Source organism: Nocardioides pocheonensis, assembly GCF_003725535.1.
Classification (GTDB): Bacteria; Actinomycetota; Actinomycetes; order Propionibacteriales; family Nocardioidaceae; genus Marmoricola; species Marmoricola pocheonensis.
In genome coordinates this window covers 540,640-596,497 of record NZ_RJSF01000040.1, presented here as the reverse complement: position 1 = coordinate 596,497, position 55,858 = coordinate 540,640, and the positions used below count along the sequence as shown (strand labels likewise).

57 protein-coding genes, 1 tRNA gene and 1 other RNA gene (2 of these 59 running past the window's edge) are annotated in these 55,858 nt (G+C 71.5%); 24 read left to right on the top strand and 35 right to left on the bottom strand.

What is annotated here, in order from left to right; all coding sequences use genetic code 11:
• The 4 genes from EFL26_RS13725 to rnpB all read right to left on the bottom strand — a co-directional run.
• A protein-coding gene (locus EFL26_RS13725) for a tetratricopeptide repeat protein (protein WP_246000184.1) crosses the window boundary here: on the bottom strand, positions 1–189 show its start. Its footprint begins 222 nt before the window's first position; only the first 189 of its 411 coding nucleotides appear in the window; it begins with the start codon at positions 187–189; its stop codon lies off the left edge, out of view.
• Positions 190–245: 56 nt separating this feature from the next.
• Positions 246–440 carry a DUF2188 domain-containing protein gene (locus EFL26_RS13720; protein ID WP_183408180.1) on the bottom strand — a complete coding sequence of 65 codons (195 nt, stop codon included), beginning with the start codon at positions 438–440 and terminating at the stop codon, positions 246–248.
• Positions 441–515: 75 nt separating this feature from the next.
• Positions 516–746 carry a hypothetical protein gene (locus tag EFL26_RS13715; protein ID WP_123223401.1) on the bottom strand — a complete coding sequence of 77 codons (231 nt, stop codon included), beginning with the start codon at positions 744–746 and terminating at the stop codon, positions 516–518.
• 213 nt (positions 747–959) lie between these two features.
• Positions 960–1,333, bottom strand: an RNA gene (gene rnpB, locus EFL26_RS13710) — RNase P RNA component class A.
• An 87-nt stretch (positions 1,334–1,420) separates the two neighbouring features.
• Between rnpB and EFL26_RS13705 the strand changes: the two genes are divergently transcribed.
• From EFL26_RS13705 to EFL26_RS13695, 3 genes are read left to right on the top strand one after another with little or no spacing between them, the layout of a single operon-like run.
• Entirely contained in the window at positions 1,421–3,001 is a 1,581-nt protein-coding gene (locus tag EFL26_RS13705; RefSeq protein WP_246000183.1) for a circularly permuted type 2 ATP-grasp protein, read from the top strand.
• Positions 2,995–3,921: an alpha-E domain-containing protein gene (locus EFL26_RS13700; protein WP_123223400.1), complete on the top strand. Its 927-nt coding sequence runs from the start codon at positions 2,995–2,997 to the stop codon at positions 3,919–3,921. The genes EFL26_RS13705 and EFL26_RS13700 overlap by 7 nt, the downstream gene beginning before the upstream one ends.
• 2 nt (positions 3,922–3,923) lie before the next feature.
• The gene (locus EFL26_RS13695; protein WP_123223819.1) at positions 3,924–4,763 is read left to right on the top strand and encodes a transglutaminase family protein; all 840 of its coding nucleotides are present in this window, start codon (positions 3,924–3,926) and stop codon (positions 4,761–4,763) included.
• A 19-nt stretch (positions 4,764–4,782) separates the two neighbouring features.
• On the opposite strand, the gene EFL26_RS13690 is transcribed toward EFL26_RS13695, so the two are convergent.
• Entirely contained in the window at positions 4,783–6,210 is a 1,428-nt protein-coding gene (locus EFL26_RS13690) for an RNB domain-containing ribonuclease (RefSeq protein WP_123223399.1), read from the bottom strand.
• Between the two features lie 85 nt (positions 6,211–6,295).
• On the opposite strand from EFL26_RS13690, the gene yaaA reads away from it, so the two are divergent.
• On the top strand, positions 6,296–7,087 hold the full coding sequence (yaaA, locus tag EFL26_RS13685; RefSeq protein WP_123223398.1) for a peroxide stress protein YaaA: 792 nt from the start codon (positions 6,296–6,298) through the stop codon (positions 7,085–7,087).
• Positions 7,088–7,179: 92 nt separating this feature from the next.
• Here yaaA and EFL26_RS13680 read toward each other — a convergent pair whose 3' ends face one another.
• The 4 genes from EFL26_RS13680 to EFL26_RS13665 all read right to left on the bottom strand — a co-directional run bounded on the left by EFL26_RS13680 (position 7,180) and on the right by EFL26_RS13665 (position 11,885).
• Complete coding sequence (locus EFL26_RS13680; protein ID WP_246000182.1) at positions 7,180–8,379, bottom strand: bifunctional RNase H/acid phosphatase; 1,200 nt, start codon at positions 8,377–8,379, stop codon at positions 7,180–7,182.
• The gene (locus EFL26_RS13675) at positions 8,376–9,095 is read right to left on the bottom strand and encodes a zinc ribbon domain-containing protein (protein ID WP_246000181.1); all 720 of its coding nucleotides are present in this window, start codon (positions 9,093–9,095) and stop codon (positions 8,376–8,378) included. Before EFL26_RS13675 ends, EFL26_RS13680 begins: the two co-directional genes overlap by 4 nt.
• Positions 9,096–9,136: 41 nt before the next feature.
• The gene (locus tag EFL26_RS13670; RefSeq protein ID WP_123223397.1) at positions 9,137–10,261 is read right to left on the bottom strand and encodes a Nif3-like dinuclear metal center hexameric protein; all 1,125 of its coding nucleotides are present in this window, start codon (positions 10,259–10,261) and stop codon (positions 9,137–9,139) included.
• 94 nt (positions 10,262–10,355) lie between these two features.
• Positions 10,356–11,885 (bottom strand): AMP-binding protein, encoded by a 1,530-nt coding sequence (locus tag EFL26_RS13665; RefSeq protein WP_123223816.1) that lies wholly within the window; start codon positions 11,883–11,885, stop codon positions 10,356–10,358.
• A gap of 130 nt (positions 11,886–12,015) precedes the next feature.
• On the opposite strand from EFL26_RS13665, the gene EFL26_RS13660 reads away from it, so the two are divergent.
• Positions 12,016–13,014, top strand: a complete 999-nt coding sequence (locus tag EFL26_RS13660) for a DNA topoisomerase IB (protein WP_123223396.1) — start codon at positions 12,016–12,018, stop codon at positions 13,012–13,014.
• Positions 13,015–13,041: 27 nt separating this feature from the next.
• Here EFL26_RS13660 and EFL26_RS13655 read toward each other — a convergent pair whose 3' ends face one another.
• From EFL26_RS13655 to EFL26_RS13610, 10 genes are all read right to left on the bottom strand, one after another.
• A complete protein-coding gene (locus EFL26_RS13655; protein WP_123223395.1) occupies positions 13,042–14,298 on the bottom strand; it encodes an RNA polymerase sigma factor in 1,257 nt (418 codons plus the stop codon).
• Between the two features lie 6 nt (positions 14,299–14,304).
• Positions 14,305–14,679 carry a YciI family protein gene (locus tag EFL26_RS13650; RefSeq protein ID WP_123223394.1) on the bottom strand — a complete coding sequence of 125 codons (375 nt, stop codon included), beginning with the start codon at positions 14,677–14,679 and terminating at the stop codon, positions 14,305–14,307.
• A gap of 86 nt (positions 14,680–14,765) precedes the next feature.
• Positions 14,766–15,785 carry a GDSL-type esterase/lipase family protein gene (locus EFL26_RS13645; RefSeq protein WP_123223393.1) on the bottom strand — a complete coding sequence of 340 codons (1,020 nt, stop codon included), beginning with the start codon at positions 15,783–15,785 and terminating at the stop codon, positions 14,766–14,768.
• 96 nt (positions 15,786–15,881) lie between these two features.
• Positions 15,882–16,313, bottom strand: a complete 432-nt coding sequence (locus EFL26_RS13640) for a hypothetical protein (RefSeq protein ID WP_123223392.1) — start codon at positions 16,311–16,313, stop codon at positions 15,882–15,884.
• Positions 16,310–17,140 (bottom strand): COG4705 family protein, encoded by an 831-nt coding sequence (locus EFL26_RS13635; RefSeq protein ID WP_221176950.1) that lies wholly within the window; start codon positions 17,138–17,140, stop codon positions 16,310–16,312. Before EFL26_RS13635 ends, EFL26_RS13640 begins: the two co-directional genes overlap by 4 nt.
• A gap of 180 nt (positions 17,141–17,320) precedes the next feature.
• A complete protein-coding gene (locus EFL26_RS13630; RefSeq protein WP_123223390.1) occupies positions 17,321–18,967 on the bottom strand; it encodes a sensor histidine kinase in 1,647 nt (548 codons plus the stop codon).
• Positions 18,968–19,313: 346 nt separating this feature from the next.
• Positions 19,314–19,385 (bottom strand) — tRNA-Val (locus EFL26_RS13625).
• 245 nt (positions 19,386–19,630) lie between these two features.
• Positions 19,631–20,092 (bottom strand): peroxiredoxin, encoded by a 462-nt coding sequence (locus EFL26_RS13620; protein ID WP_123223389.1) that lies wholly within the window; start codon positions 20,090–20,092, stop codon positions 19,631–19,633.
• Positions 20,093–20,120: 28 nt separating this feature from the next.
• Positions 20,121–21,761, bottom strand: a complete 1,641-nt coding sequence (locus EFL26_RS13615) for an AMP-binding protein (protein ID WP_123223388.1) — start codon at positions 21,759–21,761, stop codon at positions 20,121–20,123.
• A 115-nt stretch (positions 21,762–21,876) separates the two neighbouring features.
• Positions 21,877–22,266, bottom strand: coding sequence for a DUF3052 domain-containing protein (locus EFL26_RS13610; RefSeq protein ID WP_123223387.1), 390 nt, complete (start codon positions 22,264–22,266; stop codon positions 21,877–21,879).
• A 215-nt stretch (positions 22,267–22,481) separates the two neighbouring features.
• Here EFL26_RS13610 and aceE point away from each other — a divergent pair, with 215 nt between their 5' ends.
• A complete protein-coding gene (gene aceE / locus EFL26_RS13605) occupies positions 22,482–25,286 on the top strand; it encodes a pyruvate dehydrogenase (acetyl-transferring), homodimeric type (RefSeq protein WP_123223386.1) in 2,805 nt (934 codons plus the stop codon).
• 305 nt (positions 25,287–25,591) lie between these two features.
• Here aceE and EFL26_RS13600 read toward each other — a convergent pair whose 3' ends face one another.
• On the bottom strand, positions 25,592–26,563 hold the full coding sequence (locus EFL26_RS13600; RefSeq protein ID WP_246000180.1) for an alpha/beta hydrolase family protein: 972 nt from the start codon (positions 26,561–26,563) through the stop codon (positions 25,592–25,594).
• Between the two features lie 172 nt (positions 26,564–26,735).
• On the opposite strand from EFL26_RS13600, the gene EFL26_RS13595 reads away from it, so the two are divergent.
• The 8 genes from EFL26_RS13595 to EFL26_RS13560 all read left to right on the top strand — a co-directional run bounded on the left by EFL26_RS13595 (position 26,736) and on the right by EFL26_RS13560 (position 35,177).
• Positions 26,736–27,167 (top strand): nitroreductase/quinone reductase family protein, encoded by a 432-nt coding sequence (locus EFL26_RS13595; protein WP_123223385.1) that lies wholly within the window; start codon positions 26,736–26,738, stop codon positions 27,165–27,167.
• A gap of 34 nt (positions 27,168–27,201) precedes the next feature.
• Positions 27,202–28,386, top strand: coding sequence for a PucR family transcriptional regulator (locus tag EFL26_RS13590; protein ID WP_246000179.1), 1,185 nt, complete (start codon positions 27,202–27,204; stop codon positions 28,384–28,386).
• A 79-nt stretch (positions 28,387–28,465) separates the two neighbouring features.
• Positions 28,466–29,650 (top strand): acyltransferase domain-containing protein, encoded by a 1,185-nt coding sequence (locus tag EFL26_RS13585; RefSeq protein WP_123223814.1) that lies wholly within the window; start codon positions 28,466–28,468, stop codon positions 29,648–29,650.
• Positions 29,647–30,657, top strand: coding sequence for a beta-ketoacyl-ACP synthase III (locus EFL26_RS13580; RefSeq protein WP_123223383.1), 1,011 nt, complete (start codon positions 29,647–29,649; stop codon positions 30,655–30,657). Before EFL26_RS13585 ends, EFL26_RS13580 begins: the two co-directional genes overlap by 4 nt.
• A 65-nt stretch (positions 30,658–30,722) precedes the next feature.
• Positions 30,723–30,974: an acyl carrier protein gene (locus EFL26_RS13575; protein ID WP_123223382.1), complete on the top strand. Its 252-nt coding sequence runs from the start codon at positions 30,723–30,725 to the stop codon at positions 30,972–30,974.
• A gap of 26 nt (positions 30,975–31,000) precedes the next feature.
• Positions 31,001–32,254, top strand: a complete 1,254-nt coding sequence (locus tag EFL26_RS13570; RefSeq protein WP_123223381.1) for a beta-ketoacyl-[acyl-carrier-protein] synthase family protein — start codon at positions 31,001–31,003, stop codon at positions 32,252–32,254.
• Between the two features lies 1 nt (position 32,255).
• Positions 32,256–33,689, top strand: coding sequence for an acyl-CoA carboxylase subunit beta (locus tag EFL26_RS13565; protein WP_123223380.1), 1,434 nt, complete (start codon positions 32,256–32,258; stop codon positions 33,687–33,689).
• 213 nt (positions 33,690–33,902) lie between these two features.
• Positions 33,903–35,177: a choice-of-anchor P family protein gene (locus EFL26_RS13560; protein ID WP_148046711.1), complete on the top strand. Its 1,275-nt coding sequence runs from the start codon at positions 33,903–33,905 to the stop codon at positions 35,175–35,177.
• Between the two features lie 126 nt (positions 35,178–35,303).
• Here EFL26_RS13560 and EFL26_RS13555 read toward each other — a convergent pair whose 3' ends face one another.
• From EFL26_RS13555 to EFL26_RS13545, 3 genes are all read right to left on the bottom strand, one after another.
• The gene (locus tag EFL26_RS13555) at positions 35,304–35,807 is read right to left on the bottom strand and encodes a DUF3145 domain-containing protein (protein WP_123223378.1); all 504 of its coding nucleotides are present in this window, start codon (positions 35,805–35,807) and stop codon (positions 35,304–35,306) included.
• Positions 35,808–35,951: 144 nt separating this feature from the next.
• Positions 35,952–36,896 carry an alpha/beta fold hydrolase gene (locus EFL26_RS13550; protein ID WP_123223377.1) on the bottom strand — a complete coding sequence of 315 codons (945 nt, stop codon included), beginning with the start codon at positions 36,894–36,896 and terminating at the stop codon, positions 35,952–35,954.
• Between the two features lie 63 nt (positions 36,897–36,959).
• Complete coding sequence (locus EFL26_RS13545; RefSeq protein ID WP_123223376.1) at positions 36,960–37,766, bottom strand: PP2C family protein-serine/threonine phosphatase; 807 nt, start codon at positions 37,764–37,766, stop codon at positions 36,960–36,962.
• Between the two features lie 96 nt (positions 37,767–37,862).
• Here EFL26_RS13545 and EFL26_RS13540 point away from each other — a divergent pair, with 96 nt between their 5' ends.
• Together EFL26_RS13540 and EFL26_RS13535 are read left to right on the top strand one after the other, a co-directional pair.
• Positions 37,863–39,245, top strand: a complete 1,383-nt coding sequence (locus tag EFL26_RS13540; RefSeq protein WP_123223813.1) for a hemolysin family protein — start codon at positions 37,863–37,865, stop codon at positions 39,243–39,245.
• The gene (locus EFL26_RS13535; RefSeq protein WP_123223375.1) at positions 39,242–40,279 is read left to right on the top strand and encodes a hemolysin family protein; all 1,038 of its coding nucleotides are present in this window, start codon (positions 39,242–39,244) and stop codon (positions 40,277–40,279) included. Before EFL26_RS13540 ends, EFL26_RS13535 begins: the two co-directional genes overlap by 4 nt.
• A 22-nt stretch (positions 40,280–40,301) precedes the next feature.
• Here the strand turns inward: EFL26_RS13535 and EFL26_RS24910 are convergent, their stop codons facing one another.
• Positions 40,302–40,487, bottom strand: coding sequence for a DUF5999 family protein (locus EFL26_RS24910; RefSeq protein WP_123223374.1), 186 nt, complete (start codon positions 40,485–40,487; stop codon positions 40,302–40,304).
• A gap of 167 nt (positions 40,488–40,654) precedes the next feature.
• Here EFL26_RS24910 and EFL26_RS13525 point away from each other — a divergent pair, with 167 nt between their 5' ends.
• Entirely contained in the window at positions 40,655–41,788 is a 1,134-nt protein-coding gene (locus EFL26_RS13525; protein ID WP_123223373.1) for an NAD(P)H-dependent amine dehydrogenase family protein, read from the top strand.
• Between the two features lie 82 nt (positions 41,789–41,870).
• Here EFL26_RS13525 and EFL26_RS13520 read toward each other — a convergent pair whose 3' ends face one another.
• The 3 genes from EFL26_RS13520 to EFL26_RS13510 form a co-directional block, all read right to left on the bottom strand.
• Positions 41,871–42,464 (bottom strand): hypothetical protein, encoded by a 594-nt coding sequence (locus EFL26_RS13520; protein WP_123223372.1) that lies wholly within the window; start codon positions 42,462–42,464, stop codon positions 41,871–41,873.
• Positions 42,465–42,622: 158 nt separating this feature from the next.
• On the bottom strand, positions 42,623–43,561 hold the full coding sequence (locus tag EFL26_RS13515) for a carbohydrate kinase family protein (RefSeq protein WP_123223371.1): 939 nt from the start codon (positions 43,559–43,561) through the stop codon (positions 42,623–42,625).
• Positions 43,558–44,301 carry a TetR/AcrR family transcriptional regulator gene (locus EFL26_RS13510; protein WP_123223370.1) on the bottom strand — a complete coding sequence of 248 codons (744 nt, stop codon included), beginning with the start codon at positions 44,299–44,301 and terminating at the stop codon, positions 43,558–43,560. Before EFL26_RS13510 ends, EFL26_RS13515 begins: the two co-directional genes overlap by 4 nt.
• A 58-nt stretch (positions 44,302–44,359) precedes the next feature.
• On the opposite strand from EFL26_RS13510, the gene EFL26_RS13505 reads away from it, so the two are divergent.
• Positions 44,360–45,856 (top strand): flavin monoamine oxidase family protein, encoded by a 1,497-nt coding sequence (locus tag EFL26_RS13505; RefSeq protein WP_123223369.1) that lies wholly within the window; start codon positions 44,360–44,362, stop codon positions 45,854–45,856.
• Between the two features lie 107 nt (positions 45,857–45,963).
• Positions 45,964–46,113, top strand: a complete 150-nt coding sequence (locus EFL26_RS24245) for a hypothetical protein (RefSeq protein WP_183408178.1) — start codon at positions 45,964–45,966, stop codon at positions 46,111–46,113.
• Positions 46,114–46,133: 20 nt separating this feature from the next.
• Here EFL26_RS24245 and EFL26_RS13500 read toward each other — a convergent pair whose 3' ends face one another.
• The 4 genes from EFL26_RS13500 to EFL26_RS13485 all read right to left on the bottom strand — a co-directional run bounded on the left by EFL26_RS13500 (position 46,134) and on the right by EFL26_RS13485 (position 47,987).
• The gene (locus EFL26_RS13500; protein WP_148046710.1) at positions 46,134–46,403 is read right to left on the bottom strand and encodes a hypothetical protein; all 270 of its coding nucleotides are present in this window, start codon (positions 46,401–46,403) and stop codon (positions 46,134–46,136) included.
• Positions 46,404–46,454: 51 nt separating this feature from the next.
• A complete protein-coding gene (locus EFL26_RS13495) occupies positions 46,455–46,787 on the bottom strand; it encodes a TfoX/Sxy family protein (protein WP_123223367.1) in 333 nt (110 codons plus the stop codon).
• 181 nt (positions 46,788–46,968) lie between these two features.
• Entirely contained in the window at positions 46,969–47,655 is a 687-nt protein-coding gene (locus EFL26_RS13490) for a GAF and ANTAR domain-containing protein (protein ID WP_123223366.1), read from the bottom strand.
• Entirely contained in the window at positions 47,652–47,987 is a 336-nt protein-coding gene (locus EFL26_RS13485; protein ID WP_148046709.1) for a longin-like domain-containing protein, read from the bottom strand. The genes EFL26_RS13490 and EFL26_RS13485 overlap by 4 nt, the downstream gene beginning before the upstream one ends.
• A 232-nt stretch (positions 47,988–48,219) precedes the next feature.
• Here EFL26_RS13485 and EFL26_RS13480 point away from each other — a divergent pair, with 232 nt between their 5' ends.
• The gene (locus EFL26_RS13480) at positions 48,220–49,056 is read left to right on the top strand and encodes an SMP-30/gluconolactonase/LRE family protein (RefSeq protein WP_123223364.1); all 837 of its coding nucleotides are present in this window, start codon (positions 48,220–48,222) and stop codon (positions 49,054–49,056) included.
• 268 nt (positions 49,057–49,324) lie between these two features.
• Positions 49,325–49,600, top strand: a complete 276-nt coding sequence (locus EFL26_RS13475; protein WP_123223363.1) for a hypothetical protein — start codon at positions 49,325–49,327, stop codon at positions 49,598–49,600.
• 36 nt (positions 49,601–49,636) lie between these two features.
• Here EFL26_RS13475 and EFL26_RS13470 read toward each other — a convergent pair whose 3' ends face one another.
• The gene (locus EFL26_RS13470; RefSeq protein WP_246000177.1) at positions 49,637–50,626 is read right to left on the bottom strand and encodes an AraC family transcriptional regulator; all 990 of its coding nucleotides are present in this window, start codon (positions 50,624–50,626) and stop codon (positions 49,637–49,639) included.
• A gap of 120 nt (positions 50,627–50,746) precedes the next feature.
• Here EFL26_RS13470 and EFL26_RS13465 point away from each other — a divergent pair, with 120 nt between their 5' ends.
• Positions 50,747–51,145, top strand: coding sequence for a VOC family protein (locus EFL26_RS13465; RefSeq protein ID WP_123223362.1), 399 nt, complete (start codon positions 50,747–50,749; stop codon positions 51,143–51,145).
• Positions 51,146–51,174: 29 nt separating this feature from the next.
• The gene (locus tag EFL26_RS13460; protein WP_123223361.1) at positions 51,175–51,777 is read left to right on the top strand and encodes a hypothetical protein; all 603 of its coding nucleotides are present in this window, start codon (positions 51,175–51,177) and stop codon (positions 51,775–51,777) included.
• Between the two features lie 47 nt (positions 51,778–51,824).
• Here EFL26_RS13460 and EFL26_RS13455 read toward each other — a convergent pair whose 3' ends face one another.
• Genes EFL26_RS13455 through EFL26_RS13445 form a run of 3 tightly spaced genes read right to left on the bottom strand, consistent with a single transcriptional unit; the run spans position 51,825 to position 55,192 of the window.
• Positions 51,825–53,462, bottom strand: coding sequence for an ABC transporter permease (locus EFL26_RS13455; protein WP_123223811.1), 1,638 nt, complete (start codon positions 53,460–53,462; stop codon positions 51,825–51,827).
• 5 nt (positions 53,463–53,467) lie between these two features.
• A complete protein-coding gene (locus tag EFL26_RS13450; RefSeq protein ID WP_123223360.1) occupies positions 53,468–54,415 on the bottom strand; it encodes an ABC transporter ATP-binding protein in 948 nt (315 codons plus the stop codon).
• A gap of 15 nt (positions 54,416–54,430) precedes the next feature.
• Positions 54,431–55,192 (bottom strand): hypothetical protein, encoded by a 762-nt coding sequence (locus EFL26_RS13445; RefSeq protein ID WP_183408177.1) that lies wholly within the window; start codon positions 55,190–55,192, stop codon positions 54,431–54,433.
• Positions 55,193–55,600: 408 nt separating this feature from the next.
• Between EFL26_RS13445 and EFL26_RS13440 the strand changes: the two genes are divergently transcribed.
• Positions 55,601–55,858 carry the 5' portion of a hypothetical protein gene (locus EFL26_RS13440; RefSeq protein ID WP_123223358.1) on the top strand. The gene runs 21 nt beyond the window's last position, so 258 of the gene's 279 nt are visible here — the first part of the coding sequence; its start codon is at positions 55,601–55,603; the stop codon falls past the right edge of the window.

Sequence of the window (55,858 nt, the reverse complement as noted above, 5' to 3'; positions counted from 1 at the left end):
GAAGGCCCACGCGCGCAGGATCCGCAGGCCGGTGTTGTCCGGCTCGGCCTCCAGGCCGGGCTCGATGACCTCCAGCGCCTCGCTCGCGGCGCGACGGGTCAGCAGGTCGTAGGCCACCCGGTACGCCGACCCGAGGTCGCGCTGGCCCGGGAACACGACGGCCGGAGCCTGCAGCTCGAACTCGTCCACGCTGATCTCCTCCACGCCCGCTCAACACCACAGCGTGGCGGGCCATTCCGGCCGGATCAAGCGTCGTCCTCCCGAGCGACCACCGTGGCCTGCTCGTCGCGGACGATGTGCTCGACACCGCGCTCGGCCGCCTGGGCACGCCCCTCGGCGATCGCCGCGTCACGCTCGCGGTGCGGGGACCCCAGCTCCGCGCCGTCGGCCCAGTTCCGCCAGGCACCGTCCTCGTAGTACGTCTCCACCTCGCCGGTCACCACGTCCTCCTCCGCGTCGGGTCACGTCCCCCGTACCCGACGCGGGCCCGGACCAGTACCGGCGCCGCGGCTCACTCAGGCGTCGACCAGCTCGGCGACGACCACCAGCCCCCCGGACGGCTCGTCGGGTCGAGAGGTCTCGACCCGGACCGGCCGCCCGAGGAGCTGGCCAGCCTGGCGGGCCGCCCAGCCGGCGTCCACCAGGGCCTGGAGGTTCCCCGTCTCCAGGCGTGTCTCGTAGCGTCCTTCGGCCAGGAGAACGCGAGCGATCTCCTGGACCTGTGCATCAGTTGCCTTGCCCCCCATGCCTCAATAATCCCGTTTTGTCACATTCCTGCACATCGGATGAACGGCCCGAGTCACGCGCAGGCAGGGGCCATGCGGATCTGACCGAACGGCTGAGTCCGCACGATGGGATTCGCGAGCGCGGGTAGTCCCTCACGTTCGGCACCGGATCGGCCGGGAAACGGTGCCGAACGTGAGGGACTACCCGGCGGGAGCCAGGTGCAAGCCCGGGTGCGGATGGGCTGGCTCATAGGCCGGGTTCTGTTCGCCACGCCGCCTCACGACGACGTGGTTGGCGACCATCCATCTCGGAGTGCCGTTGCCGACACCCTCGTGCGACCTACCCGCGAGCTCGGGCGGGCCGCCCTCGAACGCTCGCTGTCTGGTCTTGCTCCAGGTGGGGTTTGCCGAGCCACGACGGTCGCCCGTCGCGCTGGTGGTCTCTTGCACCACCGTTTCACCCTTACCACCGCCCGGAGGCGGTGGCGGTCTGTTCTCTGTGGCACTGTCCCGCGAGTCACCTCGGGTGGCTGTTGGCCACCACCCTGCCCTGTGGAGCCCGGACCTTCCTCGAGGAGTCGCCTCCCCGCGGTCGCCCGGCCAGCCCATCCGCAGGCCCCAGCGTAGCCGTCCCGGCGCTCGTTCGCCGCGAGCCCGAAACACGGGCGAAACCGCGGCTGCCTAACCTCCGCATCGTGAAGCAGCTGTTCGGTGCCTACGACGCGCGCGGACCGGCGTACGACGAGATGTTCGCCGGCGACCTGCCCCGCGAGCCGTACGCGCGCCTGCTCGACATCCTGACCCAGCTCAGCCAGGCCGAGGTCTCAGCCCGCGTCGAGAGCCTGCAGAGCGGTTACCTCGACCAGGGTGTGACCTTCGACGTCGGCGGCGAGGAGCGGGCGTTCCCGATCGACATCCTCCCGCGCATCATCGAGCAGGAGCAGTGGGCCGCGATCGACCGCGGGGTCCAGCAGCGGGTCCGGGCGCTCGAGCGGTTCCTCGCCGACGTGTACGGAGCGGGCGAGGTGTTCACCGACGGCGTCGTCCCGCGCCGGGTCGTGACCACGTCGAGCCACTACTCGCGCGCCAGCTTCGGCGTGGAGGCGCCGAACGGGGTGCGCGTGCACGTGGCCGGCATCGACCTGGTCCGCGGTGCGGACGGCCGGTTCCGCGTGCTCGAGGACAACGTCCGCACGCCGTCGGGCGTCTCCTACGTGATGACCAACCGGCGGGCGATCTCGACCGCGCTGCCCGAGGCATTCACCGAGCACCGGGTGCGACCGGTCACCGCCTATCCCCAGCGCCTGCTCGCCGCACTCCGGGCGGCGGCGCCGGCCGGTGTGGACGATCCCAACGTCGTCGTGCTCACACCCGGAGCGTTCAACGGCGCCTACTTCGAGCACGCGTTGCTCGCCCGCACGATGGGGGTCGAGCTCGTCGAGGGCCGCGACCTCGAGTGCCGCCGCGGCCGGGTGATGATGCGCACGACGAGCGGCCTCGTCCCGGTGCACGTGATCTACCGGCGCGTCGACGACGAGTTCCTGGACCCGGTGCACTTCCGCGCGGACTCCCTGCTCGGCTGCCCGGGCCTGGTCAACGCGGCCCGCGCGGGCAACGTCACGATCGCGAACGCGATCGGCAACGGCGTCGCGGACGACAAGCTCGTCTACACCTACGTGCCCGACCTGATCCGCTACTACCTCTCCGAGGAGCCGGTGCTGGGGAACGTCGACACCTGGCGGCTCGGGGAGGCCGAGCACCGCGAGGAGGTGATGGACCGGCTCGCCGAGCTGGTCCTGAAACCGGTCGACGGCAGCGGTGGCAAGGGCATCGTGATCGGCCCCTCGGCGAGCCCGCGCGAACTCGAGGAGCTGCGTGGCCGGGTCCTCCTCGATCCCCGCTCGTGGATCGCGCAGCCGGTCGTCCAGCTGTCCACCGTGCCGACGTACCTCGACGGCGCGATCGCCCCGCGACACGTCGACCTGCGCCCGTTCGCGGTCAACGACCGGAGCCGGGTGTGGGTGCTCCCCGGTGGCCTCACCCGGGTCGCGCTGGCAGAAGGCGAGCTCATCGTGAACTCCTCGCGCGGCGGCGGGTCCAAGGACACCTGGGTCCTCGCGGGTCCGGGTGCGGCGCCACGGCGGCGCGAGCCGACGGCCAGCGGACCGCGGGAGATCGCGCCGCTGGACGGCGGACCCGCGGCGGACCCCCGGGCGCGTCAGGCCGAGCAGCAGCAGCAGGCCCGGGACCAGCAGAGGGACGTGCACCCGTGCTGAGCCGGATCGCCGAGTCGCTGTTCTGGATCGGCCGGTACGTCGAGCGGGCGGAGGACACCGCCCGGATCCTCGAGGTCCAGACCCAGCTCATGGTCGAGGACCCTGCGGTCGACGTCGCCGCGACCTGCGACAGCGTGCTGGCGATCATGGGCGTGCCCGTCACGGCCGGTGAGACCGTCGGCATGCCGGAGCTGCTCCAGCGGCTCGCCTTCGACCCCGCCTCGCCCGCCTCGATCCATGCGACGCTCCGGGCCGCGCGCGAGGTCGCCCGGCGCGCACGCGAGACGCTGTCGACCTCGATGTGGGAGGCGGTGAACACGACCTGGCGGGCCCTGCCGAGCGGCCGCTTCGACGCGATGGCGCCGCCGACGGCCTTCGCCTGGGTGCGCGGGCGGGCCGCGCTCATCAACGGCACGGCCGACGCCACGATGCCGCGCGACGAGGGCTGGCAGTTCCTCATGCTCGGCCGGTCCATCGAGCGCGCCGACATGACCGCCCGCCTGGTCGCCGCGGCGTCGCTGTCCACCTCGTCGGCCTGGACGACGTCCCTGCACGCGTGCGGCGGCTACGAGTCCTTCCTGCGCACCTACCGCGGCCTCGAGACCGACCGCGTGGCCGCGGAGTTCCTGGTGCTCGACCGGCTGTTCCCGCGCTCGGTGGTCTTCGCGCTGAGCAGGGCCGAGCAGTGCCTGCAGAACCTGGAGGAGTCGGGACAGCGCGCAGGCTTCCACAACGAGGCGCAGCGGCTGCTGGGCCGTGCCCGCACCGAGCTCGAGTACCGGTCCCTGGCGGACGTGCTCACGGACCTGCCGCACGAGATGGAACGTCTCCAGCGCACCTGCGCGCAGGCGACCGACGCGGTGACGCGGCGCTACTTCGCCGGTGCGGTCGCCGCGACCTGGCGCGGAGAGCGAGGGTGACGATGCAGCTGAAGATCCTGCACACGACCGGGTTCGCGTACGACGGTGGCGCGACGGCGTCGTACAACGAGGCGCGCCTGACGCCGCAGACGGTGGGCAGCCAGCTCGTCGTGCACACCCGCCTGGACGTGCACCCGACACCGTGGACGTGGACCTACCGCGACTACTGGGGCAGCCAGGTGACGGCGTTCGAGGTGCTCGACCCGCACGACGAGCTCACCGTGACCTCGACCACCACCGTGCACACGCAGCACCGCGCCGCCACCGCGGACCGGCTCTCCTGGCAGGAGATCCGCCAGGGTCGCGTCGCCGACCAGTTCACGGAGTACCTCGAGGTCAGCGACCGGGTGCGAGCGCCGGACGACCTCGCCGCCAGGTACGCCGACCTCGCGCACTCCAGCCCCACCCCGCACGACGCCGCCACGGCGATCTGCTCGCTGGTCCACGACGAGGTCGACTACGTGGTCGGGTCCACGCACGTGTCCGGCCACGCGGCGGACTCGTGGGACGCCCGCGCGGGCGTGTGCCAGGACATGGCCCACCTGGTCATCGGCGGGCTCCGGCAGGTCGGCGTGCCCGCGCGGTACGTCTCGGGCTACCTGCATCCCCGGCAGGACCCCGTCGTGGGCGAGACGGTGAGCGGCGAGTCGCACGCCTGGGTCGAGTGGTGGGACGGCGACTGGCACGGGTACGACCCGACCAACGACGCCGAGCCCGGCGACCGCCACGTGGTCGTCGCGACCGGACGGGACTACGGCGACGTCCGGCCGCTGTCGGGCATCTTCACGGGCGCAGGCACCTCGTCGATGTTCGTCGACGTCCAGGTCACGCGGCTCGGGTGATCGCCACCCGGGTCGACCCTCAGAGCCGGAACCGCACCTGCCGCGTCGCCGGGTCGGCCTCGGCCAGGACCAGCTGCACGTCCTCACCGACCGGCAGCGGCTCCTCCCCCGCGACCTTGGCCTCGACGGCGGGGTCACGCACGACCACCTCACCCTGCCGCGGGTCGTCCCTCTCGGCGGCCACGACGACTCCCTCGAACCGCTCGCCGGTGCGCCCCTGCAGGGTGGCGGCCTCGACGAGGTCGATCACGGCGTTCTCGTAGGCGTTGGCCAGCCGGTTCGAGCGCTGCATCGTCTCGGGAAGGGCGTGCAGCCCCTCGCGCACCCAGGCCGGGACGTCGGTCCCGGCGCACAGGTGCACGCACACCTCGAGGCCGTAGCGATCGACCAGGCGACGCAGCGGTGCGGTCACGTGGGCGTACTCGGACGCGAGGGCGGCGTGCTCGGGCTGAGCCGGGAGCTCACCGTCGAAGGCGGCGTACCCGGCCCCGCGCAGCAGCGTGGTGCACGCGACCGCCATCGCGGCGTGGCTCGGCTTCGCCGGGTCGAGGCTGCGGATGAAGTCGGGGTAGGTCTGCTCGGCCGGCCAGTCGATACCGAGCGCCCGGGCGGTCCGGTGCAGGCGGGTGACCGCCTCGGGTGGGGGCGGTGGCAGCGTGCGGAGCACGCCGATCCGGCCGTAGACCATCATCGACGCGGCCGCGAACCCGGTCAGCAGCGAGATCTGGGCGTTCCAGCTCTCCACGTCCAGCAGCCGGCGGAACTCCAGCCGCCACGGCACGGCGCTGCAGTCCACCACCTGCTCGGGCATCGGGAGGTTCACCCCGCCGCGCTCCGCCTCCTGGTGGATCCGCAGCCGTCCGACCTCCTCGAGCAGTTCGAGGACGGGCCCGCCCTCGCCGCGGTCGAGGAGCTCCTGGGCGCCGACGTAGTCGAGCTGCCGGCGCGAGCGCACGCGGGCACGCTCGACCCGGGCCTCGGTCTGCGCACCCCCGGCGTCGAGCGCGATCGTCCAGAGGTACGCCGGGCGCACCTGGTCGGGCAGCAGGGACGCCGCGCCCTCGGACAGCTCGCGAGGGTGCAGCGGAACCCTCGAGTCTGCCCCGTAGAGCGACTCGCCCCGCCGGTGCGCCTCGATGTCGAGCAGCCCGCCGGGCTCGATGAACGCGGTCAGGTCGGCGATCGCGTAGTGGACGACGTACCCGTCGCCGTCGCGCTCGAGGTGCAGCGCCTGGTCGAGGTCGCGCGAGCCGAGGGGGTCGAGCGTCACGAACGGGATGTCGGTCCGATCGAGGTCGGGCAGCCGCGGACGCCCGGCCGCCTCCTTCGCGGCCGCGACGACGTCGAGCGGGAAGTCGGGCTCGATCTCGAGCTCTCCCTGGATCGCGGCGATCCGTTCGTGCAGCTCTCCGACACCGTTGCGGACCCGCAAGACCCGGTGGCTCATGTGTCTCCTCGGCAGCTGTCGGGGCGCGCACTGACGAGGTCCACCCTATGCAGCCGGCGGTCAGGGCCGTCCCTAGGCTGTCCCGGTGCTGATCCTGCTGCCGCCGTCCGAGGGCAAGGCCGCTCCGACGCGAGGCAAGCGGCTCGGCCTCGGATCCCTGGACTTCCCCGGCCTGACCGACGCCCGCGAGACCGTGCTCTCCGCGCTCGTCGAGCTGTGCGACGTCACGGCCGAGGAGGACGTCGCCGCCGCCGGACGGGTGCTCGGGCTGGGGCCCACGCAGCTCGACCAGGTACGCCGCAACGCCGGGCTGCTCACCGCCCCGACGGCCCGCGCGGACCGGATCTACACCGGCGTGCTGTACGACGCCCTCGGCCTCGCCTCGCTCGACCCGGCCGCACGCCGCCGGGCGACCCGGTGGCTGGTGATCATGTCGTCGCTGTTCGGGGCCGTCCGGCCCAGCGACCCGATCAGCTCCTACCGCCTCTCCGGCGACACCAGCCTGCCCGGGATCGGCACGGTCAGCACGTTCTGGCGCCGCCACCTCGACACGACTCTCGCCGACGCCGCCGGCGGCGGCCTGGTCGTCGACCTGCGCTCGTCGACCTACGCGAGCTTCTGGAAGCCACCGGCCGAGCTCGCGCCACGGGTGGCGACCGTCCGCGTGCTCCACGAGGTGGACGGCCGCCGGTCGGTCGTCAGCCACTTCAACAAGGCCACCAAGGGCCGGATCGTGCGCGCCCTCCTCGCCGACGGCGGCGTGCCCCGGACGCCGATGGACCTGGCCGACCACCTCGGCGCACTGGGGTGGACGGTCGAGCCGCAGCAGCCGGGACGCGGCGGGCAGCAGCTCGACGTGGTGGTTACCGAGGTCTGAGCCGCGACCTGCGAGGCACGAGCAGGGTCGCGACGCGAAGAGGTCGAGCGAGCCGCGGGTGAGCTCGCGAACCCGCGACGGCGGGCCGAGACCTAGGAGAACGGCGCGTCGGTCGGACGGGCGTTGTAGAGCCGCAGGTTGGCCATGTTCTCCTCGCCGTTGGGGCCACGGCCGGCGAAGTAGGAGATCACGGTCACCGACGCGGGCGAGAGCTCCATCCGGAACAGGGCCTCGAGCGGCGCGCCGAGCGCGTCGGCGACGAGCGTCTTGATCGGCGTGACGTGGCTGACCACGAGCACCGTCCTCCCGGCGTACGACTCGACGATCCGGTTGCGGCCGAGCAGCACGCGGTCGGCGACGGTGCGGAAGGACTCGCCGCCGCCCGGGGCGTACTCGAGGTCACCGAGCCAGGCCGACAGCTCGTCGGGGAACTTCTCCTGGATGTCGGCGAAGGTCAGGCCGTCCCAGCTGCCGAACTCCATCTCGGCGATGGCCTCCTCGAGCTCCACCGGGTGACCGAGGATCTCGCCGAGGATCTCGGCCGACTCGTGCGTGCGCCGCACCGGTGACGCGACGAGCGCGTCGATCTGGTCGCGCATCGGCGAGAGCCACTCCCCGGTGGCCCGCACCTGCGCCCGGCCCTCCTCGTTGAGCGGAGGGTTGGCGCTCGAGAGGCCGCCGGAGAAGACCTTGCGGGTGGTGTGGTCGGTGACGCCGTGCCGGACGAGGATCAGCGTGGTCGGCGGGTCGCTCGGGGGGTGCCAGCCGCGACGCGGCTTCTCCTCCGGCTCGGCGGCTTCCTCGACCGCCGGCTCGTCCCCTGCGCGCGCGGCGGGCTCGGTGACCGAGGCCGACCCGATCGGGCCGGTCGCGTCACGCAGCCCGTCGAGCGCCTCGTTCGCCAGCCGGTCGGCGTGGGCGTTCTCGGCCCGCGGCACCCAGGTGAACGTGGTGCCGGTCGGCGCCAGGCGACCGGCCTCGACGGCGAGCGGGCGCATCGAGGGGTGCTTGACCTTCCAGGTGCCCGACATCTGCTCGACGACGAGCTTGGAGTCCATCCGGACCTCGATCGAGGCGTTCGGGGCGTGCTCGGCCGCGAGGAGCAGGCCGGCGATCAGGCCGCGGTACTCCGCGACGTTGTTCGTGGCGACGCCGATCGCCTCCCCGATCTCGGCGATCACCTCGCCGGTGCGGGCGTCCTTGAGCACCGCGCCGTACGCCGACGGTCCCGGGTTGCCCCGCGACCCACCGTCGGCCTCGACGATGACGTGCTCGATGTCGGCAGGCTTCACAGGCCCGATTCGCCGGTGCGCACCAGGATCCGGCTGCACTCCTCGCAGCGGATGACCTCGTCGGTCGGCGCCGCCGCGATCGTGGCCAGGTCGGACGGGTTGAGCGTGAGCCGGCAGCCGCTGCACTCACGTCGCCGCAGCGCCGCGGCCCCGACGCCGCCCTTCTGCAGCCGCAGCTTCTCGTAGAGGGCGAGCAGGTCGGCCGGGATGCCGGAGGCCGTCGTCTTGCGCTCGGCAGCCACGGACGCCAGCTGCTCGTCGAGCTCGCCGGCCTTGTGCGCGCGCGTGTGGCCGAGGGCCTCGATGTCACGGTCGATCTTCGCCAGCTCGGCCGTGCGCTGGTCGAGGGCCGCCTGGGCGCCCTCGAGACGCTCCATCACGTCGATCTCGACGTCCTCGAGGTCGGAGATCCGCCGCTGCAGCGACTCCAGCTCGCCCAGCATCCGCTGCAGCGCCTTCGGGTCGGAGATCGAGCCCGCGTCGATCATCCCCTGGTCGCGCACGCGGCGCGCCTTGACCTGCTCGACGTCGGCGTCGGCGCGCTTCTGCTCGGAGGTGAGGTCGTCGACCTCGACCCGGAGGTCGCGGACCTCGCCGTCGAGCTCGGCGCGGCGGGTGGTCAGCTCGGCGAGCGCCGCCGCCTCCGGGATCGTGGAGAGCTGGTGGTTCAGGGCGTCGAGCCGGGAGTCGAGCTCCTGCACGTCGAGCAGCTTCAACTGGGCGAACGGGTCGGCTTTCAGCGGGTGCTCCTCGGCATTCAGACCCGGAAGGTCCAGGGGTCGGTGTTGGTCGTGCTCACGTGCACCGCCACCGTATCGCCCAGCTCCTCGGCCAGCCGACGGCGGAGGACCGGCAACCAGGTCCACTCCGCCGCCCAGTGGGCGACGTCGACCAGCGCGGGCGCGTCGGGTTGCTCGCGCAGCTCGGAGGCGGGGTGGTGCCGCAGATCGGAGGTGACGTACACGTCGGCCCCTTCCCGGCGGGCGCGGTCGAGCAGGAAGTCTCCGGAGCCACCGCAGAGCGCGACTCTCTCCACGGTCGAGTCGGGGTCGCCGGCGACCCGCACGCCGTGAGCCGTCTCGGGGAGCACGCGCGCCACGTGTGCGGCGAAGTCGCGCAGCGACATCGGCTCGGAGAGTCGTCCGATCCGGCCCGAGCCCCGCGTCGTGTCGTCGAGCGAGGCCAGCGGGACCACGTCGTACGCCGGCTCCTCGTACGGGTGCGCGTCGAGCAGCGCCGCCACCACTCGGCCGCGCAGCCGACGGTCCAGGATCGACTCGATCCGGACCTCCTCCACGGTCTCGAGGTCGCCGACCGCGCCCACAGCCGGGTTCGCGCCGGGCAGCGCGCGGAACCGGCCCTCACCAGAGGTCGTGAACGTGCACGAGTCGTAGTCCCCGAGCGCCCCGGCACCGGCCTGGGTGATTGCGTCCCGCACGCGCTCGGCGTCGGTCACCGGCACGAACACCACCAGCTTGTCGCGCGCCTCGAGCGGGTCGGCGTCGAGCGGCAGCACGTCGACCAGGCCGAGGGTCAGCGCCATCGACTCGCTGACTCCCCCGGCCGGCGCGTCGGCGTTGGTGTGCGCGGCGAGCAGGCCGCAGCCGTTGCTGACCAGCCGGTGCACGACCCGACCCTTCGGCGTCGTGGCCGCGACGCTGCTCGTGCCGCGCAGGAACAGCGGGTGGTGCGTGATCACCAGGTCGGCGTCCTGCGCCACCGCCTCGTCGGCGACCGCCAGCACCGGATCGACCGCCAGCAGGATGGTGCGCACGTCGGCATCGGGGTCGCCGCAGACCAGGCCCACGCGGTCCCACTCCTCGGCCCGGTGCGGCGGATACCACCCCTCGACGAGGGCGACGACCTCACTCAGCGCGGGCATGCGCAGAGGCTACCGAGGATTCCGGGTGGCTGAGGCGCGCGAGCCCTTCGGCAGTCTCAGGAACCATGCCAGCGAGCCTCGGAACCGCCGGGGCTCAGTTGACCTGCCGGTCGCGCCCCTCCCAGTACGGCGCGCGCAGCTTGAACTTCTGCAGCTTGCCGGTCGCGGTGCGGGCGAGCACCTCGCGGAACTCCACCGACGTCGGTGCCTTGTAGCCGGCGACCTTCGACTTGCAGTAGGCGATCAGCTCCGCCTCGGTGAGCTCGGAGCCCTCGGCCTTCACGACGAGCGCCTTGATCGTCTCCCCCCACTTCTCGTCCGGTACGCCGATCACGGCGACCTCCGCGACGTCGGGATGGGAGAAGATCACGTCCTCGACCTCGATCGAGCTGACGTTCTCGCCGCCGGTGATGATCACGTCCTTCTTGCGGTCCTGGATGGTCAGGTAGCCGTCGTCGCCGATCACGCCGCCGTCGCCGGTGTGGAACCAGCCGTCGCCGAGCGCGGCCTCGGTCTCCTCCGGCTGCTCCCAGTAGCCCTCGAGCACGACGTTCGAGCGGGCCAGCACCTCGCCCGACTCCGAGGTCTTCAACGTGACCCCGATCGCCGGGGTGCCGGCGCGCACCAGCTTGCCCGCCCGCTCCTCGGCGGGCAGGTCGTCCCACTCCGATCGCGTGCGGTTGACGGTGAGCAGCGGCGAGGTCTCGGTCAGGCCGTAGATCTGGATGAACTCCCAGCCGAGCTCCTCCTGCACTCGCACGATCGTCTTGGTCGGCGGCGGCGCGCCCGCCACGATGATCCGCACCCGGTCGCGTCCGGGGATCTCGCCGTCCCAGGTGGCCGCGGCGTCGAGCACCGCGTTGACGACGGCCGGCGCGGCGCACATGACGGTCACGCCGTGCTTCTCGACGCGGCGCAGGATCTCGGCGCCGTCGACCTTGCGCAGCACCACCTGCGGCACGCCCATGCCGGTCATGGCGAACGGCATGCCCCACCCGTTGGCGTGGAACATCGGCAGCGTGTGCAGGTAGACGTCGCGATCGGTCACCCCGGCGTGCAGCGCGAACGTCACCGCGTTGGTCCAGATGTTCCGGTGCGTGATCTGCACGCCCTTGGGGCGCGCGGTCGTGCCGGAGGTGTAGTTGATCGTCGCGGTCGCGTTCTCGTCGTGCTCCCACGGCTTGGGCTCGACGCCGTGGAGGAACATCCGGTCGTCGTGCCCGATCCGGAACCGGTGCTCGCACTCGACGCCGGCCAGGTGCTCGTCGATCTCCGGGTCGACGTACAGGACCCGCGCACCGCTGTGCTTGACGATGTAGGCGACCTCCTCGGCGGAGAGCCGGAAGTTGATCGGCACCAGCACCCGCCCGTAGCCGCAGACCCCGAAGAACGCTGTCATCAGACGGGCGCTGTTGTGCGAGACGAACGCGACCCGCTCGCCGACGCCGATGCCGATGTGGTCCAGGTACGCCGCCATCGCGGCCGCCTTCTCGCCGAGCTCCCCGTAGGTCAGGTCACCCAGCGACGGAGCCGGCTGCTCCGGCTCGTCGACCACGCCGATCCGCTCGCGGTAGACCGCCAGGGCACGGTCCAGGAAGTCGGTGGCACTCAAGGGAACGATCACGGTGGTGTCCTCCGTCACACGGTTGTTCGTGGCCAATCTAGCCACGCTCCTGCCCCGCGAGAACGCGTCGTCGGCGAACCGTCGGATCCGTGCGGTGAACGGTCGCTCACCTTTTCGGGTAAGGGGGGTCGTGCCACGACTCCGGCGGGTCTCTCCCCGCGAACCAGGATGGACCCGCCGTCGCGCAGGTCGAGGGTTCGTCTACCTCGACGAGAACGGCAACCGACTCCCCGAGGAGGACGTCGCGCGCGTCAAGGCGCTCGCGATCCCCCCGGCCTGGACCGACGTGTGGATCTGCACCCGGCCCAACGGCCACCTGCAGGCGCTCGGCGTCGACGCCGCCGGCCGACGGCAGTACCTCTACCACCCCGAGTGGCGGGTGCGGCAGGACGAGCTCAAGTTCGCCCGCGTCACCCGGGCCGCACGCCGCCTGCCGGCGATGCGGGCCGCCGTCCTGGAGGACCTGGCCGAGGAGGCGATGACCCGCAACAAGGCCTGCGCGGTCGCGGTGCGCCTGATCGACCAGGGCGCCTTCCGGATCGGCAGCGACGCCTACGCCAACGGCGAGTCCTTCGGCCTGACCACGCTGGAGCGGCGCCACGTGCGCCGGGCGGGCACCACGCTGGTCTTCGAGTTCACCGGGAAGTCCGGGATCGAGCACCGCATCGAGGTCGAGGACGAGCCCAGCCGCGAGGCGATCGAGACGATGCGCCGACGTCGGGGCGGCAGTGACCGGTTGCTCGCGTTCCGCGAGAAGGGGCGCTGGGTGGACCTCGACGCCGGCTCGGTGAACGACTACCTGCGCGAGCGCACCGGTGAGGACCTCACCGCCAAGGACTTCCGCACCTGGCACGCGACCGTCCTCGCGGCGACCGTCCTCGCGGAGAGCCACGAGCCCGGGGCGACCAAGGCGTCACGCAAGCGTGCGGTCAAGGCGACGATGGACGAGGTGGCCGAGTTCCTGGGCAACACCCCGGCGATCGCGAAGGCGTCGTACGTCGACCCGCGGGTGGTCGACCTCTACGAGGACGGAGTGACGATCGCTGCCGCCGTACGCCGGGCACCACGGAACCCCGAGAAGCGGCAGGCCGCCCTCGAGCGCGCCGTCCGGCGGCTGCTGGCCGACTGATCGGGCCGGCGGGCCAGCCCGGGCCGGTCAGCCCAGACGGGCCGCCTGCTGCTCGAGCCACCGGCGGGTCGGGATGTCGGTGGTCAGCGAGATCGCCTTGGCGTACGCCGCCCGAGCCCCCTCGTGCTCGCCGGCCTCGGCGAGCAGCGCCGCGCGCGTCGCCCAGGCCGGCTGGAACCGTGCCAGCGCCGGGTCGTCGATCGCGTCGAGCAGCTCCAGCCCGGCCGCGGGGCCGTCGGCACGCGCCACCGCGGCCGCGAGCGCGACCCGGGCACCCAGGGTGGGCGCCACCACCACGAGCGCCTCGTGGAGCGTCCGCAGTGCCGCGGAGTCGAGCACGCCGGTCCGGGCACGCGCGCAGTGGGCGGCCTGGATCGCCGCCTCGATCTCGAACCGCCCAAGGGGCGCGCCGTCGCGCCGGCACTCGGCCGCGCGCCGGAGGTGGCCCTCCCCCTCGGTGATCAGCGCGCTGCTCCACGCGGCGGCGTCCTGCTCGTCGAGGGGCACGTAGACCTCTGCGGACCGGGTCGGGGTGCGGGCCAGGGACAACGTGATCAGCGCGGCCAGCCCCCAGGCCTCGGGCTCGTCGACGAGCATCTCCGCGAGCGTGACGGCGAGGTAGTGCGCCTCGGCGGCCATCGACTCCCGCACCGTCGGCGCGGCCGAGCCCTGCCAGTCGATCGCGAAGCAGCCGTACACCGCCTCGAGCACCGGCTCGAGGCGGGCAGGCAGCACGGACCGGTCCGGGACGACGAACGGAATGCCGGCGTCCTTGATCCGGCGCTTGGCGCGCACCAGTCGCTGCGCCATCGTCGCGGACGGCAACGCGAACGCACGCGCGATCTCGGCAGCCTCGAACCCGAGCACCGCCTGGAGCATCAGCGGCGTGCGGATCGCCGGGTCCAGCGCCGGGTGGGCGCAGGCGAACAACAGCTCCAGCCGCCGGTCGGGGATCCGGTCGGGGTCGGTGTCCTCGAGCGGGGCCGGGAGGGTCCGTCCGCTGCCGTCCGCGTCCGGCAGCGGGACCGACGTACGCCGCGCCGCCGAGCCCAGGACGTCGCTCTGCCGGTGCCGAGCCACGGTCAGCAGCCAGCCCTCCGGGCTGTCCGGGACGCCCGCCTCGGGCCACGTGCGCAGGGCGCGCTCGAAGGCGTCGGCGAGGGCGTCCTCGGCGAGCGCGATGTCCCGCGTGCTCGCGGCGAGCACCGCGACCAGCCGCCCGTAGGAGGCACGGGCCGCTCGTTCCGCGGCGGCACGTGCCTCCTCACCAACGGCTGGGGCCACGGCGGGTCAGCCCTCGACCCACTGCCCGTCGACGACGTGCGTGGCCGTCGGCCGCACCTCGACCGTGCCCCACTGGACGGAGGGCGCCTTCTCGGCCCAGGCCAGCGCCGCGTCGAGGTCGGGTACGTCGATCACGAACGTGCCGCCGAGCTGCTCCTTGGTGCTCGCGAACGGGCCGTCCTGGACCTGCAGGGTGCCGCTCGCCGCGGTGACGGTGGTGGTCAGCGACGACGGCTGGAGCACCTCGCCGGCGATCAGGACGCCGGCTGCGTGCAGCGCCGCGGCGTACGACCGGAACGCCTCCTGGCCGGCCGCCATGCCCTCCTCGCCGAGCTCGTCGAGGGACATCTCCGGGTAGTGCAGAAGCAGGGTGTAGCGCATCGTTCCTCCTCGAAGGGCAGTGTCGCAGGGCACGCGCGCCCCGGCAGGGACGGAACGAACGAGCCGGCCGTCGATCGACAGCTCACTCAGTGGCGCGAGACGCGCCGCTCCACCGCAGGACCCCAGGCGGAGGTCATCGTCCGCCGGCTGGCCTGCAGGTCGACGCGGTACGTGCCCGGCGGCAGCGCCTTCGTCCGCAGGTGGGTGTTCCACCGGGACCAGGGCGTCACGCGGGTGCGCCCGGTGCGCACGTTGGTCCACCGCATCCGCATCTCCCGGGCGCGGTAGCGGTGCTTGGTGGCGTGCCAGTCGATCACCAGCGTCCGGCCCACGCGGCGCACGTTCGCCTTCACCGGCGGCGACCAGGGCACGAACGGCTGGACGATCTCCGGCTGCGCCGGGACGATGCCGAGCCCCGCGAGCTGCTCGGCGACCCGCTGCGCGATCAGGGTCTCCCCGGTCGGCGTCGGGTGCGTGTGGTCGTAGGTGTCGCGCTGGAGGTCGAACTCCGGCGAGTCCAGGTCGGCCACGACCACCGGCGACTCCGGGGTGCTCAGCTCGACGGCGAGCTGGTTGAGCGCCTCGTTCGACGCGTCGTGGTCGGCGGCGTGGGCACTGGTGACCTCGCCCAGCACCAGCTTGACGTCCGGGCGCACGGCCCGCGCCTGGGCGACGTACGACCGCCACCGGTCCATCAGCTGCTCCCGCGTCACGCCGAGGCGCAGGTCGTTGGTGCCGTAGAGCGCCACCAGCACGTCCGGCCGGTACGCCTCCATGTCGCCGGTGATGTTGCCCAGCTGCGCGCCGAGCGTGGTGCCGCCCTTGGCGTCGTGGTCGGTGTCCCACCCGGTGGCGAGGTAGGTGTTGCTCCCGCCGTACGGCTCGGTGTGCGGCCCGACGAAGTCGAACGGGACCTGCAGCCGGGTGAGCTCCTGGTAGAGCCGGTAGCGCCAGGTGTAGTCGCCGTCGAAGCCCTGGGTGATGGAGTCGCCGGCCAGCATGATCCGGACCCCGGTGGTCTCGGCGTGCGCGGTCGACCCGACCGGACCGAGCGTCCCGGCCGCCGTCGCGAGGACGAGCAGCATCGTCCCGAGCACCTTGCGCATCCCCCGTGACCCTCCGAATTGTGGCGATTTCGTGGCGGGAGCACTTCATCACGTTTCGAGACCCGCGTCCGGGGTTTCACGCAACCGTGGGCAGGTTCACCCCTCGGCGCGCACGACCGTCACCGGCAGGTGGAAGTGCTCGAGCCGGTGCTGGAGGTCCTGGTGCAGCGCGGTCGCGAGGTGGTGAGCCGGCACCGCCAGCATGATCTCGTCGACGGGCTCGCTGAAGATCGTCTCCTCGACGGCGTCCATCGGGTCGTGCCGCACCGATACCGAGCCGATCACCGGCGCGCCTGCCGCCTCGCTCAGGTCGGGCAGCGCCTGCAGCATCACCTGCTCCGCCTGGCTCGCCTTGTCGTGCCGCTCGGGGTGCAGCAGGTGCACCTCGGCACGCGCGGGGTTCAGCACGACGAGCCGGAACTGGACGTCACCACGCTCGGCGCGCTGCCGGATCGCGTCCTTGAGCTCCTGCGTGGGCTCCGCGTGGTCGGTGACCACGAGGATCCGGCGGGTGAGCTCGGCGGTCATGACGCGTCCCGCGCGCCGACGCCCGAGGCAACGGCCTCCGCGGTGGTCGGCTGGACCGCCTCCGTGCGGTCCCTGCCCGTGATCGACAGGTAGACCACGACGGCGAGGATCGTGCCGAGGAAGATCACGCTGGTGCCCAGCGTCCCGAGGCCGAGGCCTCCGTCGCGGTGCGGAGAGCCGAGGTAGTCACCGATGTTGGCGCCGAGCGGGCGGGTGAGGATGTAGGCGAGCCAGAACGACAGCACCGGGCCTGCGCCGAGCTTCCACGAAGTGAACACCGCCAGGATGAGGCCGAGGGGCAGCAGCACCGAGACACCCGGCGACCAGCCGGTCAGGTCGAGCGTCCAGTCCCCGACCGCGGTACCGAGGGCGAAGGTCACGAGCACGGTCAGCCAGTAGAAGCTCTCGCGCGGCGTGGTGACGATGGTGTGGATCGACAGCGTCCGCTCACGGGCGTACCAGACACCGAAGACCACGGCCAGGAGGATCGCAAAGCCGGTCGAGCTGATCCAGAGCGGTACGTCGTGCCCGTCGGTCATGTTGTCGGTCAGCAGCGTCCCGACGACGCTGATCAGGACCACCGAGAGCCAGTACACCCCGGGGACGTAGCGGTCGAGCCGGAACTGCGCGACCAGCGCGATCACGAGGGCGGCGGAGAAGACCAGCGTGGTGTTCGTCAGGCCGAAGCCGAGGGTCTCGTTGATGTAGTCGGCGAAGCTCTCTCCGACGGTCGTGCACAGGATCTTGATGATCCAGAAGTAGACGGTCACCTCGGGGACCTTGTTCAGCATGGTGCGGGCAGGGCTGGGCAGATGCTCAGTCGTCATGGGCGCGGACGCTACTTAGGCTCACCTGACTCGCCCCTGACTCGCCCCTGACTCGCCCCTGACTCGACCGCCCGGGCGCCTCCCGGCGCCGGCGAGGAGGCGGGCGGCGACGGCTCGGCACATCAATCACGGTGGTGCTCACGTCGGTCGCCCAGCGCGTGGAGACCGCCCAGCCTGGCTTCACGCGACGGGACGGTCGGGTGCGGCGGCCGTCAGGCGCACGTGGCGGTCGGCTTCCGACGATCCGGCCGGTCCGTGTGCTGGTGTGCGGCGCCGTTGACGGCGAAGCGCGCGCGGGCCTGCCATCGGGAGGTCGACCATGACCTTCGTGCCTCGGCCGGGGGCGGAGACGACCGAGATCGCACCGCCGTGGCTCCGCACGATCGAGGACGCGATGCTCAGTCCCAGCCCGGTGCCCTGGATCGCGCGGTCCGTGGCTGTCGTGGAGCGGAAGAATCGTGTGAAGAGCTCGGCCTGCTCATCGTCAGGTATGCCGATGCCGTCGTCGCTCACCGTGAGCCTGGCCTGAGAACCTTCGACGGCCAAGGCGCACTCGACGGTGCCGCCGTCCTCGGTGAACTTCAAGGCGTTGCTCACCAGGTTGCACACGACCTGTTCGAGCTGGCTCGCGTCGCCCTGCACGAGGATCGACGTCGGCGGCAGGTGGAAGCGAGTCGTCAGATGGCGCTGATCGATCGAGGGCTGCAGGGTTCGGCGGGCAGCTGTGATCACGTCCCTGAGGTCGACGCGGGAGGAACCGGCCTGCATCTTCCCCGCATCGAGGGTGGACGCAGCCAGCAAGTTGTCGACAAGGGTCAGCAGGCGATCGCCGTTGCGGCCGATCGTGTCGGCCCACGTCCGTTGCTGGGCGGTGAGCGGACCGGCCTGCTCCTCCTTGAGGAGCTCCACGAACCCCATGATGCTGGTGAGAGGGGTACGGAGCTCATGGCTCACGGTGGCGACGAGGTCGTCCTTGATCCGGTCGAGCTCGCGGAGCCGTTCGGAGGCCTTTGCTTCCTTGGCCAGCCTCGAGACCAGCAGGTCCGCCCGCTGCTTGAGCGCGCGCTCCCCCCGCTGGCGCACGGAGTCGTCCCTCATGATCGCCGAGAATCCGCCCATCGACCCGTCCGGGCGGTAGACCGGCGAGAGGGTGAGCGCGACGTCGAGCGGACTGCCGTCCTTGTGCCTTCGGACTGTCTCCAGGCTCTCGATGCGCTGTCCCAGCGCGACCCTGCGCACGTTGGCCGCGATCTCCTCCGCGATGGCTTCGCTCGGGGCCAGGATCCGGACGTGCTGACCGATGACCTCGCTGGCGGCGTAGCCGAACAACCTCTCTGCCCCGCCGTTCCAGCTCACGATCGCCCCGTCCAGAGCCGCACCGATGATCGCGTCGCTGCTCGACTCGACGATCGCGGACAGGTGGCGCGCGGCTTGCTCGGCCCGCTTGCGCTCGGTGATGTCGCTGGAGATGCCGATGATGGCTCGCAGGGTGCCGTCATCACCGAGAACGGGCGTGTCCGTCACGTGGACCGGGAACGCTCGACCGTCCCGATGTCGTACGACGAACTCCCCCTCCCAGGTGCGGCCCGCGGCGAGCTCGGCGAAGATCAGCGTGGCTTCCTCGAGGGACTGGGGCGCCGGGGTGAGCTCGACGATGGACCGCCCGATCGCCTCCTGCGCCGGCCATCCGTACAGCCGCTCGGCGGCGCTGTTCCAGTAGATGACCAGCCCGCCGACGTCCGTGGCGATCACGGCTTGGCCGACCGAATCGAGGAGCAGAGCCTGGAAGCGAACGGTGTCGAAATCCGATGGGTCGGCGCTGACCATCGATGTTCCTCTTCTGAGCCATCGCAGGGATCGCGCCGGGCTGTCAGCATAGCCCTTCGGGGCGAAATATCACAAAGGCCCCAAAACGGCAAATGCGGTCCGAGTGCGCAGTGCTGCGCCTCGCGTTCGCGGCCTCCGTGCGTCAGGGTGCGAGCGTGTCCCGACCGGTGAACGCCCTCACTGACCCGAGATGCCCGACCCTGTTCAGTGACGATCTCAAGATCCCGTCCCGGTGCCAGTCCTCAGCGGGAGGCCCTCGACCGGCGAGCCCTCGTGCCACGGCGTCGGCGGTCCAGCGGACACCTCGGGGATGCCGCCCGCACGTGCGACCGAGTGCCACGCGAAGTGGGCGCAGAGGGGATCGAACCCCCGACATCTTCCTTGTAAGGGAAGCGCTCTACCGCTGAGCTATACGCCCGAGCCGCCGGACACCGGTCCTGCGGGCACCGGTCCTGCGGGCACCGCACAGAGTAAGGGAGCGTTCGGGGCGCCGACGAATCCGTCCGCCGGACGAGGCGGAAACGGACGGGCAGAACTGGCCCGGAAAAAGCCGCGACCGCCGGTGTCTCGGGTCACCAGCGGTCGCAACAGGGAAATAGTGACAGCCAATCGCCTCGGAGTCACGCACTGGAACGGCGATCCGGCCAAAATGACCCGATCGGGCTACCCGGCCTGCTTCAGCCGGGTGGCCTGCAGATCGAGGTCGCGCGCCTCGCCCCGCTCGCTGTGCAGCACCCACTGCACGACGCCGTCCTTGTCGACCACGAACGACGAGCGCGAGGCGCAACCCTCGGACTCGTCGAGCACCCCGTACGCCGAGGCGACGGCACCGTGCGGCCAGAAGTCGGCGAGCAGCGGGAAGAAGATCCCGTCGCGGTCGGCGAAGGCCCGCTGGGTGTACATCGGGTCGCACGAGATGCCGAGCAGCGTGGTGTCGTCGGTCTCGAAGTCACCGAGCCGGTCGCGGAAGCCGGTCAGCTCGCCGGTGCAGACACCGCTGAACGCGTAGGGGTAGAACACCAGCAGCACGGCCTTCGAGCCGGCGAAGGACGACAGCGTGACGTCCTGCCCGTGCTGGTCGCGCAGCGTGAAGTCCGGAGCCCGGTCACCGACGTCCAGCGTCACCGTCCCACCTCTTCCTGCAGCATGAAGGTCAGGCCTCGATCTCGTGCAGCTCGCGCTTGAGGACCTTGCCGGTGGCGTTGCGCGGCAGCTCGTCGAGGAACACGAAGTCGCGCGGCACCTTGTAGCGGGCCAAGTTGCTCTTCACGTGCTCGCGCAGCTCGTCCTCGCTGACCTTCTTGCCGTCGGCGAGGACCACGAACGCCCGCAACCGCTTGCCGAACTCGTCGTCGTCGACCCCGATCGCGGCGACCTCGACGACCCCGTCGTGGCGGGCGAGGCAGTCCTCGACCTCCTTCGGGAAGACGTTCTCACCGCCCGAGACGATCATCTCGTCGTCACGGCCCTCGACGAACAGGTGGCCGTCCTCGTCGAAGCGGCCCACGTCACCGGAGCTCATCAGCCCGTCGATGACCTCCTTGTGACCGCCTCCGGTGTAGCCCTCGAACAGCATCGAGTTGCCGACGAAGATCCGGCCGGTCTCGCCGGTCGGCACCTCGTTGCCGTCGAGGTCGTAGATCCGGACGATGGTGTTCACCGGCGGCTTGCCGGCCGTGCCCGGCGCCGCCCTCATGTCCCTGGGCTGCGCGACGCTGGCCCAGGCCACCTCGGTCGAGCCGTAGATGTTGTAGAGCGTGTCGCCGAACTGGTCCATCCACTCGGTCGCGAGGTTGCCGGGCATCGCCGAGCCGGAGGCCGCGACGACCTTGACCCGCGAGAGGTCGTAGGAGTCCAGCGTCTCCTTGGGCAGCCGGAGGATGCGCTGCAGCATCACCGGGATCACCACGAACGAGTCGCACTTCTTCTCGGTGAGCACCTTGAGGGCGTTCTCGGGGTCGAACTTGCGCGTGAGCACCACCGTCGAGCCGAGCAGCATGGCCAGACTCAGGTGGGCGAAGCCCCAGGTGTGGAACAGCGGCGCGGCGACGTGCGAGCGCCAGCCGCTGCGCAGCGGAATCCGCTCGAGCAGCGCGACCGCGGCCTCGAAGTTGCCGCTGCCTCGCGGAGCGCCCTTCGGCGTACCGGTGGTGCCGGAGGTGAGGATCACGACCTTGCCCTCGCGGCTCGGCGGCGTACGCCGCTCGCGCGACCCGCTCGCGATCAGCTGCTCGACGGTCTCGCGGTCGGCGCGCGCGGTGACCGGGGAGTCGGTCCACGCGAGCAGGCGCGGCGTGGAGAGACCGGCGCGGTCGACCAGGTCGTCGAACTCCTCGTCGTGGATCACGAACTTCGCGTCCTCGCGCTCGCAGACTTCTCCGAGCTGGGGTGCCGCGAAGGCGGTGTTGAGCAGCAGCACGTTGGCGCCGAGCTTGGAGATCGCCAGAGCCGCGTCGAGGAAGCCCCGGTGGTTGCGGGCGAGCAGCGCCACGTTGTCGCCCTCGCGCACGCCGCGGTGGGCGAGCTCGTCGGCGAGGGCGTTGCTGCGCTCGTCGATCTCGCGGAAGGTCAGCTCACCGAGCTCGTCGACGATGCCGACCCGGTCGGGGAACCGGATCGCGACCGCGGTGAAGCCGCCGGCCACGCCCATGCCCCAGGTGCGCAGGGACTTCACGAGGCCGACCAGGGTCACCGGCCCGAACGGCTGGATCACCCCCGCCTGCGTGAGGACGCGAGCCGCGATCGCCTTGCTCCTGGCCTGCGCCGCGACCTTCTCCGCGAGTGTGCCCGTCATGCGTCGATGCCTCCTTGGCGGTGAGTTGAGCACACCGTACTGCCCGCTCGCGGACGTGGGTGAGCGTCTCGGTCCGCGGGGCTCCGTACCCGAAACCGGGCGGTTGACCTCGGGGTCAGCGCGCCTTCGGGGCGACCAGCTTGGTGGCGGTCCAGTCGGCGCTGACCGGGATCGTCGTGGTGTTCGACAGCCCGGCGATCGGGGCGGCCTCCGCGATGTCGGAGGCGGGCACGGCACCAGGGCGCCCGACCTTGGGCGTGAACAGCCACACCGCCCCACCGGCGGCGAGGTCGGACAGCGCGTCCATGAGGTCGTCGGCGAGATCGCCGTCGCCGTCGCGCCACCACAGCACCACGGTGTCCACGACGTCCCCGTAGTCGCCGTCCACGAGATCCGCGTCGATCACGTCCTCGATCGCGACGCGCACGGCGTCATCGACGTCCTCGTCCCACCCGAGCTCCTGCACGACCATGCCGGGCTTCAAGCCCAGCCGGTCCCCCACCATCTGGTCGGGGCCCCCTGCGGACGGGCTCACGTCGATGCCTCTTTTCCTCGTGCGTCGGGCTTCCCGTGCGGAAGCGGTGGAGCAAGTTCAGCGGACTCCGGCATCACAGCGCAAGCCCGCACCGCGTACGGCGGGTCCGCGAGGGCGTCTCGGCGGGCCGTTCAGGTACTCGTCGGTAGATTTGTCGGCTGGTTGGAACGTGCCAAGATGCAGGGGTGGCTGACACAGCGAACACGGACCCCGAGGTACGAGCCAACCCCGCGACCCCTCCGGTGATCCACGAAGGGCTGCCCACCCAGCTGCCCGACATCGACCCTGACGAGACCAACGACTGGATCGACTCCTTCGACGCCCTGGTCCAGGACCGCGGCCGGGAGCGCGCACGCTACGTGATGCTGCGCCTCCTCGAGCGGGCCCGGCAGCGTCAGGTCGGCGTACCGGCACTGCGGAGCACCGACTACATCAACACGATCCCGCCCGAGCGCGAGCCGTGGTTCCCCGGCGACGAGGAGATCGAGCGCCGGATCCGCGCGTTCATCCGCTGGAACGCCGCGGTGATGGTGAGCGACGCCAACCGCAAGGGCCTGGAGGTCGGCGGGCACATCGCCACCTACCAGTCCAGCGCGAGCCTCTACGAGGTCGGGTTCAACCACTTCTTCCGCGGCCACGACCACCCCGGCGGCGGCGACCAGATCTACATCCAGGGACACGGCTCGCCGGGCATCTACGCGCGCGCGTTCCTGGAGGGACGGCTCAACGAGCAGCAGCTGCTGAACTTCCGCCAGGAGGTCCAGCACGGCGTGGGCAAGGGCCTCTCGTCCTACCCGCACCCCCGCCTGATGCCGGACTTCTGGGAGTTCCCGACCGTCTCGATGGGCCTCACCGGCATCAACTCGATCTACCAGGCACGGTTCAACCGCTACCTGCACAACCGCGGCATCAAGGACACGAGCCAGCAGCACGTGTGGGCGTTCCTCGGCGACGGCGAGATGGGCGAGCCGGAGTCGCTCGGCGCGATCAGCGTCGCGGCCCGCGAGGAGCTCGACAACCTGACCTGGGTGATCAACTGCAACCTGCAGCAGCTCGACGGCCCGGTGCGCGGCAACGGCAAGATCATCCAGGAGCTGGAGTCGGTCTTCCGCGGTGCCGGCTGGAACGTCGTCAAGGTGATCTGGGGCCGGGAGTGGGACGAGCTGCTCGCCCGCGACGTCGACGGCGTGCTCGTCAACAAGATGAACAGCACGCCCGACGGCGCGTTCCAGACGTTCTCCGTCGAGGACGGCGCGTACAACCGCGAGCACTTCTTCGGTCCCGACCCGCGCCTGCGCAAGATGGTCGAGCACATGAGTGACCGGCAGATCGAGAAGCTGCCGCGCGGCGGCCACGACTACCGCAAGGTGTACGCCGCCTTCGACGCCGCCACCAAGCACGTCGGCCAGCCGACGGTGATCCTCGCCCACACCATCAAGGGCTGGACGATCGACGCCCTCGAGGGCAAGAACGCCACCCACCAGATGAAGAAGCTGACCAAGGCCGACCTCAAGAAGTTCCGCGACCGCCTACGTCTTCCGATGAGCGACCGCGACATCGACGAGTCCTACGACACGTCGGGCACCGCACCGTTCTTCCACCCCGGCATGGAGTCGGAGGAGATCGAGTACATGCTCGAGCGCCGCCGCCAGCTCGGCGGCTCGATGCCCCGGCGGGTCGTGCGGGCCAAGCCGCTGAAGGTCCCCGGCGACGAGGTGTACGCCGACCTCAAGCAGGGCTCGGGCAACAACAAGATCGCCACCACGATGGCGCTGGTCCGGCTGCTCAAGGACTGGATGAAGGATCCCGAGATCGGTAAGCGGATCGTGCCGATCGCACCGGACGAGTACCGCACCTTCGGCATGGACGCGATGTTCCCGACGGCGAAGGTCTACAACCCGGGCGGCCAGCAGTACGAGTCGGTCGACCGCAAGCTGCTGCTGAAGTGGCGCGAGTCCGCCGACGGCCAGATGCTCCACGAGGGCATCTCCGAGGCGGGTGCGATGGCGTCCGCGACGGCGGCCGGGTCGGCGTACGCCACGCACGGCGAGGCGATGATCCCGTTCTACATCTTCTACTCGATGTTCGGGTTCCAGCGCACGGGCGACTCGATCTGGGCGATGGCCGACCAGCTCGCCCGAGGCTTCCTCATCGGGGCCACGGCCGGCCGCACGACGCTGACCGGCGAGGGCCTGCAGCACGCCGACGGCCACTCCCCGCTGCTCGCGGCCACCAACCCGGCCGTCGTGCACTACGACCCGGCGCACGCCCACGAGATCGCGCACATCATGCAGAGCGGGCTCAAGCGGATGTACACCGTCACGCCGGAGCACCCGATGGGCGAGGACGTCATCTTCTACCTCACCGTCTACAACGAGCCGGTCGTCCAGCCGGCCGAGCCCGAGGGCCTCGACGTGGACGGGCTGCTCAAGGGGGTCTACCACTTCGCCGACGGACCCGACCTCGGGCCGGACGCACCCAAGGTGCAGCTCCTCGCCTCGGGCGTGGGCTTCCCCTGGATCCTGGACGCGCAGCGGCTGCTCGCCCAGGACTGGGGCGTCAGCGCGGACCTCTGGTCGGTCACGTCGTGGAACGAGCTGGCCCGCGAGGCGGTCGAGGCCGAGCGCTGGTCGCTGCTGCACCCCGACGAGCACGCCCGGGTGCCGTTCGTGACCACCCAGCTCGGCGGCGGGCACGGCCCGTTCGTGGCGGTCTCCGACTTCATGCGGGCGGTGCCGCTGCAGATCGCCCGATGGGTCCCCGGCGACTTCCACGCGCTCGGCACGGACGGCTTCGGCTTCGCCGACACCCGTCCGGCGGCGCGCAGGTTCTTCAACGTCGACGCGGAGTCCGTGGTGGTCCAGGCGTTGCAGGCGCTCGCGCAGCAGGGCTCGGTGAAGGCGGAGACGGTGTCGGAGGCGTTCGCGAAGTACCGCATCGACGACCCCACCGCCGTCTCGGGCATCGCCCAGGAGGGCGGGGACGCCTGACCGGACCGGTGATCGAGGTGCGAGCCGGGCGGGGCGCGAGCCGCCGGTCAGCTCTGCTGCGGCTGGACGCCGGCCTGGCTGAAGTCGCCGGCCCAGTAGCCGCGGTGACGCCTGACCGGGGCGAGGTACACGCCGGACTCGATCTCGATGTCGATCGTCGCTGCCATGGTGCTCACCTCCGTCGCTGTCTGCGCTGATGTCCGGGTAGACCCTCGTCCCGTCGGGGATTCATCGGGTCCGCTCGTCAATTCGACGAACGACACGGACGCCGTACGACAGCGGCGGCGAAAAAAGAAGGTGCGAGCTCAGGCGCCGGCGCGCTTGGTGCTGATCGGGGTCACCGGGGCCAGCTCGGTGCGCTCGCTGAGCGGCGTCGCCGGGCCGTTGCGCAGCAGCTGACGCCAGCGGCCGCGGTGGTAGGACGCCGGCTGGGTCGAGCGGATGAAGTCGTTGACGATCTTCACGAACCGCTCCGGGTGGTCCTTGTGCGGGAAGTGACCCGAGTTGCCGAGCACCTCGACGACCGCGCCGGGCGCCACGGCCGAGGCGGTCTTCGCGTGGCTGACCGGGATCACCCGGTCGTCGCTCCCCCACACGATCAGCATCGGCATCGCCTGGGTGAGGTAGGCACGGTCGACCATCGTGACCAGCTGCCCGCGGGTGTCGACCACGGCGCGCACGACGTGGGAGATCGCCTTGCGAGAGCGCGGGTCGCGGAAGGACTCGTAGATGCCGGCGACCTCGTCGAGGTCGTGGGTCAGGGTGAGCCCGGTGCGCGCCAGGGCGTGCAGGCCGGCCTTGCCCGCGTGCCGGATGCCCGGGAGCGTCAGCAGGGCCATCACCTGGTTGAAGCCCGGGAGCGACACCGCGCGGATGAGGGGGGTCACCTCGGGTCCGAGGCCGCCCGGCGCGACCAGGATGATCCGCTCGGTGCGCTCGGGGAACTGGTAGCCGAACTGCATGGCGACCCCGCCACCGAGGCTGTGGCCGACCACCGTCGCCTTGTCGATGTTGAGCACCGTGAGCAGGTCGCGCATCCCATTCGCGTAGCCGCCGACCGAGTAGTCCGCGCGCGGCTTGTCGCTGGCCCCGTGGCCGAGCAGGTCCGGCGCGATCACGGTGTACTTCTTCGCGAGCTGCCGGATGACCGGGTCCCACGTCCGGTGGTCGCAGCCGAGGCCGTGGAGCAGGAGCAGCGCCGGTCCGGTGCCCATCTTCACGAAGGCACGCCGGTGGCCGTGGATCGTGACCTTCTGGACCTCGATCGGCTCGGTCAAGGCGACTCCTGTCGTCGTCCCCGGCGGGCCCGGAGTAGCTGCAGTCAACCAGACCGACACCCGGAATTTCCTGCACCGCAAGGGAAAAGTCCCGACCTGTGGGCAGATCTCGCGTCGTGCTGTGACGGGAGGGGCTGGTGGGATCAGCGCCCCGCGGTGCGATGCTGGACCTGTGAAGCGGCGGCGCGTGGACAAGTTCCGGATCGTGACGTTCGTGCAGCGGCGGCTGGTCAACCCGGTCGTGCGAGCCCTGCTCGAGCGCGGCGTCGGTGTGCCCGGCTACGCCCTGCTCGAGACCGTCGGGCGGCGGACCGGCCAGGCCCGACGCACGCCGGTCGGCGACGGACTGGAGGGCTCGACCTTCTGGATCGTCTCGGAGCACGGCCGCCGGTCGGCGTACGTGCGCAACATCGAGGCGAACCCGCGCGTCCGTGTCCGGGTCCGCGGTCGCTGGCGCAGCGGCACGGCGCACCTCCTGCCCGACGACGACCCGCGCGAGCGGCAGCGCCTGCTCAGCCGTCGGCTGGCCGCCCGGATCAACGCCGCCTCGGTACGCCGTCTCGGGACGGACCTGCTCACGGTGCGAATCGACCTCGACGACTGAGCAATTCCCACAACGGACGCCCTAGAGTCGTTCCGTGTCCATCCCCGCATCCCCCGCCTCCCCCGCGTCGCGTCCACGCACGCGGGCGCAGATCGCGCAGCGGCTGACCCGGGCCAGCGGAGCCCTGAGCTCGGCGGCCCTGAGCCGTATGGAGAAGGACATGCCCTGGGTGGTCCAGCTGCCCGCCGAGGACCGCTCGTGGATCGGGCTGATCCTGCAGGCGGGCATCAAGTCGTTCATCGACTGGTTCCGCCACGGAGAGGGCGCCGCACCGATCACCGCCGAGGTGTTCGGCGCGGCACCGCGTGCTCTCGCCGGGGACATCAGCCTGGAGCAGACCGTCGCGATGGTCCGGCTCTCGATCGTCGTCGTGGACGAGAACCTCGACGAGGTGCTCGGCCAGGCCGATGCCGACGCCGTACGACCTGCTCTGAACAAGTACGCCCGCGAGATCGCCTTCGCCACCGCCGAGGTCTACGCGCGGGCTGCCGAGCAGCGCGGGGCCTGGGACGCACGGCTGGAGGCGCTCGTCGTCGACTCGCTGCTCCGGGGCGAGGGCGACGACACCATCTCGTCGAGGGCGAGCGCCCTGGGATGGGACGGCTCCGGCCACGTGGTGGTGATGGCCGGTGGGCTCGGCGAGGGCTCGGCCCTCGAGCACGTCCGCCGGATCGCCCACGACCGCAAGCTGGACTGCCTGTGCGCCGTGCAGGGCGATCGCCTGGTCGTGGTCCTCGGCGGCGTCGACCGCACCGGGCAACCCGCGCAGCGCGTGGCGGACGCGTTCGCCGACGGAGCCGTGGTGATCGGGCCGGTGGTCGACTCGCTCACCGACGCGAGGATCTCCGCGGACGCCGCGCTCTCGGCCCTCAAGGTCGCCCACGGCTGGGTGGACGCACCCCGACCCGTGCACGCCGACGACCTCCTGCCCGAGCGGGCACTCGCCGGTGACGCGACCGCCCGCCAGGCCCTGGTCGAGCAGGTGCACCGCCCGCTGATCGCCGCCGGAGCCACGGTGCTCGAGACCCTGGAGACCTACCTCGCCCAGGGGGCGTCGATCGAGGCGACCGCCCGCGCCCTGTTCGTGCACCCGAACACGGTCCGCTACCGGCTCAAGCACGTGGTCGAGGCGACCGGGCTGAGCCCTGCCAACGCCCGGGACTCCTACGTGCTCCGGCTGGCGCTGACCGTCGGTCGTCTGACCGAGCGCGGTTTGTAGGGTTCCTACAAAATCCGGTGACCTGATTTCGTGCATTGCGGAGTCCGCACCGCCGGCCCTCGTCCGCGAGAGTGGAGTGGTGCTGATCATCGTCGCTCCCGGACAGGGAGCCCAGACTCCCGGTTTCCTCGCCCCGTGGCTCGAGGACCCGACGTTTGCCGAGCGACTCCACTGGATGTCGGTCGTCGCGGGCATCGACCTGGCCCACTACGGCACCGAGGCGGATGCCGAGACGATCCGCGACACCGCGATCGCCCAGCCGCTGCTGGTCGCGTCCGCCATGGTCTCGGCGCTCTCGCTCTTCCCGCATCCCGCCGACGCGTTCGGCAAGATCGGCGCCGTGGCCGGGCACAGCGTCGGCGAGCTCGCGGCCGCCGCCGGTGCCCGCGCGATCAGCGGTGAGCAGGCGATGGTGCTGGTCCGCGAGCGCGGGAAGGCGATGGCCCAGGCCGCGGCGGCGACCCCGACCGGCATGACGGCCGTGCTGGGCGGCGACGCCGAGGAGGTCCAGGCCGCCCTCGCGAAGCACGGGCTCACGGCGGCGAACGTCAACGCCACCGGCCAGATCGTCGCGGCGGGCACGCTGGAGCAGCTCGAGGCCCTGGCGGCCGAGCCGCCGGCCAAGGCCCGGCTGATGCCGTTGTCCGTCGCCGGGGCGTTCCACACCGAGCACATGGCGCCCGCGGTCGGCGTGCTGGCCGAGCTCGCCAAGGCGGTCTCGACCCACGACCCGCGCACCCCGCTGATCTCCAACCGCGACGGCAAGATCGTGCACGACGGTCGCGACGTCGTACGCCGCATCGTCACGCAGGTCGCGAACCCGGTGCGCTGGGACCTCTGCATGGAGACCATGCGCGACCTGGGCGTCACCGGGATCCTCGAGATGCCTCCCGCGGGCACGCTCACCGGCATCGCCAAGCGGGCCCTGCCCGGTGTCGAGACCTTCGCGCTGAAGACCCCCGACCAGCTCGACGCGGCTCGGGACTTCGTCGACAAGCACGGCACCCAGTCGGCGCTCGACGTCAACCCCACCTGGCGCTTGCTCGTCTCGCCGTCCAAGGGCACGTTCGCCCGTGCGGCCGGGGACGAGGGCGACTCGCTGGCACCGGCGAGCACGATCGGAACCGTGCGCTCGACCCGCGACGAGACCGCAGTCTACGCACCCCACGGCGGCACGATCGTCGAGTGGCTGGTCGAGGACGGCGACCTGGTCTCCCCCGGGCAGCCCCTGGTCCGTCTGCACCCCGAGGGCGTCTCGGCATGAGCGAGGCCACCTCCGATCTCGGCCAGGGCTCCACCCTGCGACACAGCGCCGTGCTCGGCCTCGGCCTGCACCGCGCGAGCCGGGTGGTGCCGAATGCAGAGATCGTGGACGCGATCGACTCCAGCGACGAGTGGATCCAGCAGCGCTCCGGCATCATCGAGCGGCGCTGGGCGACGCCGGAGGAGACGGTGCAGGCGATGTCGGTGAGCGCCGCGCGCGAAGCGCTCGAGGACGCCGGCGTCCTTCCGGGCCAGGTCGACTGCGTGATCGTCGCGACCGTGTCGCACATGATGCAGACGCCGGCGGTCGCCGCGGCCGTGGCCCACGAGCTCGGCAGCAACGCTGCGGCGTTCGACATCTCGGCGGCGTGCGCCGGGTTCTGCCACGGGCTCGCGCTGGCCTCCGACCTGGTGCGCGCAGGCTCCGCCACCCACGTGCTCGTCATCGGGGTCGAGCGGCTCTCCGACATCACCGACCCCCACGACCGGGGCACGGCGTTCATCTTCGCCGACGGGGCCGGCGCCGCCGTCGTGGGTCCCTCGGACCAGCCCGGCATCGGTCCGGTGGTGTGGGGCAGCGACGGCGAGCAGTACGACCTGATCCGGCAGAAGGAGGACTGGCGCGAGGTGGTCGCGGCCGGCTCCACGTCGATGCCGCACCTGGTGATGCAGGGCAACGCGGTGTTCCGCTGGGCGGCGTACACGATGGCGAAGATCGCCGAGGAGACGCTCGCCCGCACCGGCATCTCGGTCGACGAGCTCGACGTCTTCGTCCCCCACCAGGCCAACATGCGGATCATCGACGCGATGGCGCGCTCGATGAAGCTCCCCGAGCACGTCACCGTCGCTCGTGACATCGCCCACCAGGGCAACGCCTCCGCGGCGTCCATCCCGCTCGCCCTGCGCCAGCTGGTCCTCGACGGTGAGGCCCGGTCCGGCGACAAGGCGTTGCTGATCGCCTTCGGCGCAGGGCTCTCCTACGCCGCCCAGGTGATCCGCGTCCCCTGAACGACCACTCGCCCACCCGCCCGCAAGCAGCCGACCCCCGGCACCCAACGAGAGGAACCAGCCACATGGCCAGCACCGAAGAGATCCGCGCCGAGCTCGCCGAGATCGTGAACGAGGTCACCGGCATCCCCGCCGAAGACGTCCAGCTCGACAAGTCGTTCACCGACGACCTCGACGTGGACTCGCTGTCGATGGTGGAGGTCGTGGTCGCCGCCGAGGAGAAGTTCTCCGTGCGGATCCCCGACGATGCCGTGAAGGACCTCAAGACCGTCGGCGACGCCGTGTCGTACATCGAGAAGGCCCAGGCTGCCGCCTGAGCTTCCCCTCTGGGAGGAACTGCACGATGAGCCGTAGAAGAGTCGTTGTGACCGGGCTGGGGCTGACCAGCCCCGTCGGTGGAGACGTCGCCAGCTCGTGGGAGGCCCTGCTCGCCGGCAAGTCCGGCGTGCGGCACCTCACCGCGGACTGGGCGCAGGACCTGCCGGTGCAGATCGCCGCCACCGCGGCGGTCGAGCCGACCGACGTGCTCGACCGGGTCAAGGCCCGGCGGCTCGACCGGTCGGCCCAGTTCGCCATGGTCGCTGCCATGGAGGCCTGGGCCGATTCAGGCCTCGCCGACGGCGGGGTCGACCCCGAACGGCTCGGCGTCGCGATGGCGTCCGGCATCGGCGGCGTCACGACGCTGCTGGCCAACTACGACGCGCTCAAGGAGAAGGGTCCGCGCCGGGTGTCTCCGCTCGCGGTCCCGATGCTGATGCCGAACGCTCCGGCCGCGAACGTCGGCCTGTACGTCGGCGCGAAGGCGGCCGTCAACACCCCGGTCTCCGCGTGCGCCTCCGGCAACGAGGGCATCGCGCTGGGCACCGACCAGATCCGGCTCGGCCGTGCCGACGTCGTCCTGGCCGGCGGCACCGAGGCCGCGATCCACCCGCTGCCGATCGCGGCGTTCGCGAACATGATGGCGCTGTCCAAGACCGGCAGCGGCGAGAGCGACGCCGACCCGACGACCGTGTCCCGGCCGTGGGACGTGGCTCGTGACGGCTTCGTGCTCGGCGAGGGCGCGGGCGTGCTGGTGCTCGAGGAGCTCGAGCACGCAAGGGCGCGCGGCGCGACGATCTACGCCGAGGTGCTGGGCACCGGCATCACCGCCGACTCCCACGACATCGCCCAGCCCGACCCGGAGGGTCGCGGCGGCTCGCGAGCGATCCTCCGCACGCTCGAGGACGCCGGCATCTCCCCCGGCGACATCGCGCACGTCAACGCCCACGCGACCTCCACGCCGCAGGGCGACATCGCCGAGGGGCTGATGATCCACGCGACGCTCGGCAAGTACGCCGACGAGGTGGTCGTCACGAGCACCAAGTCGATGACCGGGCACCTGCTCGGCGGCGCCGGAGCGCTCGAGTCGATCGCCACCGTGCTCGCGATCCGCCACCGCGTGGCGCCGCCCACGATCAACCTCGACAACCTCGACCCGGCGGTCGAGCTCGACATCCCGACCACGGCACGCGACCTGCGCGCCGGCGACATCGCGGCGCTGAACAACTCGTTCGGGTTCGGCGGCGCCAACGTCGCGGTCGCCTTCGGGAGCATCTGAGATGACCCAGGCACCCGAGAAGCCGGTCGCGACCACCGCCAAGCCCCCGCGTGAGGAGGACCCTCGCCACCCGCTGCAGCGGCTGGCCGCGCTGTTCGACGACGGGCAGTTCGAGGCGATCTCCCCGGTCGACGACTCCGGCATGCTCGCGGCGATCGGGCGCACCCACGGCAAGACCGTGGTCGCCTTCTGCTCCGACCCGACGGTCATGGGCGGCGCGATGGGCCACGACGGCTGCAAGGTGGTCGTCCAGGCCTACCAGCGCGCGCTCACCGACCGGGTGCCGATCATCGGACTCTGGCACTCCGGGGGCGCCCGGCTGGCCGAGGGCGTGCTCTCGCTGCACGCCGTGGGGCTGATCTTCCACGCGATGACCAAGGCGTCCGGGGTGATCCCGCAGATCTCCGTCGTCCTCGGCGCGGCGGCCGGCGGCGCGGCGTACGGGCCGGCCCTGACCGACGTGGTGATCCTCGGCCCCGAGGGCCGGATCTTCGTGACCGGGCCCGACGTGGTCCGCTCGGTGACCGGCGAGGACGTCGACATGCTGCGGCTGGGCGGCCCGGAGCCGCACGGCCGGCGCTCCGGTGTCGTCCACGTGCTCACCGACTCCGAGGCGGAGGCCCTCGAGCGGGCGCGCACGATCGCGCACCTGCTGGGCTCCCAGGGCACGCTCGACGTCGATGCGGTCCAGGACATCGACCTCGGCGGCCTGCTGCCCGAGTCCACCAAGCGCGCGTACGACGTGCACCCGCTGGTCGAGCACGTCCTCGACGAGGGCACCGCCGTCGAGCTGCACGCCCGGTGGGCCCCGAACATCGTCACCGCCCTGGGTCGCTTCGGCGGCCGCACCACCGGCGTGGTCGCGAACAACCCCCTGCGCCTCGGCGGCTGCCTGGACTCGCTCTCGGCGGAGAAGGCCTCCCGCTTCGTGCGCATGTGTGACGCCTTCGGCATCCCGCTGATCGTGCTCGTCGACGTGCCCGGCTACCTGCCGGGCGTCGGCCAGGAGTGGGACGGCGTCGTGCGTCGCGGCGCGAAGCTGCTGCACGCCTTCGGCGAGTGCGTGGTGCCGCGGGTGACCGTGGTGACGCGCAAGACCTACGGCGGTGCCTACATCGCGATGAACGCCCGCTCCCTCGGTGCGACCCGCGTGTTCGCGTGGCCGGGTGCCGAGGTCGCGGTGATGGGCGCCGTCGCGGCGGTGCGCATCCTCCACCGGCGCAAGCTCGCCGAGGTCGCGCCCGAGATCCGGGCGCAGGTCGAGGCCGAGCTCGCCGAGGAGCACGCCCGGCTCGCCGGAGGGATCGACAAGGCGATCGAGATCGGCGTCGTCGACGAGGTCGTGCAGCCCGCTGCGACCCGCTCGGCGATCGCCCGCGCGATCGCCGACTCCGGCCTCGTCGCCCGCGGCGCGCACGGCAACATCCCGCTCTGACCCGTGCCCTCGTGAGCAGTGTTCCGGCGCCCTGAGGGGCGCCGGAACCGCCCCCGCCCTCCCCGCTGCGGAGGGCCGCATTCGGCCCGCGTCCAGGTGGACTAGACCGGAGCGTGGAACGCGGCCCGATCGCGCGTGACCTGAACCCTGGGGTCTCGTTGGCGGATGCAGAGGCCTTCTGCACTCGGCGCTGGCCATTCGAGGGAGATCGACGTGAAGTCCAAGCTCAGGATTCTCGCGGTGGGGGTCGTTTCCGCGCTGGCCGCATCCATGGCCGCCGTCCCCGCACACGCCGCGGCCCCCGACTACGCCTACGGGGGCACCGCCGGCGGCACCCAGATCACGGCGGTGGGCACCACCATCAGCTCGAGCGCGACGGCCCAGTCGGCCCTGTTCGGCTTCCAGCCCGGCCAGTCGACCAACAAGATCGCCTCCGTGTACGTCGGTGGCCTGGCCCAGGTCGGCGCCGTGACCACCGACGTGACCGCGACGAGCCAGGGCAACGGGTTCCAGGTCGTCTCGCACGCCCGCACGGCCAACGTCTCCCTCCTCGGCGGTGCCATCAAGGTCCAGGCCGTGGACACCACGAGCACCGCTGCCGCCGACGACTCCGCTCCGGCCACCGCGGGCACCACGACGAAGTTCCTCGGGCTGACCATCGGCGGCAAGACCTACCCCGTGGACGTCGGGCCCAACACCGGCGTGACCATCCCGGGCGTGGCGAGCGTGACCATCAACGCCCAGCACACCGCGGTCAACGGCCAGACCGCCGTCACCACGGGTGCCGGCCTCATCGTGACCCTGCTCGCGCCGCGAGGCGGAGCGGCCGCCGGCGCGGTGATCATGCTGAACCCGGTGTTCGCCGACGTGCAGCCGGCCCACCCCGACAACCCCGACGCTCCGAGCCTCGGTGGCCTCGCGTACACCGCCTACGTCCAGGCGCACGCCGGCACGCAGGTCAAGGCCGAGACCGGCCGGCTTGCCTCGGTGGCCCAGCCGCTCGCCGGCACGGGTGGCCAGACGCTGAACAACCACCTCGCCAACGCCTACGTCGCGGGGGTGCTGAACCTCGGCGTGATGGACTCCTACGTCACCGGCGTCACGACCGCCAGCTACGCGAAGTCCGAGCTCCTGACCCGGACCGCGCGGTTGAGCCTGTTCGGCGGCCTGATCCAGGCCGGCGCGATCGGGTCGACGTCGAAGGTGGAGATGGTCGGCGACCAGTTCACCGAGACCGGCGCCTTCCAGTTCGTGAACCTGAAGATCGCGGGCAAGACGATCCCCGTCGACGTGGGGCCGAACACCTCGATCCACATCGCGAACCTCGGCACGGTGACGATCAACGAGCAGAAGTCGGTCGCGATCGACGGCTTCGTGCACGGCTTCCAGGTGATCGGTCTGCACATCACGCTGGACACCGCGCGGGCCGGGCTCCCGATCGGTGCCGAGATCCAGGTGGCCACCAGCCAGGCGCTGATCTGGCGCTGAGGCAGAGCAGGTCCCAAGACAACAGGGTCACCGCCTTCTGGCGGTGACCCTGTTGCTCTTGCGGGTGTTTCCTGCGTGATGGTGCGGTCGGCGATCCGATCCCTGATGGGGGGCGGGGGGCGGGGATCAGACCACCTGGTGCAGCCATCGGACCGGTGCGCCGTCGCCGGCGTACCGGAAGGTCTCGAGCTCGTCGTCCCACGGCTTGCCGAGGAGCTTGTCGATCTCCAGCTCGAGCGTGGTGTCCCCGAGCGCGGCCTTGATCACGGCGGCCTTGAGCCGGTCCTCCGGGATCATCAGGTCGCCGTGCAGGCCGGTGACGGCGTGGAACACGCCCAGGTCGGGGGTGTAGGAGTAGCGGGCGCCCTCGGTCGAGGGGGTCGCCTCCTCGGTGATCTCGAAGCGGAGCTGGTTCCAGCCGCGCAGGGCCGAGGCCACCGCGGCAGCCGTGCCGGAGTCGCCGGCCCAGGAGTACTCGGCCCGGTAGGTGCCGGCCTGGGCGGCTTGCGGGGTCCACTCGAGGTTCACGGCAACGCCGAGCACGCCGCCCACGGCCCACTCGACGTGCGGGCACAGCGCGGACGGCGCCGAGTGGATGTACAGGACTCCACGGGTCGCATTGCGGGTCACTTCGGCCTCCTTGCTCCGGCGTTGAGCTACGCCTTCCCCAGCGGGCTCGCAGAGCAGGTGGTGCCATGTGACAGGTGTGCACTTGTGTTCACATTGTGGCCCATGGCGCGCACGGAAGCCAGCGGAACACGATTTTCGGGTGGTTCAGCGCTTGCGGGTCGCGGCCTTCCGCGGTGAGCGGGCGGCGGCCTTGCGCGGGCCGAGGTCCATCAGCTCCTCGAGGACCTCGGTGGCCACCCCCATGCCGCCGAGGTGGGACTCGCCGTGGATCGTCTCGAACCGGCAGTCCGGCAGCCGCGAGGCCAGGTGCACGCCGTGGGCGTGCGGGATGATGTGGTCGCTGTCCCCGTGCCACCAGCGCACCGGCACCGTGACGTCGGCGGCGTCGAAGCCCCACGGTCGCGTGAACAGGATGATGTCGGCCAGCGGAGCCCCGACGTGGAACCGCGCGCCGTTGAGGAGGTCGTCGAGGAACATCGCCCGGAACTCCGGCCGGGCGAGCAGCTCCTTGTCACCACGCGGCTGCAGCGCGGCGTAGGTGTCGATCGCGGGGCCGGCGAGCGGGCGGATCAGCCGGATCGCCCCGGCGAGCACGTAGCCGAGCGGGATCCGGGTCAGGGACAGCACCGGGGCGGCGTACGGTGCGAGCTCGACGAGGCCACCGCGGATCGCGTCGGGACCCTTCGTCGGGGCGACTCCCCCGAGGACGCCGACCCCGTGCACCCGATCCGGGAGCGCCGCTCCCGCAGCGAGCGCGTAGGGGCCTCCGCCGGAGAGCCCGATCACCCGCATGGTGTCCACCGCGAGGGCGTCGGCCAGCAGCTCGAGGTCGCCGACCCAGTCCAGGACGTTCGCGTAGAGGTGGGGCGTCGAGGTGCCGATGCCCGGACGGTCGATGCCGATGATCCGCAGGTCGTGCTCGGCGGCGTACGCGCGTGCCTCGACCGGGATCTGACGCCGCCCACCGGGTGTGCCGTGCATCCAGATGATCGCCGCTCCGCGGGGCGCGCCGAACTCGGCGAAGGACAGCCTGCGGCCGTCGCGCACGGCGACGGACCCTTCCAGGCGCGGGCGCTCGATCTCTGCCATGGGAGCCATTGTCCCGCGTGCGGGCGCGAAGTGGAACGTGTTCCAGATCTCGTGCGCGGCCGCTCAGGCGGAGACCGAGCGCACCGCGGCGAGATCGATGATGTTGTCGGGGTTGCGCACGGCCCCGTGCAGCATGCCGTCGGCGCTGATCGGGGGTCCGTCGACGATCGTGGCGACCAGGCAGGTGATGTTGTCGCGGCCGCCCCGCCCCAGCGCCGCGGCGACCAGCGCGCTCACCGCGTCGTCGTCCGGGCGGTCGGCGAGCGTCTCGGCGATCACGGCCTCGTCGACCAGGTCGGTCAGGCCGTCGCTGGCGATCACGACCCGGTCACCGGGCCGCAGGTACAGCTCCAGGATGTCCGGGCCGCCCTTCTCCGAGCCGTTCACGGTGCGGAGCACGACGTTGCGCCACGGGTGGTGCGCGGCCTCCAGCTCGTCCAGTCGCCCCTCGTCGAGCAGCTCCTGGACGTAGGTGTGGTCGCGGGTCACGCGCGTCAGCTCGCCGTCGCGGTAGACGTAGCCGCGGGAGTCCCCGAGGTGGGCAAGGGCGAACCGCGAGCCGTCGGTGACGAGCGCGGTGAGCGTGGTGGCCATGCCGGTGCGGGCCCGGTCGGCGAGCACCCCCGCGTGCACCTGGGCCTGGGCCAGCTCCACCGCGTCGCGCAGGATCGCGGCCGGATCGTCGCCGGCGCGCACCAGCGCGGTGGCCGAGACGGCGTACGCCGTGGTGGCCGAGGCGACCTCGCCGGCTGCTCCCCCGCCGACGCCGTCGGCGACCAGCATGCACGTGGGACCGATGAACCCGGAGTCCTCGTTGTCGGGGCGCACGAGACCGACGTGACTCTCACCCGCGCCGGAGATGCGAAGCATGTCCCCTCCTCACCACGAGAACGCGTTCTGAGCCTCTCACGGTTCCCCGGTGCACCCAAGCACCACGAGGAGGCCCGACCCGCAACAATGGGCGACATGGAATGGCTGCTGCTCGGGATCTCCATCGTGCTGATGGTGGTGTGCGGCGTGTTCGGCGCGGCGGAGTACTCCTTCGTCGCGGTCGACCGGGCGGCGGTCGAGCGGGCCGCGGCCTCCGGGGACCGGGCCGCGATCGGGGTCCGCAAGGCGCTGCGCAGCCTCTCCACCCAGCTCTCCGGGGCGCAGGTCGGGGTGACGATCACCAACCTCGTGATCGGCTTCCTGGCCGAGCCCGCGATCGCCGAGCTGCTGCGCGGCCCCCTCGATGCTGCCGGCCTGCCGCGCGGTGCCGTCACGGGAGTCGCCGTCGGGCTCGCCCTGGTGCTCGCGACCGTGGCGACGATGCTGATCGGGGAGCTGATCCCCAAGAAGGTCGGGATCGCGGTCCCGCTGGAGGCGGCGAAGGCGACTCAAGGCGTGATGCGGTTGTTCACGACCGTCGTGAAGCCGGCGATCAGGGTGCTCAACGGGTCGGCCAACGCGATCGTCCGGGCCGTGGGCGTGGAGCCGCAGGAGGAGCTGCGGTCCGCGCGGTCGTCCGACGAGCTGGCCTCGCTGGCCAGCCGCTCGGCGTCCGAGGGCACGCTCGACGAGGAGACCGCGGCGCTGGTCCAGCGCTCCGTGGCCTTCGGGCCCCGCACGGCAGGCGAGATCATGACGCCGCGGATGCGGATGGCGGTGGTCGACGCCAACGACCCGGTGAGCGAGGTCATCGAGCTGTCGTCGACGACCGGGTTCTCGAAGTTCCCCGTGACCAAGGGCAGCACCGACAACATCGTCGGCTCGGTCCACGTGAAGCAGGCGGTCGCCGTGCCGCGGGCGGACCGGTCGTCGACCCAGGTGCGTGAGGTCATGGTGCCGGCGACGGTGGTTCCCGAGTCCCTGCGCCTCGACCCGCTGCTCTCACTGCTGCGCGGCGAGGGCTTCCAGATGGCGATCGTGTCCGACGAGTACGGCGGCACGGCCGGGGTGGTCACCCTCGAGGACGTCGTCGAGGAGATCGTCGGTGACATCGCCGACGAGCACGACCGCAGCGCCGCCCGCCTGCGCCGGCGCCCCGACGGGTCCTGGATCGTCTCCGGCCTGCTGCGTCCCGACGAGGTGCTCGACGCGACCGGCTTGGCGCTGCCCGAGCACGAGGACTACGACACCGTCGCCGGGCTGCTCGTCCAGCACCTCGGCCGGATCCCCCGGGCCGGCGACGCCGTGGACGTGCCGCTGCCTCCGGTCATCCCGGACGACGACGACGAGGAGCCGGTCCTCGAGCACGCGCACCTGCGCGTCGTACGGATGGACGGGCTGCGGGTCGACCGGATCGCGATCCAGCTGCGCCCCGGCCCGCCCCCGGATCCGCAGGACACGAGCGGCGGTCCGGAGTGAGCACGGGTTGGGCGCTCGCCCTGTCGGTGGTGCTCCTGATGGGCAACGCGTTCTTCGTCGGCGCGGAGTTCGCCCTGGTCTCGGCACGACGCACCAAGGTCGAGCCCCGGGCGCGCGCCGGTTCACGCATGGCGAAGACGACGCTGCGCGCCATGGAGGACCTCACCTCGATCATCGCAGCCGCCCAGTTCGGGATCACGGTGTGCTCCCTGGGCCTGGGCGCGGTGGCCGAGCCGGCCTTCGCCGCACTGCTCGAGCCGGCCTTCCGCGACCTGAACCTGTCGGACGCGTGGCTGCACCCGGTCGCGTTCACCCTCGGGATGTCGGTGGTCGTCTACCTGCACGTCGTGCTCGGAGAGATGGTGCCGAAGAACCTCGCCCTCGCCGGACCCGAGCGCGCGGCCGTGGTCTTCGGCCCGCCCATGGTGGCGATGGTGGCCTTCCTGAAGCCGGTGGTCCGCGGGCTGAACGCGGTCGCCGACGTCGGGGTGCGTCTGCTCCGGATCGAGCCGCGCAGCGACGTCAGCTCGACCTTCACCCACGAGGAGGTCGAGGCCCTCGTCGACGAGTCGCACGCGGAAGGGCTGCTCGAGGAGAGCGAGTACGAGCGGCTCTCCGGCGCGCTCGACTTCACCTCGCGCACCGTGACCGACGTGCTGCTCCCCCGCGACTCGCTGCAGACCGTGACGCGCAGCGCCCGGACGACGGAGGTCGAGGCGATCTGCGCGGAGACCGGGTTCTCACGGTTCCCGGTGGTCGGCGACGACGGCGGGCTGATCGGCTACCTGCACATCAAGGACGTGCTCGAACCCGACCCGCACGGTCGGGCCCAGGTGATCGACCCGACCTGGATCCGGCCGTTCGCCGACGTGCACGCCACCGACACCCTGGTCCAGACCCTGCAACGGCTGCAGTCCCGTGGCGCGCACATGGCCCGGGTCCTCGACGACACCGATCGGGTGCTCGGGGTCGCCACGCTCGAGGACGTGATCGAGGAGCTGGTCGGCGAGATCCGCGACGCAGCCCACCACTGACCGTGGCGGGGGTCGTGGACCGTCAGGCAGCGGAGACGGGCACCGGCTCCACGTGGCCGTCAGGCGCGAGGTAGAGCCCGTCGTCGAAGAGGATCACGCCGTTGCACAGCCGGCACCATCCCTGCTCGGAGTGGTCGGCCACGGTGTGCGCGTGGCAACAGTCGATCGAGCTGGCGTCCGGGCAAGCCGGGGAGTGGTTACACGCCATTGTGTCCTCCCGGGGTCAAGGGCTGAGGTGCTTCTGTCGTCCATGAAACCTCGCTGAAGAGGTTTCATGACGCAGATCGGACATACTGGTTGAAACCTTAGCCATTCTGTGACCTTGAGCACAGGAAGTGGACGACCGTGCCGCGCCTCGAGCGCTAGCGTCCGCGCATGACCTCCGAGGAACACTCTGCCACCGGCTCGGCCCTCGACGAGCCGGCCGCCACCGCGGGTGCGCTCCCGGCTCGGCACCGAGTCGTCCAGTGGGCCACCGGCGGAGTCGGGCGAGCCGCGATCCAGGCCGTGCGCGACCATCCCGAGCTCGACCTGGTGGCGTGCTGGGTGCACTCCTCCGACAAGGTCGGCGTCGACGCCGGGGTGATCGCGGGCATCGAGGCGCTCGGCGTACCGGCGACCGACGACGTCGAGGCGATCCTCGCCCTGGACGCCGACTGCGTCGTCTACGCCCCGCTGCTGCCCGACCCGGCGGAGGTCGCGCGCCTGCTCCGATCGGGAAAGAACGTGGTCACCCCGGTCGGCTGGTTCCACCGCTCGCCCGGCGACGAGGCCCTCGAGGAGGCGGCGCGGGAGGGCGGCAGCACCTTGCACGGCACGGGCATCGACCCGGGCGGCATCAGCGACGTCTTCCCGCTGATGCTCTCGGCGATGTCGTCGGCGACGACGTTCGTGCGGGCCGAGGAGTTCTCCGACATCCGCAGCTACAACGCGCCGGACGTGGTCCGCCAGATCATGTGCTTCGGCGGCACTCCCGAGGCCGCGATGGAAGGACCGATGCTGGGGCTGCTCACCGGCGGGTTCGCCCAGTCGATCCGGCTGATCCTCGACGGCATGGGGTTCGACCCGAGCGCCGAGATCCGCACCTCCCAGCAGGTCGCGGTGGCCACGGAGCCGATCGACTCACCGGCCGGGGTCATCGAGCCCGGGCAGGTCGCCGGCCAGCGGTTCTGCTGGGAGGCGGTGATCGACGACCAGCCGGTGGTGCGGGTGGCGGTCAACTGGCTGATGGGCACCGAGCACCTCGACCCGGCCTGGACGCTGGGTGCGGCCGGCGAGCGCTACGAGATCGAGGTCCAGGGCGACCCGGACCTCTTCGTCACGCTCAAGGGCATGCAGCCCGAGACTCCCGAAGCCGGCTGGGAGCGCAACCCGGGTGTGGTCGCGACGGCCAACCACTGCGTCAACTCGATCCCGTACGTCGTGCGCGCCTACCCCGGGATCCGCACCTACCTCGACCTGCCGGTGATCGCCGGGCGCGCGCACCCGCGCTTCGCCCGACGATCCTGACTCCGACGCTCCCGACCCCGGACATGGCTTTCGCCGGGACGGCCCCCCACGACCATCCCGGCGAAGACCGGTGTGCTGCGAATCAGGCGGTGATCGGCGTGCCGACCTTGGCGGCTGCCACGGCGGCCGACTCGCGGGCCCGCTTGGCGTGCGCCAGCCCGAACAGACCCAGGATCAGCATGAGCCCGGCTCCCAGGAAGGAGGCGATGGCGGCGTAACCGGCGATCGCACCGAGCTTGCCGAAGGCGTAGGCGGTCAGCAGCTCGCCCCGCAGGGTGTTGCCCATGAACAGGGTCTGCCGGAGGCCGGCCAGCTTCTGGCCCTCAGGCGAGGCCTTCTGCGCGTCGGTCATCTGGATGTACTGGCCGCTGACCTCTTCGTAGGTCTTGCCGCCACCGGCCGCGTTCATGTGGACCAGGATGTAGTGGTCGGAGAACGCCTTGGCCTGCGCACCCGTGGTCATCTTCTGGCCGGCGTACTGGTCCAGCGCAGCGTGCTGGGCCTTGGTCTCGAGCTGTGCCTTGGCCGGCATCGTGATGTCCTGCATCGCGAGCTGGTCGTGCACCTGGTTCCCCGCGAAGGAGCTGGCCCAGGTGAGCAGACCGCCCGCAACGAGGAGGACGACCGCGAGGAGCAGGCCGGTCCAGGAGATCAACTTGTCGAGTGTTGCGCGCATTGTCTGCGCCCCCTTCTGATCTTGGCGGGTGTCCGTTTCCCCGCGTTGCAGCCAGCACACCAGCAGAAGGGGGGTCCACCCATGAGGCAAAGGGCCTGTGACCAACGGCCCTACGGCTTCAACTTTCAAGGACCTTTGCGGGCGCTGTACGGGACCTCTCAGCGTCGCGCGGCCCGGGCCGCGAAGGCCTGCACGCTCGCCAGGTCGTAGGACCCGTGGTCGGTTCCGACCCCCTGCGCCACCTGCGCAGCGGTGGCACAGCCGAGCTCGGCCGCCTCGGGAGCCCCCATCCCGAGCGAGATGCCGCGCAGGAACCCCGCGGAGAAGGCGTCCCCGCAGCCGGTGGTGTCGACGACGTCCACGACGTACGCCGGCACCTCGGTCGCTCCCCCGGCATCGACGACCAGCGCCCCGCGAGCGCCCTGGGTGACGGCGACGCAGCCGGCGCCCGCCTCGAGGAGCCGGTGGGCCCCGTCGGCGAGGGACTTCTGGCCCGTGAAGCCCAGGACCTGCTCGTCGTTGGGGAGCAGGAAGTCCGTGTGCGGCAGGCAGTCGGCGATCCACGCGAGCAGGTCGGGGTCACCCGGGGCCAGCACGTCGACGGACGTGGTGCAGCCGAGATCGTGCGCGGCCGCCAGGAGCTCGGCCGCCGCCGGGCCGCCCAGGAACTCCGGTCCGCCGAGGTGCACCTGCCCCAGCCCGGGCACCGAGGCCAGGTCGACGTCGTCGGCCGTGAAGGCGCCGTTCGCGCCGATGCAGTGCCAGGCCGGACGGTCGCCGTTGGGCCGCACCGGCAGCACGCTCGCCGAGGTCTGCACCTCGGGCCTGCGGACCAGCCTGCTCGTGTCCACGCCCTCACGCGCGAGGAGCGCGAGCAACGTGTCGCCGATCGGGTCGACCCCGACGGCTCCGATGCTGTGCACCTGCGCACCGAGGCGGCTCAGGACGATGCCGGTGCCACCCGCGGTGCCGGCGGGAGACATCCGGATGGCGTCGACCAGAGCGCCGTCGGAGCCCGCCGGGATCTGCTCGACCCCGAGGACGTGGGTGTCGAGCACGTGCACGCCGACGACGGCGACGGTCCGGGACGGGCTCATGGCTGATCCTCCTCGCGTGGGGCGGTCTCGGGAGCGGTCGGTGCGGCGCCGTCGCGAGGCGGGCGCGCGCCGTCCGGGCCGGCGGGCCGGCGTACTCCCTCGCGACCGGCGGGGGTCGCGTACTGCCGGAGGTAGGCCGTGACCATCGCGATCCCCTCTCTGATCAGGAACTCGTCGCCCCGACGATCGGTCTCGTAGGCCAGCTGGAAGACCCGGTCACCGATCTCGACCGCGAGCTCGGCGGCCGCGGGCGGCAGGTCCGGCCGGGCCAGGCCGGCGCCGATCGCGAGCTCACGCAGCTCGGCCGCGGTGCGCCGGTTGTGGCGTCGGCCGTAGTCGTGCACCGCGGGGTTGGTGCGGCCCCGCAGCCAGATCTCCATGAAGTCGGCGCGGCGGGCGTAGACCTTGGTGTACGCGCGCATCGTCGTGGCGACGATCGACTCGATCGAGAGCACCTCGAGCTCGGCGAGGTCGGTGCGCACCTGCTCGTCCATCTCCGCGGTGTCGCGCTCCACCAGCGCCAGCAGGATTGCGTCACGGTCGGCGAAGTACTGGTAGAGCGAGGCGACCGGGATGCCCGCCGCCACCGCGATCGAGCGCGTGGTCAGCGCTTCGACGCCGCTGGTCACGACGATCCGCGACGCGGCCTCCAGCACCTTCTCGACGCGCTCGCGCGAGCGGACCTGCGCGGGGCGGCGCCGGCGTCCGGGAACGGCGGGCGAGGGGGTGACACCGGACATGGCGGGACCGTATCATCCGGACCTGAATCTGACACATGTTCATCTTTGAGGAGACGCCATGCCGCTGCCGCTCGACCGACGCACGCTCCTGAAGGGCGCCGCGCTCTCCGGGCTGGGCGCCCTCGCCGTCGGCGCCTTCGAGGACACCGCCACCGCGGCCACGCTGCAAGGCTCGCTGCCCGCCACGGTCGACGTGGTGGTCGTCGGCGGCGGACTGTCCGGCCTGGTCGCCGCACGGCAGGTGGCTCGCGCCGGTCGCTCCGTCCTCGTGGTCGAGGCGCGGGACCGGGTCGGCGGCAGGCTGCTCAACCACCAGCTCGCCTCCGGCGCGGTCGTGGAGGCCGGAGGGGCGTTCGTCGGGCCGACGCAGGACCACATCCTCGCCCTGGCCGCGGAGCTCGGGGTCGCGACCTTCCCGGAGTACGCGCAGGGCAAGAACGTCTACATCTCCCACCTGCTCGGCCGGGCGGTGCGCCAGACCTACACCGGCACGGTGCCGCCGGACCCGACCGTCCTGCTCGACGCGGCCCTGCTGCTGCAGGAGCTGGACGGCTACGCGGCCCAGATCGACGTCGCCGCCCCCTGGTCGCACCCCAAGGCGGCGACCTGGGACTCGATGACGCTCGCCCAGTACATCCGCACGCACACGGTGAACTCCGCCGGCATCGAGAACCTCATCGGGTGCTGGACGCAGCCCGGGTTCGGGGCCGACCCGGACCAGCTCTCGCTGCTGTTCGTCCTCCACTACCTGGCCTGCTCGGGCGACGAGGCCAACCCCGGCACGTTCGAGCGGAACTCCGGCACCGTCGGCGGCGCCCAGGAGCGGCGCTTCGTGGGCGGGTCGCAGCTGGTCCCCCTCCGGCTGGCCGAGGAGCTCGGCGACCGGGTCGCCCTCGCGGCCGCGGCGTACCGGATCGAGCAGAGCGACACGGGCGCGGTGGTGCGCACCGAGCGCGGGTCGGTGCGCTGTGACCGGGTGATCGTCGCTGCGCCGCCTCCGCTCGTGCTCGGCATCGACTGGTACCCCCAGCTGCCGGTCCGCCGGCACGCCCTCCTGTCCCAGATGCCGATGGGCCAGCTGATGAAGTGCGACGCGGTCTACGAGCGCCCGTTCTGGCGCGACGCGGGGTTGAGCGGTTCGGCCCTGAGCGACCGCGGGGCGACGCGGACGGTCTTCGACAACTCCCCCGCCGACGGGAGCCCCGGCGTGCTGCTCGCGTTCGTCGGAGGGGCGACCCTGCGCACGTACGACGCGATGTCCGCCGACGACCGCCGCCGGAACGTGCTCGCCGGGTTCGCGGAGATGTTCGGCGCGCAGGCACTGGACCCGATCGAGTACACCGAGCACGACTGGACCACCGAGCGCTGGACCGGCGGCGGCCCGGTGCCGATCATGGGGCCGGGCACCCTGTCCACCTTCGGCTCGGCGATCCGCGAGCCGTTCCACCGGGTGCACTGGGCCGGCACGGAGACCTCGACGTACTGGACCGGCTACATGGATGGCGCGGTCCGCGCCGGCGAGCGGGCGGCGGGTGAGATCCTGTCTCGCGCCTGACCGATTTATGCCGATTTGGTGATAGTTCTTCCTTTTTGCCGCGCCATGCCGCACCATTACGGCCTAGGGACGCGCTCGCGTCCCGCCGTTCAGCAAGCAGGTCAGCCATGCGCCAACAGCCGATCGGCCCGGACAACCCGGGCCTCAGTCGTTTCCTCGCCGCACGCTTCCTGCTGATCGTGGTGCTCGGGTTCTACGTCGGCGGGGGCGCCATCGCGGTCCTGTACTACGGGTACGGGATCAACCCGCTCAAGTGACCTGACCTCGTGGCAGGCGCTCAGTGGCGCCACTCCCGCCGGTCGGGAGGCGCCGAACCCGCCGGCCGCAGGTAGGCGACCGGGCGCCACCCCTGCCGGACCATCGAGGCGTGACCGACGCCCGTGCTGTAGGTCTCGACGGTCACCACCCACGCCTCCCACCCGGAGGACGTCTGCCGCCAGTCCAGCACCAGACCCGGCAGCGGCGGCCGCGGGCCGTCGAGGTCCAGCTTGACCCAGACGTGGAAGACCCGGGCCGGAGCGTCGGGAGCCTGGTGGAAGGACTGCACGAGGGCAGGATAGAACACCTGTTCGAGTACGGTGAACGGGCAGCGGGTCGATCACTTCGGCGGCAGCGAGCGTGCGAACGCCAGGCCCACGTCGACCCAGTGGCGCAGCGCGCCGTCGTCGTCGACGACCTCCTGCCCCACCCGCAGCCAGCCGTCCATCTCGCGACCGCGCATCTCCATGCGCGACACCCCGGGACGCTGGACGAGCTCGTCCGACTCGGCGGGGTCGCAGCGCAGCAGCAGCCCGCCCTGACCGCTCGCTGCGACCGCCATGTTGCCGCGCACCAGGAAGGCCAGGCCGCCGAACATGCGCTTCTCGCTGAGGCCCGGCTCGCCCTCGACGGCCTCGCGGATGCGGTCAGCCAGCTCCTCGTCGTACGCCATCGGGCCAGTATGGAACGGCGCACCGACAGATCCAGGGGTGTGCCCCGCCTCACCTGTCCCTGCCGCATGGCGGGACCCGCGGGCGGGTAGTGAAATCACAGACCCGGGGCCGGCTGCAGACGGCTCTCACGGGGGTTGAGGTCCGCCGCGTCCAGCCAGAGGCGCGGCGGACCGCTCGTGCTCAGGCCTCCGGGGCGCCGGTCTCCCCGACCAGCTCCTCGGCGACCACGCGCAGCTTGACGTTGCGCGCCTGCGAGACGCGGGCGAGGAAGGCGAACGCACGTTCCTCGCTGAGCCCGTAGCGCTCCATGGCGATGCCGACGGCCCGTCCGATGAGCTGTCGGGTCTTCATGGCCTGCTGGAGGTTCTGGATCTCGCGGGCGTAGTCGAGGGCCATCGCCGACTGGTGCGCGAACAGCTGGCCGACCACACTGAGGTCGGTGAAGCTGCCGACGTCTCGTGAGTACAGGTTGAGCGCGCCCTGAGCGGCCTCGTTCGGGGTGTCGAAGAGGCGGATGCCCGCCTGCGCCCGGATGCCGGCCTCGACCGCCACGGCCGCGTACCGCGGGAACCGCTCGTCGGCCGCGAGGTGCGGCGACACGACGTACGCCGCGTCGGTCGCGGCCTCGTAGCACGGCCCTTCCCGGAACTCGTACTGCGCCGCATCGAGACCGAGCAGCATCGGGTCGGAGGGCGCAGCGGTGGAGAGGTGGCCGTCGGCGTGCCGCACCGTGATGCTCGCGTAGTGCACCCCGGGCAGCACCTCGACCGCCGCGGCCGTGATCCGGTCCAGCGTGTGGTCGAGGTCTCCGGGAGTCAGGGACTCCGAGAGCCGCCTGAGCACCTCGAGGGCGTGTTGGTCGCTCATCCCCTGCCGGTACCCACCTTGGCGCCGATCAGCACCTCTGCGAACGCGTGCCACTCGTCACGGGAACCGTTGTCGGCGCGGGCCAGGGCGCTGACGGTGTGGGCCTCGTATCCCGAGGGCGGCAGCTCCTCGGCGATCCGGCGCGCGACCTGCACGGCCTCCTCCTCGCTCGAGAAGTGGCTGACCGAGCTCGCGCGCAACAGCACGGTGCCCCCCGGCTGCTTGGCGACGTCCCAGTAGTGGATGACGCCTTCGCATGCGGCGACCGCGTGCAGCACGTCGATCATCAACCGGCTCGCGCGCCGCGTCCCGCGGCGTGGCTCTTCGGGCACGCCAAGGCCCCTCTTGACCGAAGTCTGCGAGCCCCTGCTTGACCCGCGCACATGCTAGCCGGGCCGCTCCAGCGACCCACGGCGACCTACCGCCTGCTGGGCGGGATCGCGGGGCCGAGGCCTCCTCAGCACCAGGCCAGCCCGGAGAAACGCGAGGCACCATGTCGATCGGGGTCGAGGTCGATCGTTCCTCTGCCTGACGGATCCGGATCGAGGACAGGTGGTGGCACGGATGAGAGATCCTCGTGTGCTGGTGGACGGCAGAGGTCTGGTCGAGTCGCCCCGGTGGCACCTCGGCCGGTGGTACGTCTCCGACTGGTCGGCCGGCGAGGTGCTCGCGGTCACGCCGGACGGCGAGGTCGAGGTGGCCGCTCGCGTCGACTCGTTGCCGTTGTGCACCGCGTGGCACCCCGAAGGGCGGATGCTGATCGTGTCCTCGCGGGAGGGCAAGGTGCTCGCGCTGGAGCGCGACGGCTCGTTGACGACGTACGCCGACCTCGGCAAGCCCGGCTGGAACGACGTCGTGGTGGACGGGCGTGGCAACTGCTACGTCAACGGGGCGGGGTTCGACCCGATGTCCGGCGAGGAGTTCCGTCCCGGCGGGATCGTGCTCGTCCGCCCGACGGGAGCGGTGGTCGAGGTCGCCGCTGACGTCGCCTTTCCCAACGGCATGGCTGTGACACCCGACAACGGCACGCTGATCGTCGCCGACTCCTACCGGCACGAGCTCGTCGCGTTCGACATCGGCGCGGACGGCGTCCTGTCCGCGCGCCGTACCTGGGCCGACCTCGGCGACGGGACGCCGGACGGGATCTGCATCGACGCCGAGGGTGCCGTCTGGTACGCCGACGTCCCCCACCGCGTCTGTGCCCGGGTCGCCGAGGGTGGCGCCGTCCTGGAGAGGGTCGAGGTCGACCGGGGCGCGTTCGCATGTGCTCTCGGCGGACCCGACGGTCGCACGTTGTGCGTGGTGACCGCCGAGTGGCGGGGCATGTCCGAGCTGGTCGGTCCCGGGAGCGGTCAGGTGCTCACCGTCGACGTCGACGTGCCGGGAGCCGGCTGGCCGTGAGCCACCGAGCATGCCGGCCCTGCTCAGCGCTCAGGCGAGCATCCTGGCCACGTGGGCGATGAGCTCGACCACGGCGCGACCGTCGCGGCCGTCAGTGTCCAGGTCGGGGTTGTAGACGGACACGCGAGCATCCGGACCCGGGCTGAGAACGGCATGTCCTCTGTCTCGTTGGGTATCGACCCAGGCACGGCGGACTCCCGGGGCCGCCGTAGGGGGTTGCGGCGTGCGTCGTTTCACGGGCCGAGGCAAGGACCCACAGCAGGAACTGGTGATCGAGATCGCCTCGAAGCTCTGGTACGACGGCGACGCTCTGTACGTGATCCACCCGACCAGGCACCAGCAACTCGTCGATCTCCAGTGGGCGGCGCACCGAGCCGGAAGCCTGCTCGGCGTCCGCGTCGAGGTGCAGGTCACCCCGATGGGAAGGGCCGATCCGAGGGCCACGGTGTCCATCACGTTCGAAGACCCCGACGGTCGCGTACGCGAGGGGGCCGAAGAGGGCCTGGAAGAGCTTCTCCGCGAAACCCGGGACCAGCAGCACTAGATCCGATCAGTCGCCGGTACGGGCGCTGTTCGTCGCCTATGCGAGGTGCGCACGTCGAGCCCGCCAGTGGGCGGGCGCCTCACCGCGCTCGCGCTTGAAAGCTCGGCTGAACGCCTCCTCCGACCGGTACCCGACGCGCCGGGCGACGTCGTAGACCGTGAGGTCGGTGCTGCCGAGCAGGTCCTCGGCCAGGTGCATGCGCCACCCGGTGAGATAGCGGATCGGAGACTGGTGCAGTACCTGGCGGAACCGGTCGTCAAGCACCGAGCGCGACACCGCGGTACGCCGGGCGAGCTCGGTGACGGTCCAGGGATGCTCGGGTGCTCCGTGGATGACCGACAGCGCAGGTGCCAGCACCGGGTCGCGAAGAGCCGCGAGCCAGCCGCGGTCGCTCGACGGCGCCGTGGACAGGTGCGCACGGAGCACCTCCATGAGGACAAGCTCGGGCAGCCGGGTGGAGAGCACCGTGGGGCTCCGGTTCGACGGGGCAGCCGCCTCCACGGCGTAGGCGACACTCGCCCGCACCCAGCTCGCGGCAGGTCCGTCGGGCAGGCGGACCACGAAGACAGGAGGGAGAGCCTTCATCGCCGGATCGAAGAGGGGGTGCTCGGAGTGCAGGTAACCGCACACGACGTCGGTACGCTCGCCGCCGCCGCCTTGACGCACCACCGGGATGTCGTCCCACGGCGGAGGCTGCGGCAGGTCCAGCAACGTGGGCGCATCGACAGGCGTGCGGCCACCCAGCACGTAGCGGTCGCCGTACGGCATCACGATCACGTCGCCCTCCGACGCCCAGTGCCGGACGCCGTCGTCGACCGCCACCCAGCACGAGCCGGCCGCGACGATGTGGAAGAGGATCATCCGATCGGCATGCGGCGTGAGGGCTGCGGCGAACGCCAACGGAGCCGATTCGAAGGCGAACTCGTCGGTGAACTCGGCCCGGAAGAAGATGGCACCCTCGAGGCGGAGCTGCTCGAGGGTGGAGTCGAGTGCGGTCGTCGGCAGACTCTCGGTCAGGTCGTCCACGCGCTCACCCATCGCAGGTTCGGTGTCCCTGCTAGCCGAAGCGGTTGCCCGGTCATGGGCCGTCCGAGAGTTCGTCAGCAGACTCGGTGGAACCACTATTCCACCGAATGAAGGACTGACATGACTGCATTTCCGCCCCTCAACCACGTCGCTCTGACCGTGCGCGACCTGACCGTGAGCGGCCCGTGGTACGGCGCGCTGTTCGGTGCCGAACCAGCGATCGACGAGGACACCGACCCCGACCTGCACCACACCGTGTGGGTCGTCGGCACCGGCACCCTGATCGGCCTGCACCAGCACGGCACTGCCGCCCCGGCCGAGGCCTTCAGCGAGTTCCGCGTCGGCCTCGACCACGTCGCGTTCGGCGTCGCGGACCGCAGCGAGCTCGAGAAGTGGGCTGCACGCCTCGACGAGCTCGGCATCGAGCACGGCGCCGTGAAAGACGCCTCTTACGGGTCCGGGGTGTCGTTCCGTGATCCCGACGGCATCGCCCTCGAGTTCTTCGCGCCGCCCGCATGATCCGTCCCGTCAAGACCACAGGAGCACCAGTGAAGCACCTCAGGAAGATCATGGCCGCCGGCCTGCTGGCCCTAACCCTCGCCGCCGCGACGATCGGCGGGGTCGCGGTCGCGAGCGGCGTACCGAGCGGCCAGCGGGTCCTCGGCCAGAGCGTGGTCGAGCCGGTGTACGACGCCGACAACGCCGGGGCGATCGGGTTCATCAGCACCCCGCAGCACGCCGGGCTGCACAGCGACGCCGAGGCGCAGGCGCCGCTGTACCTGCCGGTCTACCCGACCGGCTCGACCGTCGGTCAGCTCATCTGCCCGCACACGCCGGTGGACACCTGCCCCGACCACGGGCCCGGTATCGCCGGAGTCGCCCAAGCCATGGAGCCTGGCGTCTACGGAGCCGGGGTCATCGGGCACGACCACGTGGCGCAGCTGCGCGGGGCAGGCTTCCACGTCGCGCTCGAGCCCATCGTCGTGCTGTTCACGTCCAGGGCCGCCGCCGACGAGCACCTGACCACGCGGGCAGCGATCGATGCAGCCATCACCCGAGGGGACGCGATCGCGGTGCCGCTCGAGGCCGCGGCGCTCCACGGAGAGCAGGTGAGTCACCGGGTCTGGAACCTGGCGAACCCGGTGCAGTGACGCAGGCGCGGCCCGCCGAGCCGAGGGCGGGCCGCGCAGCCACTCCGTCAGGCAGGCAGCGCCAGGTTGCGCCGTCGCAGCACCAGTAGCCCGGCCACGGCGAGGCCCAGGGCGATCGCGCTCAGGGCCAGTACCGGTCCGGCCGTGACGTCCACGGCGGGCGCCTGCGGGCTGTGGGTGAACGGCGACAGGTCCTGGACGACCTGCGGCAGCTTCAGGCTCGGTCCGAACATGGGACCCGCGACGAACATGAAGAGCATCAGCGCCCAGCTGACCGGGACCGACCAGCGTGGCAGCACACAGCCGACGGCCACCACGGCGGCGCCGACCACCAGGACTCCGGGTATCTGCACCAGGCCTGCCCACACGAGGTCGACGACCTGTCGGCCGGTACCGCCGAGCACCTGTCCGGTGGTCAGGCCCATGCTGACCGCGAACAGCACCATGAGGGCCACCGCTCCGAGGACGGCATTGACCACGTGGCCCCACAGCCAGCCCGCCCGGGTGACCCCGGAGGCCAGCACGGACTCCAGCGTGCCGCCGGTCTCGTCGACCCGCATCCGCAGCAGCACCTGGACCACGTAGATGGCCACGAACATGCCGGCCATCTGGATGATCGAGACCTGGTAGGCGTCGACGACCTGGTCGGTGCCGCCCGTCTGCGTCCACCAGTCCTTGGCGTGGCCGGTGAGACCCTGGATCTGCTCGGTGAGGTTGCCGAAGATCAGGCCGAACATCGTCAGGACCGTGGCCCAGCCGAGGAACGCGCCGCGCTGGAGCCGCCAGGTCAGCCCGACCGGGCTGAGCAGGGTACGAGCAGCGGCGGGGTGGCCGCGACGCTCGGGCCACAGGCCGCGGCCGACGTCGCGACGGGACTCGAGCAGGACGGCAACGATCAGCATGACCACGAGGGCGAGGACCGCGAGGAGCAAGGGGGCCCAGTGGGCGCCCCCGAACGGTCGGGTCTGCTGACCCCAGCCGATCGGCGAGAGCCACGCCGGCCAATCGCTGGTCACCCGCATACCGGTCCTGTCCACGGTGCCCGCCATGTTGCCGATTCCGGAGAGCAGGAAGGCGATGGCGAGGGCGCCAGCGGCCATGCCGGAGGCGCCCCGGGTGGTCGAGGACAGCTGGCAGGTGACAGCGGCGACGCCGACCCAGACCAGACCGACCGCGGCCACCGAGGCGCCGGCCAGGAACGCTCCCTCGACGGGCTGTCCGGCGACCAGGATCGCGACACCGAGGACCCCGGCGAGGACGAGGTCGGCGGCCACGGCGACCAGGACGCCTGCGGTGAGGCCGGCGTACCGGCCGACCACGGTGGAGTCGAGCATCTCGGCGCGGCCGAGCTCCTCGTTCTGACGCGTGTGCCGGATGATGGCGAAGGTGCTCATCAGCGCGGCGAGCACGGCCAGGGTCACGAACTCTCGGTGCAGCATGTACCCGCCCGCGGAGGGGCCGGAGGTCAGCCCGAGCAGGCGCATGCCGGTGTTGGTCGCCACCATTCGGGTCTCCCGCACGAGGTCCTCGTGCAGGGCCAGGCTGGTGGTGAACATCGCTGTGGTCGCCGCGACGAACAGCCCGAGCCCGACGCACCACGCGCCGAGGGTGTACCGGTCTCGGCGTGCGGCGAGGCGGGTGAGACGCACGGTGCCTGCGAAGTCGGCTCTGGTGAGGATGCGCATCGCGATCACACCGCCTGGAGGGTCGCCGACCGGTCGAGCTGGTCACCGTAGTGGCGCAGGAACAGCTCCTCCAGAGTCGGGGGCGTGCTGACGAGGCTCTGGACGTCGTACCGGACCAGTGTCTCGAGCACCGTGTTCAGGTCGCCCGGGTCGACGCTGAACCGGGCCTTGTTCTCCTCGACGGCCAGGTCGTGCACCGCGGCGAGAGCCGCCAGGTCTTCGGGCGGTCGGGTCGTCTCGACCTCCACGGTGGTGCGGGTGAGGTGCCGCAGCTCGGCGAAGGTCCCGGTCTCGGCGGCGCGCCCGTTGCGGATGATCGTGACCCGGTCGCACAGGGCCTCGACCTCGGAGAGGATGTGGCTCGACAGCAGCACCGTGCGCCCGCGGTCGCGCGCCGCCCGCACGACGTCCTGGAACACCGTCTCCATCAGGGGGTCCAGACCCGAGGTCGGCTCGTCCAGAAGGTAGAGCTCGACGTCCGAGGCGAACGCCGCCACCAGCGCGACCTTCTGCCGGTTCCCCTTGGAGTAGGACCGGATCTGCTTGGTGGGGTCGAGCTCGAACTGCTCGAGGAGCGCCGTACGGCGTGCGGGCACCAGGCCGCCACGCAGGTCAGCCAGCAGGTCGATCACCTCGCCCCCGGTGAGGTTCGGCCACAGGTTCACCTCGCCCGGAACATAGGCCAGCCGACGGTGCAGGGCCGCAGTGTCGCGCCAGGGGTTGCCGCCGAGGAGGGTCACCCCGCCGCCGGAGGGGTGCAGCATCCCGAGCAGGATGCGCATCGTCGTCGTCTTCCCGGCTCCGTTCGGGCCGAGGAAGCCGTGGACCTCCCCGGTGAGGACCTTGAGGTCGAGGCCGTCCAGCGCCCTCGTGGAACCGAAGTCCTTGACCAGGCCGCGAGCAGCGATCGCGGAGGTGCGATCGGTCGTGTCGACGTTCGGGCCACTGCTCATCTCTTCACCTCTTCCTCACCTGCCGCAGACGTTGCACACCGGTCGAGTGATCCGTTGGTACGCGAATGCGGCAACACCCAGCCCCAGCCCCCAGGTCAGGTAGGCCGGCACGGCGAGCCAGAAGAACCACAACGGATACCCGTCGAAGCCCTGGTCCCAGGTGCCGGTCAGGGTCTGGCCGGCCAGCTTCACGATCGAGATCCCGAAGTAGGCGGTCATGCCCACACCCAGGCTTGCCGCGGGAGCCAGCACCCACCAGCGCGCCACGCGTCGACCTGCCAGGACCGGCAGCCACCCGGGGAACACACGACCCCAGCGACAGACCAGCGCCAGTGGCAACACCGTCCCGGCCAGGAGGAATCCCACCTCGAACATCAGCGCCGGAGCACCGCCCTCCAGCAGCTCGCTGCCGAACCCCACGGCGAGCTGCGCCAGCAGCCGCACCACGCAGCCGGCAACCGCGGCCCACACCGCCACCCACGCCCAGCGCGGCGGCCGCGTCAGGCGGACCGTTCCCGGAGTGCTGCCGCACACGAGGCAGGCGTCGTGCCAATGACGCTGGTAGGACAGCACGTTCGTGCCGACCAGCGCAGCGCCGGAGAGGCACGCCACGCGGCTGGCAAACGCAGCCAGGGACACCTTCACGCCGACACCGGGCAAGAGCAGGCCAACGACGTCCAGCAGCACCACCCCGCTCGCCACCGCCAGGGCGATTGCCACCGCCCAGGCCGCCAGGGCAAGCGCGAGCGACCACCCGGAGCGCTCGAGCGCAACCACGACCACTGCCGCGGCGGCACACAGCCCGACCGCCCACCAGCCGGTGAACCCGATGAGGTCGCTGTCGACCGGGGGCGGGGACGGGGCACCCGTCAGGGCCCAGACGGCACGCAACGATCCGTAGCACAAGGCCCAGGCAAGAGCAGCGGGGAGCGCCCACCGCCTCCAGCCCGGCAACCTCATCTGCCCCAGCAGCAATCGCTCGGGCACCAACCTGTCGGGCACGACCTGCGTCATCACGCTCACCCGCATCCGTCGACGAGGCCACTGTCCCTCGTGCCGGCACCTTGTCCCAGAGTCGAAGGGCACCAGATCGCATGCCGACGGGCACCGCACGCAGGAAGCGGTCCGCCCCGTTCCGGCGCCTGGGACCGTCGGGGCGGCGCCGGCGCGAACTAGGATCGACGGATGACGCACCGGGATGTCCCGGACGGCCTCGACGCCGAGACGAGCCGGCGGATCCTGCGGACGTTCCTCGTGGTGCGCATCGTCCGCGGCACTGTCCTGCTGCTCTTCCTCGTGGTCGGGATGGTGGGGGTAGAGGCGAGGGGCTGGCCGACCGGTGTGGCCGCCGTCATCGCGCTCGCGATGGTGGTGCAGGTAGGTGCCGTCGTGGTCTGGTGCGCGCGGTATGCACGCTCGGGCGAGCACTCCGGCCCCGGTGCG

Bases quoted from the DNA above. Each gene is read 5' to 3' on its own strand.
- EFL26_RS13630 (WP_123223390.1), bottom strand. From the start codon at position 18,967: ATGGTCAGCGCCGACCCATCGGATTTCGACACCGTTCGCTTCCAGGCT.
- EFL26_RS13540 (WP_123223813.1), top strand. From the start codon at position 37,863: ATGGAATGGCTGCTGCTCGGGATCTCCATCGTGCTGATGGTGGTGTGC.
- EFL26_RS13495 (WP_123223367.1), bottom strand. From the start codon at position 46,787: ATGGCGTACGACGAGGAGCTGGCTGACCGCATCCGCGAGGCCGTCGAG.
- EFL26_RS13610 (WP_123223387.1), bottom strand. From the start codon at position 22,266: ATGGTGGGGGACCGGCTGGGCTTGAAGCCCGGCATGGTCGTGCAGGAG.
- EFL26_RS13480 (WP_123223364.1), top strand. From the start codon at position 48,220: ATGAGAGATCCTCGTGTGCTGGTGGACGGCAGAGGTCTGGTCGAGTCG.
- EFL26_RS13670 (WP_123223397.1), bottom strand. From the start codon at position 10,261: ATGCCCGCGCTGAGTGAGGTCGTCGCCCTCGTCGAGGGGTGGTATCCG.
- EFL26_RS13640 (WP_123223392.1), bottom strand. From the start codon at position 16,313: ATGACCGCCGAGCTCACCCGCCGGATCCTCGTGGTCACCGACCACGCG.
- EFL26_RS13465 (WP_123223362.1), top strand. From the start codon at position 50,747: ATGACTGCATTTCCGCCCCTCAACCACGTCGCTCTGACCGTGCGCGAC.
- EFL26_RS13520 (WP_123223372.1), bottom strand. From the start codon at position 42,464: ATGCGCGCAACACTCGACAAGTTGATCTCCTGGACCGGCCTGCTCCTC.
- EFL26_RS13580 (WP_123223383.1), top strand. From the start codon at position 29,647: ATGAGCGAGGCCACCTCCGATCTCGGCCAGGGCTCCACCCTGCGACAC.
- EFL26_RS13715 (WP_123223401.1), bottom strand. From the start codon at position 746: ATGGGGGGCAAGGCAACTGATGCACAGGTCCAGGAGATCGCTCGCGTT.
- EFL26_RS24910 (WP_123223374.1), bottom strand. From the start codon at position 40,487: ATGGCGTGTAACCACTCCCCGGCTTGCCCGGACGCCAGCTCGATCGAC.
- EFL26_RS13505 (WP_123223369.1), top strand. From the start codon at position 44,360: ATGCCGCTGCCGCTCGACCGACGCACGCTCCTGAAGGGCGCCGCGCTC.
- EFL26_RS13515 (WP_123223371.1), bottom strand. From the start codon at position 43,561: ATGAGCCCGTCCCGGACCGTCGCCGTCGTCGGCGTGCACGTGCTCGAC.
- EFL26_RS13545 (WP_123223376.1), bottom strand. From the start codon at position 37,766: ATGCTTCGCATCTCCGGCGCGGGTGAGAGTCACGTCGGTCTCGTGCGC.
- EFL26_RS13650 (WP_123223394.1), bottom strand. From the start codon at position 14,679: ATGCGCTACACCCTGCTTCTGCACTACCCGGAGATGTCCCTCGACGAG.
- EFL26_RS13635 (WP_221176950.1), bottom strand. From the start codon at position 17,140: ATGACGACTGAGCATCTGCCCAGCCCTGCCCGCACCATGCTGAACAAG.
- EFL26_RS13690 (WP_123223399.1), bottom strand. From the start codon at position 6,210: ATGAGCCACCGGGTCTTGCGGGTCCGCAACGGTGTCGGAGAGCTGCAC.
- EFL26_RS13615 (WP_123223388.1), bottom strand. From the start codon at position 21,761: ATGACGGGCACACTCGCGGAGAAGGTCGCGGCGCAGGCCAGGAGCAAG.
- EFL26_RS13575 (WP_123223382.1), top strand. From the start codon at position 30,723: ATGGCCAGCACCGAAGAGATCCGCGCCGAGCTCGCCGAGATCGTGAAC.
- EFL26_RS13570 (WP_123223381.1), top strand. From the start codon at position 31,001: ATGAGCCGTAGAAGAGTCGTTGTGACCGGGCTGGGGCTGACCAGCCCC.
- EFL26_RS13550 (WP_123223377.1), bottom strand. From the start codon at position 36,896: ATGGCAGAGATCGAGCGCCCGCGCCTGGAAGGGTCCGTCGCCGTGCGC.
- EFL26_RS13455 (WP_123223811.1), bottom strand. From the start codon at position 53,462: ATGCGCATCCTCACCAGAGCCGACTTCGCAGGCACCGTGCGTCTCACC.
- EFL26_RS13695 (WP_123223819.1), top strand. From the start codon at position 3,924: ATGCAGCTGAAGATCCTGCACACGACCGGGTTCGCGTACGACGGTGGC.
- EFL26_RS13450 (WP_123223360.1), bottom strand. From the start codon at position 54,415: ATGAGCAGTGGCCCGAACGTCGACACGACCGATCGCACCTCCGCGATC.
- EFL26_RS13525 (WP_123223373.1), top strand. From the start codon at position 40,655: ATGACCTCCGAGGAACACTCTGCCACCGGCTCGGCCCTCGACGAGCCG.
- EFL26_RS24245 (WP_183408178.1), top strand. From the start codon at position 45,964: ATGCGCCAACAGCCGATCGGCCCGGACAACCCGGGCCTCAGTCGTTTC.
- EFL26_RS13510 (WP_123223370.1), bottom strand. From the start codon at position 44,301: ATGTCCGGTGTCACCCCCTCGCCCGCCGTTCCCGGACGCCGGCGCCGC.
- EFL26_RS13565 (WP_123223380.1), top strand. From the start codon at position 32,256: ATGACCCAGGCACCCGAGAAGCCGGTCGCGACCACCGCCAAGCCCCCG.
- EFL26_RS13645 (WP_123223393.1), bottom strand. From the start codon at position 15,785: ATGCGCAAGGTGCTCGGGACGATGCTGCTCGTCCTCGCGACGGCGGCC.
- EFL26_RS13490 (WP_123223366.1), bottom strand. From the start codon at position 47,655: ATGAGCGACCAACACGCCCTCGAGGTGCTCAGGCGGCTCTCGGAGTCC.